The following is a 57671-nucleotide window of genomic DNA, read 5'->3' on the forward strand; positions in this document are numbered from 1 at the left end:
TCGTCGCCGCGACGAAGCCGGAGTGGGTGTCATGAGGCGCGTCACTGTGGTCGGCTTTGACGGCACGCAGCTGACTCTGCCTCCGGCGTCACTGCTCGTCGGCGGCGAACGTCATCTAGCGCAGGTGGACAGTGCCGCTGAACGTGTCGTCCTCGGGCCGTTGAAACCGGCGCTGGAGCGCATCGCCGCGCACGATGGCGATGTCGTCGTGATCGCCAGCGGTGACCCGGGCTTCTTCGGGATCGTGCGGGCCCTGCATGAGATGGGCGAGGATCCCGTCGTGCGGCCGGCGGTATCCAGTGTCGCGCTCGCGTTTTCCCGGGCCGGTCTGCCGTGGGACGACGCGATCGTGGTGTCCGCACACGGGAGGTCGTTGCGCCGGGCCGCGAACGTGTGCCGGGCTCACCCGAAGGTCGCCGTCTTGACCGCGCCCGGCAGCGGCCCAGCCGAGCTTGCCTCGCTGCTCGACGGAGTCCCGCGCCAGTTCGTCGTCGCCTCCCGCCTCGGGCACGACGATGAGCAGGTGTCCACTCTGGACGCCGCCGACGCTCTAGGCCGCGACTGGCCCGACCCCAACGTCGTGCTCTGCCTACGCCATCCCGACAGGGACAGGGAGCCGGGGTGGGTGGCGGGATGGCGGCCACCAGCGGCGGGGTGGGCGAAACGCGAGAGTGCTTATGCCCACCGGGATTCGATGATCACGAAGGCTGAGGTTCGCGCGCTCGTGATCGCGAAACTGGGGCCGCGGCTAGGTGACCTGATCTGGGACGTGGGCGCGGGCTCGGGTTCGGTGGCAGCCGAGTGCGCGACGCACGGTGCTGCGGTGATCGCCATCGACCACGATCCGGAGGCCGCCGGGTTCATCGCGGCCAATGCTCCTTCGGCGCAGATCGTGCTAGGGCAAGCGCCAGACTGCCTGGAAGCATTGCCCGAGCCGGATGCGGTCTTCATCGGTGGCGGTGGGCTCACGGTGCTCACAGCGTGCCTCCAGCGAGAATCTGCCCGCATCGTGCTGGCGCTGGCCGCGATCGACCGCGTGACGGCTGCCGTCGCACAGCTTGAACAAGCCGGGTACGGCGTCGAAGCCGTACAGCTTCAAGCATCCCGGCTCAAACCGTTGCCGGACGGATCATTACGGCTAGCGGCGGTCAACCCGGTGTTCGTCGTGTCAGGGGAGGCGCTGTGATTGGGATTGTCTGGGCGACGGCTGCCGGGCGGGAGTCCGCTGAGCGGCTGGCGCAGGCGTGGCCGGGCGAGTGCACCGTCCACAGTGGACCGGTGAAACAGCAAGTCCAGCAAGCGTGGCAGCACTCAGAAGCGATAGTCGCGTTTCTCGCGACCGGTGCCACGGTGCGGCTTATCGCCCCTCTGCTGACAGCCAAGCAGTCCGATCCCGGAGTCGTTTGCGTCGACGAGGCGTCCCGTTTCGCTGTGGCTTTGCTGGGCGGCCATGCCAAGAATGCCAACGCCTTGGCTGACCGTGTTTCTGATGTCCTTGGCACCCAGCCGGTCGTGACGACGGGCACCGATGCCGCGAACATTCCCGGGCTCGATCAGCTCGGCTTCACACCTGCCAACCCTGAGCGCCTAGCCGCGGTGAGCCGGGCGATCCTCGACGGCGAACCCGTTGACTGGCAAGCGGATATGACCTGGCCGCTGCCACCTATGCCTCCCAACGTCGGCGGCAACCCTGACGCCGCACATCGCGTCGTCGTGACCGACCGCGACAGCAGCGGCAGCTCGGCGGTGGTGTTGCATCCGCCGTCGCTGGTGCTGGGGATCGGGTCTAGCAAAGGCGTGTCGGAGGCCGAGGTCGCCGCGCTCGTCGAGCAAGTGCTTACCGCTCACGGGCTCGCACCGGAGTCGGTCTGCGCCGTGGCCACCGCTGACATCAAGGCCGCCGAGCCGGGAATTGTGGCCTTTGCGGCTAGCCGCCGGCTTCCAGTCATCGCCTACACCGCCGACGAGCTGGCGGCCATGGACGTTCCGAATCCGTCCGAAGTGGTGCGTGCGGCGGTCGGAACGCCGAGCGTCTCCGAAGCGTCAGCGTTATTGGCGGCGCGGACTATGGGCCGCAAGGCCGAACTGGTCGCCGCGAAAACTGCTTCCGCTATGGCGACCGTCGCCGTTGCCCGGCTGACGCCGTGGGGCCGGCTCGCGATCGTCGGCCTCGGGCCGGGAGCCGCCGATTTGCGCACGCCCAGAGCGACCGCCGAACTGCGCGCAGCTGGAATCGTGGTGGGACTGGACCAATACGTGGACCAGATCCGGCATGTGCTGCGCCCGGGTGTACGCATCGTGGAGTCCGGCCTTGGCGCGGAAGAGGAACGTGCCCGCACTGCTGTCGAGCTCGCACGAGAAGGCAACGCTGTGGCGCTCATCGGCTCCGGCGACGCCGGCGTTTACGCCATGGCTTCGCCCGCGCTGGAGTTCGCCACTGACGACGTGGACGTCGTGGCCGTTCCCGGTGTCACCGCCGCGCTGGCGGCATCGTCGCTTCTGGGCGCGCCCCTTGGCCACGACCACGTTTACCTTTCCCTGTCCGATCTGCATACGCCGTGGGAAGTCATCGAGCGTCGCCTGCACGCCGCGGCCGAGACCGATCTGGTCGTGTGTCTCTACAACCCACGCAGCCTCAAACGCCAACACCAGCTGCCAGAAGCGTTGCGGATCCTCGGAAAATGCCGTCCACCCACGACTCCGGCCGGGCTGGTGCACGCGGCATCGCGCCCCGGCGAACGCATCCACGTGACCACGCTCGCCGAACTCAACCCCGACGACGTGGACATGAACACCGTCGTGATTATCGGAGCGAGCACGACCCGAAACATCTCCGGGCGCATGGTGACACCCAGGGGGTACCAGTGGATGCCCTCGTGACCTTTGACGGCTGCCAAGGCTGCGGGGCGTGTCTGCTGACCTGTCCCACACACGCGATCCGGCCTGACGGCGGGCGGCTGTTCGCCGTGCCCGAGCTGTGCACAGGGTGCGGGGAGTGCGTTGAGATCTGCCCGGTCGACGCCGTGACGATGGAGGCCCTGACGTGATCCGCGCCGTGCATCCCATCGAAGCTGAGTCTTACCGCATCATCCGCTCCACAGTGGACACCTCGCTTCTGCCGAGGCACAGCCGTGACGTGGCTGAGCGGATCATTCACACGACCGCGGAACCGGGCTGGCTCAGCGATCTCGTGCTCGACGAAAGGTCGCTGGAACGTGCGGCTGTCGCGTTGACACAGGGGGCACCGGTCGTCGCCGATGTCCATATGGTCGCGGCGGGCATTACGGCGTACCAGGTGGAGTGCGGGGTGAAGACCGGCGAAGCCGCCGCCCTGGCGCGGGCCGAAGGGATCACCCGCTCGGCAGCCGGAATCCGCTTGCTGGCGCGGCAATATCCAGCTGGCGCGATCTGGGTTGTCGGCAACGCGCCCACAGCGCTCTACGAAATCATCCGGCTCGCGCAAGCCGGCGAACTCTCGCCGGTCCTCGTCGCTGGGTTGCCGGTCGGCTACGTGGGCGCGGCTGATTCCAAGGAAGCGTTGCGCGCCAGTGGTTTGCCGCAACTGTCGAATGTGAGCGCGCGTGGTGGCTCGGCTGTCGCCGCGGCCGCTATCAACGCATTGTTATATGGAGATCCCCTTAAGGAGCACGAGTGAAACCCCCTGCCCTCCTGATCGCCGGTCACGGCACGAGCGACGAAGCGGGAGCCGAAGCATTTCGTGCCTTCACCGAACGTGTCGCCAAACGTTTGGCAGCAAGGCACATCAGTGTCGCCGGGGGATTCATCGAGCTGTCCCCGCCGCCGTTGAAAGAGGCGGTCGCTTCCCTTGTCGCCGAAGGCAATTCCCGGCTCGCCGCGGTGCCCCTGATGCTGGTGGCCGCCGGGCACGCCAAGGGCGACATCCCGGCCGCGCTGGCGCGCGAGAAGCTGCGCCACCCCGGTCTGCACGTGGCCTACGGCCGGCCGCTTGGCCCGCACCCGGGTGTGCTCGCGTTGCTGCGGCAGCGACTGTCCGAAGTGGCGCCTGACCTGTCCACGGCGACGGTCCTGCTGGTCGGCCGGGGATCGACCGACCCGGACGCCAACGCCGAGGTCGCCAAGATGGCCCGGCTGCTGGCCGAAACGGCACCGGTGGCAGGTGTCGAGTACGCCTTCATATCCCTTGCCGCGCCTGGGGTCCCGGCTGGGCTGGACCGGTGTCGCGCACTAGGCGCGCGTGAAGTCGTGGTGCTGCCTTACTTTCTGTTCACGGGAGTTTTGCCGGACCGGGTGGCGAGCCAAGCCGGGCAGTGGGCAGCCTCGCACCCTGACGTGAGCGTGCGCACCGCTGGCGTCCTTGGCGACACCGACGAACTAGCCGACCTCGTCATCGAACGCTATGACGAAGCCCTCGCCGGGGACATCCGCATGAACTGTGATTCATGTATCTACCGCATCGCGCTGCCCGGGTTCGAAACCAAAGCAGGGGCACCACAAACCCCACATCACCACCCACACGACCACACCCACGAGCACCACCATCACCCGTAAGTGGGCGTTTGACGGCGGTGCCAGCGACCTGGCATCGTGTTGGCTGTACGGCCAAATTCCATAGTTGATGACGGTGTGCAGGAACCCGGTGTGAATCCGGGACGGTCCCGCCACTGTGACCGGGGAGCAGTCCCGCTCGGAGGCCACTATCGCTAGCGATGGGAAGGCGCGGAGGCTGTGCAAGATCCGGGAGTCAGGACACTGACCCGTCATCGTTTCCAATCGCGGGGCGGTGAACCCCGAAATGGAGGGTGTCATGTCCAAGGTGACCGCACAAAGTGTCCCGCAGGCCGCGATAGCAGCGGTCCGGCTCAAGGACATCGTTCTCGCCGCCGTCATGGTGGCACTCGCTCTATTCATTCTCTACGTGGTGATGCTCGACCAGGGCGCGCTGCTGTCCGCGTTCGTCGGCGACGCCTCGTGGACCAACAATTACCTGCACGAGCTGGCGCACGACGGCCGGCACGTGCTCGCGGCTCCCTGTCACTGAGCCGGCGGTTTCCGTGTCACTGCTTTCACTCATCGCCCGCGGTGGGCTGGCCGGCGCGTGTGCCGGCCTGCTTTCCGGAGTCGTGTCGCTGTTTTTGGCCGAGCCAGTCATTGACCGCGCTATCGCGCTTGAGCACGCCACCTCAACGGAACCGCACGAGGAACTATTCACTCGCGACGTCCAGCACATTGGACTGCTCGTCGCGACCGTGCTGACCGGCCTGGCCATCGGCATCCTCTTCGGTTTGGTGTACTCGATACTGCACCGCACCGATCCGTCAGCAGACCCGTGGGCCAGCTCGCTTCGCCTTGGCGCAGCCGGTTTCCTCGGCGTGAGCTTGTTGCCATTCCTGCGTTTCCCGGCGAACCCGCCCGGCGTGGGAGATCCTGACACGGTGGGACAGCGCACCGTCACCTGGATCGCGGCAATGGTCATAGGCCTGACAGCCGTGGCGATCGCTCGTTATCTGTATTCGCCCACGCCCGCCCGCCAGCTGGCGTCAGCCGGCGTGGTCGTTGCGGCAGCGGCGATTCTTTTCCTGCTCCCGGGTACTACCGACGCCAGCGCCGTCCCAGCGGATCTGCTGTGGACGTTCCGCATGATGGCGTTGCTGAGTTCCGCCGTTCTGTGGGCGGGCCTCGGGGTCGCGTTCGGCCTTGCTGGCCTGCGCACCCAAACCGTAAGCACCGCTTCCGCTGTGACCGCATGAAAACTAGCGTTACCGTGTGCCGTGGCTGTTGCTGCGGCACCGAAAAACACCCCACCACCGACCACGATGGCCAAGTGGCGCAACTAGAAGCGGCCGGGTTGCGGGTGCGCATCGCCGATTGCCTCGACGTATGTGAACACTCCAATGTGGTCGTCGTCCACGGCCACGGCGTGCGGCCGGTGTGGCTGGGCGGTGTCCTCGACGCTGCCTCCACGTCGCAGGTCGCCGGCTGGGTCAGCGCGGGCGGCCCTGGCCGGGCCCGCATGCCGGAAACGTTGCGGCGTCACGTGATCAGCCGCCCGGCCAAGGCCAAGTGATGCGAGGCGGCTGGATAGACGCGGCAGGGATGGCAGCGGGATACGCGATCGATTCCATTGTGGGCGATCCTCGCCGCTTCCATCCCGTCGCGGGTTACGGGCGCGTCGCCGGGCAGCTGGAGAAAGCGTTGTACAAGCCACGTCTTGCGCGCGGCGCGCTGTTCGCGGCGCTCGCGGTTGGACTGCCCGTCGCCGGAGCTGTGCTTGCCCAGCGGACGGTCCGCGATCGCCCGCTGCTGCGCTTCGCAGCCACGGCCGCCACAACATGGGCTGTGCTGGGCGGGACGTCGCTGCGCCGCGAGGCTCAGCTGATGGCTTCCTCGCTTTCGTCAGGCGACATCGCGGCCGCGCGTGAGCGTCTGCCGCACCTGTGCGGCCGTGATCCACGTGCCCTCGGCCCTGACGAGCTGGCACGCGGGACGCTGGAGTCGGTGGCGGAGAACACTTCCGATGCTGTCACCGGCCCACTGTTTTGGGGCGGATTGCTGGGCCTGCCCGGCCTGGCCGCTTACCGTGCTGTGAACACTCTCGACGCGATGGTGGGCCACCGCAACACGCGTTATGCCCGCTTCGGCACGGCCTCGGCCCGTGCTGACGACGTCGCCAACCTTGTCCCGTCGCGTCTGACCGCGTTGCTAGCTTCTTGCCTGGCTCCTCTCGTGGGCGGTCGTTCGTCCCGTGCGCTTACCGTCTGGCGGCGTGACGGAGGCAAGCATCCGTCGCCTAACTCCGGTCAGTGTGAGGCCGCTTTCGCTGGGGCGCTTGGGGTCCGCCTGGGCGGAACTAATGTCTACTTTGGACGGACTGAAACCCGGCCGTTTCTCGGCGATGGGCAGACCCCTTCACCCGCAGACCTTCGCCGTGCGGCCCGCCTCAGCGGACTCGCCGGCCTCGGCGCTCTCGCGGTCTCCATCGTGTTAGCTTCCCGGCGGCGCCGGTGACCGATCTGCTGCGGTTTCATGGGGATGCGGAAGTAGCGCCGGGGCTCATTGACCTAGCGGTGAACGTCCGGAGTGGACCGATGCCGTCGTGGCTGTCGGAGGCGCTTTCCGCGTCGATGACTGACCTCGCCCGGTATCCCGACGACCGTCCCGCGCTCGCGGCCGTGGCCGCCCGCCATGGGCGCCCCACGTCCGAGGTGCTGCTGACCGCCGGTGCGGCACAGGCGTTTTCCCTTCTGGCCCAGGCATTGCGGCCGCGTTTCCCATTGATCGTGCATCCGCAGTTCACCGAACCTGAGGCCGCCTTCCACCATGCCGGGCATGATGTTCGCCGGCTGATCCTGGCACCGCCGTACACGCTGGATCCTTTGCTCGTGCCCGACGAAGCGGATCTGGTCGTCGTCGGAAATCCCACGAACCCGACCTCGGTCTTGCATCCTGTTGCGGTCATTGAACAACTGGCCCGGCCGGGCCGGGTGCTCGTGGTCGACGAAGCTTTCGCTGACACGATCCCAGGCGAGGCCGCGTCAGTGGCTTCACGGCGGGACCTGCCCGGCCTGATCGTGCTGCGCAGCCTTACCAAGACGTGGGGTCTGGCCGGGCTGCGCATCGGCTACGTCCTCGGTGACGCGGAAGTGATCAATGTGCTGCGCGCGGCTGCTCCACTGTGGCCGGTCAGCACGCCCGCCCTCGCCGCAGCCATCGTGTGCTCGTCGGCTGAAGCGATCGCCGAAGCTAACCGGATCGCCATCGAACTCGCCGCACATCGCGACCGGCTCGTTGACCTGCTCCGCCCGTTACCCGAGCTGACCCTCCCCAGCGACCCGGCCAGCTCGTTCGTTTTGGTCCACCGGCCGGGCGCCGCCCACCTGCGCGAGTTCCTGCGCGACAACGGCTGGGCCGTGCGGCGTGGAGACACGTTCCCAGGGCTCGGCCCGGACTGGCTGCGCATCGCCGTTCGCGACCCTGTCACGTCCGAGGCCTTAGCCCGAGTCATCTCCACCTATCGTGGTTAGGACTCTCCCTCGGGGCCCTACTTCATCAGGCGCTGGGCTCTGGCCAGGAGCGAACGGGAATCGGGTGTGTCCCAAAGGGACAAAGCTTGCTGCGCTTTTTGCGCTGCGCCGGCGGGGTCGTTAGTGGACAGGCTTATCTTGGCGAGCAGATTCAACACTATCGCCTGGTCCATGATGAGCCGATGTTGTTGTGCCAAAGCCAGCGCCGTGCTCGCGGTTTGTGTGGCGGAATCGTACTCGCGCAGTGCGTGAAGGCATTTGGCCAGGCACAGTTGCGCCGCGAAAAGGAACTCCGGCGATTTGATGCCCTCGCAGATCGATAACGCACGCTGGGCATTCTCCTTCGCATCATTGAGTCTGCCCAGGCCGCGCTGCGCTCCTGCGGTAACCATCAGAGAGCTGGCTTCGCCATAAACGAAGCCGCTGCCGGTGGCGATGTCAAGGCCATCGCGCGCGGTTCTGAGCGCGGATTCGTGCCGGCCCATGCGCCGGTACACTTCGCCAAGGGCAGCGAGAAACATTGACAGTTCGGCCTGGTTACCGAAAGTCCGGTAAATTTCGACCGCCTTGCTTGCGTGTTCCAGGGCTAGCTCGAATGCGCCTTCAGCGGATTCCGCGACAGCTAGATTCACGTAGCCGTGCGCGGCGTGCTGCTGCGAACCTAGTTCCTCGGCGTTCGTGATCAGCAACTGGAACTGCTCGATGCTACGGGCCGTTTCGGCGCGTGTCAGATAGATATCACCGAGATTGCCGTACGCGCTTAGCGCTAGTAATGGCTGGCCGGTTTGCTTACCGAGGAAGGCCGCATTCGACAGATGGGTGATGGCGGCATCGAAGTCGCCGGTGAGCCGGTAGGTTCCGCCGAGTTGGGATTCGATATGTACCAGCGCGGAAGTCCACTGGCATTCGACGGCGTGTTCCCGGGCCACGGCATAGCTGCGCAAGGAGTCGTGGAGCTTGCCAGTGACGTGCTGGAGCTGGCCGAGGCTCAGATAAAGGGCGGCCAGTGTTTGGTCGCGGCCGGTCCCGGCCGATTCGGAGGCGGATTTCAATGCTGTGGTCAATACACTGGACCATTGCTGGAAGTGGCTGCCGTTACGCAGAAATAGCCGAAGGTAGTCGGTCAAGAGCCAGGCGACTTGCGCCGGCCCGTGTTCTGCGCAGTGGGTGATGGTGGCCAGCAGGTTGTTGAATTCCTGGTTGAGCCAGGATTGGGCTTCGTCGTGTGTGGACAGTCTTTGGGCCACGGCGTATTCGCCGGGTAACGGCAGCTGGATCGCGCTGGGTGTGACGAGAGCGACGGCGAATGAGCAAGTGGCGAGCTGCCAGGCGAAGTAATGGTGCAGCCCGAGATCCCGGTCATGCTGGCTTTCATGCTCTAGCGCCATCTCCAGGGCGTAGTCGCGCAGCAGATCGTGCATGGTGTAGCGGTCGTGCGCCATGCGAGTCAGCAGATGCACCCGTGCGAGTCTGGTCAATGTCGCGCGACATTCGTCTGGGGGAATGTCAAGCATCGCGGCCAGTCCGTCTGGGCTGACGTCCGTTCCTGGCAAGAGGGCGAGCAGACGGAAAGCACGTCGCTCGTCAGCCGTGAGCACGTCGTAGGAACAGGTGAAGATGGCTCGCAGCGATGCCGCGTGGTCAGAGCTGACTTCAAGTTCATTGAGCCTGTTCTTTTCCCGCAGGGACCGAGCGAGTTCCTGGGCATCCAATGTTGGGTCTAGCGCCAGCCTGGCCGCCGCGAGGCGCAGCGCTAAGGGTAGGTGGCCACAGATGAGAGCCAGTTCTGCTGCCTGTTCCTGCGGTATGGCTTGGCGCGGACGGCTTTGGGCCTGTAACAGGGTGGCCGAGTCTTGGTCGCTGAGCAGGCCGACAGTGATGGGTAGCGCGCCATCGACGGCGACGAGCCCACCGAGGCGGTTGCGACTAGTGACGACCGTGACGCTTGTGCCCGTGGCCAAAAGCGGGCGCACCTGCTGCTCGTCACGTGCGTTGTCGAGTATGAGCAGAACTCTGCGGCGCGCGATCTGCGTCCGGTATTCGGCGACCGCCTCATCGAAATCCGCGGGGACTTGCCCTGGCGCCACACCGAGGGCGCGCAGCAGGTGGCTTACGGCCGACGCTGCCGAAAGCGGGGGCTCGACCGAGAATCCACGCAAATTCAGGTACAGCTGCCCGTCAGGGAATCTTCGTGCGACCTGGCTCGCCCAATGCACCGCCAGTGCGGTCTTGCCGACGCCAGCCTGCCCGGAGATAGAGGAGATCACCGCTGCCGGGGCTGGCGCTCCCAGCAGGCTGTCTAGCTGCGACAATTCGTGCGCCCGGCCCACAAAGCCAGCGGCCTGGGGTGGCAACTGCGACGGGATAGGCGCGGCGACGGTGACCCCGGCTGAAACCGGTGCGGGATCCTGCTCGCGAAGAATCGACAGGTATGCCTGCTGGAGCTGCTCGCCTGGCTCCAGCCCCAGCTCGTTGTTAAGCAGCTTGCGTGCACTCTGGAACGCGTCAACAGCGTCAGACTGACGACCGCACCGGAACAGGGCGACCATGTAGAGGCGGCGGAATGTCTCGCGAAAAGGATTGCTGGCGACCGCTCTTGCCAGCTCATCAACGACCGCAGCGTGTCTGCCCAGTGCGAGCTCCAGCTCGAACAGCTTTTCCTGCGCGCTGATCTGCTCAGCATGTAGTGATGCGATGGTTTCCCGCAAAACGGGTGCGTCGGCGATGTCCTGGAAAGCCTTGCCACTCCACAATCCAAGTGCTTCCCGCAGCAAGGTGCCTGCTTGCCGCGGATCGTGTGCGGCACAATCGTTGGCGTCAGCGGTCAAACGCCGGAACACCCGCGCGTCAATCGCCTCGTCTGGGACGAGCAATGCGTAGCCATGTGGGTGACTCTCGATGGTCTCTGGCCCGAGCAGCTTGCGCAGCCGGTAAATGTATACCTGAAGGTTCTTGGCAGCTGACCTTGGTGGCGTTTGTCCCCATAGGGCGTTGACGAGGTGATCGGATGGCAGCACCCGTCCGTCATCGGCCAGCATCGCGCCGAGCAGGACCCGCATGTTGCGGGCTCCCACATCGATGCTCTCGGCCTTGCTGTTACTGATCCGCATCGGTCCCAAGACCTTGAAACGGTTCACCTCAAACCACCCCGTACCTAACCCGGCCGCCGAGGGACAGTATCCCAGCGGTGGCTTCGCTGCCTATCCCGGGCGCGACGGAACCGCCTTTGATCAGGCGATATACCGAGCGCATACCGTGAGCGCCCACGATCGATTCACGCAACACCAAACGGGGGTGCCCGTCCGGTCCGCTAGGACAGGACGGGCACAAATTCCCGCTTCGCCAGGTCTGGCTAGTCTGAGCCGAGCATGCGGCTGGGTTCGCATGAACTGCCTCCAACCGTTAGCCGGCCTCGCACGTGTTAGGTGACATGAAAGACGACGACTTCAGCGAGTTCGCGGCTTCGCGGCTTGGGCGCTTGTCGAGGATCGCGTTCCTCTTAACGGGCGACCATCACGGTGCCGAGGACTTGGTGCAGTCCACTTTGGAGAAAGTGGCCGAGCACTGGAAGCGCGTGTCCCGCATGGGCTCGCCTGACGCGTATGCCCGGCGGATTCTCTACAACGAGCACGTTTCGGTGTGGCGGCGTACCAGGCTGGAGACCAGCACTGATACGCCGCCCGAACCGGCCGCCGGTGATGAGGCGGAGGCGGTCGTGCGCCGGCTGATGCTGCGCCGGGCGCTGGCGAAACTCACTCCGCGGCAGCGTGCGGTGGTTGTGCTGCGTTTCTATGAGGATCTGTCTGTCACCGACGCGGCTCACGCGCTCGGCTGCTCCGAAGGGACCGTGAAGAGCCAGACCAGCTTGGCCTTGACCAGGCTGCGGCAGCTTGCTCCGGAGCTTGGGGACTTTTCGCGAGAGGTAGTGCTGACATGACCGAGCTGAAAGACATGCTCGATGGCCTGGCAGGTGACGCACAGGTTTACGGGGCGATTGAACGCGCTGAACGGGTAGGCCGCAGGCGGCGCCACCGTAAGCGTTTGGTGATGGGAGGTGGCGCGGCGCTGTCGGTCGCGACCGTCCTCATTGGGGTGTCGCTGATTCCCACCGCTGTGCCGGCGCCGGAATTGGGGGCCTCGCCGTCCGTGGCACCCTCGCCGACGCCATCGCCAGATCACCTCATCGCTTGTACCGCGAAGGAACTGCCGTTGCCTGACGGGTACCCGAAGAAGACCTATGCCGGCGGCGGCGACCCCGCCGGCCGCTACATCGTTGGCCGGTCATATGCCAAAGATGGCCGGCCGCGGCTGGCGATCTGGGATGGCATTCAGCCCACGATGGTGGCCATGGAGGGTAGTGACCAGGGGTTCACGGACATCACCACCTCCGGTGTCGCCATAGGTTCGAGCTTCATCGGCACAGACGGGGAGAACCAGGTCTCCTGGATTTACCGCAACGGCGAACTGAAGCGGCTCAAGGGCGACAACGTCAGTGCCGTCGCCATCAACGAAAAGCTCGTCATCGCCGGCCGGGAAAGCTTGGGCCATGCGATCGTCTGGCGCACACCAACGTCCGATCCGGAGCGGCTGACGGTGCCTGAGGGCGCCATGATGTCGGAGGCCCGGGCGATCGCGGAGACCGGCGAGATCATCGGATCGATCGACTATCGCGGTCACCGCGAAGGCAAGCCCGCGACCGACGGAGTCGTTTGGCATACCGATGGCACGATCGAGGTCCTGCCCATCCCGGCCGGATTCGACCCGGAACGGGTGTGGCCCAACGACATCCGCGGCGAATGGATCGGCGGCCGGATGATCGAGCGCAGTGGGCGGCTGGTCAATCTACTGTGGAATCGGCGCACCGGTGAGGTCACGGCCCACATCGACCGCACCGCGACCGAAGTCGTGAACCCCCTTGGCTGGACGGCGGGCTTCGGCAAAGACCTGAAGCTGGCTGACGGAACGGTCGTCGACCTGCCCAGGCCAGGCGGTGGCGCCGGCGGCGGTGACATCAGGGTCATCAGTGATGACGGCAAGACGGTCGGCGGCACGCTGCTCGGCGATGAGACCATCGCGGTCCGCTGGACCTGCGGCTGAGGACAAGATAGAGCCTGGCTGGCCTGTGCGGCCAGCCAGGTTATGGGTGGTGGACCAGGACAGATCCGATGACGAGCAGAGACAACCCAATTCCACGTGAGCGGTTGAGCTTGCGCTGTGGCAACCGGAACCAACCGTAGTGATCCGCCAGGGCGGAAGCGGCCTGCTGCCCGGTAATGGTGAGGGAGATCGTGGTGGCGGCACCGATGGCTGGTACCAGAAGGAAGGTCGACACCACGTAGGCTGCCGCCGCCGCGCCGCCTAGCCAGCCCCACCATGGCATTGCCGCCAGCCCGGAATAGGCCGGCGCCGGTGTGTGACCGGTTATCCGCAGAACTAGGAACACCGCGGCGATGACAGCCGTGGCGACAGCGAAGCTAGTGAGCCCCACGGCTAAAGGCCGGCCAAGGTCGCGCATCAGTGCCGCGTTGACGGCCGCCTGCAGGGGCAGCACGCCACCAGCGGCCAGGCCGAGCAGCATCCAGCCAGACAGCTTGGCCTGCTTCACCATGGTGCTGATACCGGCGATGACCACCAGCGCACCGAGGTAGGAAAAGACCGTGAGCGGCCGGCCGCCGAAATAGTCGACTAGCAGCGAGACAAGCATTTGCCCGGTCACGAACAGCCCGACGGAGGCGAGTGCTCCGAGCCTGGGCAGTAGAACGATCGCGCTGGTGATGTAGAAAGGGCTGGCGATTCCGCCAAGCAGCTTCCAGGGCGCGACGTCACCCAGGTGGGTCAAGGCGCCGAGGTCACCGTTGAAGGCGGCTATCGCCGCGAGCAAGACTAGCGCGACACTGAGCTGGATAGTGGCGGCGCCATAGGGCGTGCCAACGGCTTTGCTTAGCTGAAGGTTCACCGCGGCCTGTATGGCTAGCAGGATGCCGACGGCCGCAGCGCTGAGCAGGAGAACGCTGTTCATTCGTCACTCCAGGGGTAAAGTGGACATGCCGTCCGGTTATAACTGGACGCGCTGTCCACTTATTCCGTGGTGAGGGAGCGGGAATGGAACGCGCCGACGCGACACGCAACCGGGTGCTGGTGTTAGAGGCCGCGCGACGGCTGTTCACGTCGCAGGACCCCCGGTCGGTCACCATGGAGGACATCGCCCGGGAAGCGGGTGTCGGCCGGGCGACGCTCTACCGTCGCTATCCGGATGTTCCCACGATCGCTGCCGCCCTCCTCGGCGAGCACGAAAGTGCGCTGCAGGCCGAACTCATTGGCGGACCGCCACCGCTAGGTCCCGGTGCGCCACCGGCACAGCGGCTCGCGGCCTTTTACACCGCCATGATCGCGCTACTTGAGGAACATCTGCCGCTCGTGCTCGGCGCTGAAACCGGTGAGGCGAGATTCCGGGCGGGGGCATACGGATTCTGGCGTGCTCATGTGAAGGCGATCCTGACCGAGGCCGGCGTAAAAGACGCGCTGGCGGCGACGGATGTTCTGCTGGCGCCGCTAGCGCCAGATGTCTACCGTTATCAACGCCAGGTCCTGGGCTACAGCCAAGCACGGGTTACCAGAGCGGTCATCTGGCTGGCACAAGCGTGCCTGCCAGACGATTAGCGCGTCAGACCTCGATCGGAACCTCGTAGACCTCGGCCGTCGGATGGCCGGCGCGCTCGTGCACCCGCATCACGGCTTCCTTATCTGGTCCCGTCGAGATGCAGAATGCCTTCCCTGACACCGGGTCCAGCCACGCCTTCTCGAAGTGCACGCCTTCTTCAGCTTCGATCCGAAGGTCAGCTTCGTGGGCGGCCTTGAAATCTTCGGCCGTCACGCCAACAAATCCTTCGTGAACATCCATAAACGTCGCCATCTCGGCCCCCTTTGCCGATTGCTGTGCTTCAAGCATCTCGCAGGCGGGCAGGCCGGGAGCCGCGTTAGGTGAATTGGAACCAGTCGACATTTGAGCGCGAACGAGCCATCCTTGCAGAGAGGTGGCTCGTTCGCGGGATGTCAGTGCGAGGTGGGGGAGAGGTAAGACTCGCCGGTCTTTTCCTCCGCCGGGGTGTAGGCCGGCTCCGCGGCGTAAACCGGTTCGGCGGCGCTGGCCGCTGCCGAAGGCCCGACGTTCTCCGGTGCTACTTCGGCGGGTGCTTCCTCTTCTTCCTCTTCCGCGTGTGCCTGCGCTGTCGCGGAGGAGCCGGTCCAGCTGAACTCGATTTCGATCGACGTCTCGGAACCACTGCTCTCGATCTCAAGTTCGCAGTCGACCTCATCGCCAACGCTTACCGAACCGCCCGCTCCGAACCGGACCTTGCCGTCTGATTCAAGCTGGTCGGCCATCTGGCGCAGCCACGCGGCCAGATCGGCCCGTGACACCTTCCGCGCGTCTTCGAAGATTTCCATGCCGAGCATGCTCGCACATGAGTGCTAGCCGAACAGGAGGCGTCCCCGGCATGCGACCGGGGACGCCATTGTCCTTATACCTCAGTATTCGCGTGAGGAATGATCAACAGATCGGCGCCCGGCCCGGTGGGATGGTCGACGCACGCGTCGTTGGCCACATGGCCAAAGCTGTGCCGGGCATCGCGATCACGAGTGCACAGGGCGACAGCGGCGATTGCTCCTAATCTCTTCATCGCTGACCTCCGCGGTAGGAATGGCCCGAGCTTGAAGATTGAGGGCTATCGATTGGCTCGGATGGTCGGCCAGAAAAGCACTTTGGACACTCTATTGTGGCCGATTCAACGAAGTGATACACCTCGATAGTTGCGTCGCGACGGATATCAATGGAAACATTCTTTGTGCGGCGATGTTCCGGCCGGCAAATCGATGTAGTTCACGTGCTGATTTAGCTGAATTCAAGGGCTTTTACCGATATTCGTATTAGTTGCCTCAACTGTCGTCTACCTGACAGCAAAAGTTACTGTCCGTAGTTCTATATCTCGATAGTTGAATGCTCAAGGTTAGTATGCCAGCGCCGCGACCTCGCCGCCCTGCTGTCCACAAAGGCCGGAGGGGGTGCACGGAGAGTTATCGATACTCCAACGTAACAATGCGGAGCCAAGTTTGAGTTTCCCGCGACGTTGTAGTTCCCATTAACCTTCGCAGCGCCAACAGAAATTGAGCATTCCGCCGGTGCGTGGCTGAAGCGTGTAGTGGGGGCGTAATGAGGCGCCCCGGGGAGCACTTGTGAAACAGAGTAAGACGTTCAACTATCTCGACCGGACGATGCGGGCATGAAAGGCACGGCGGAGGAATACTTCACCGCAAGCGCACGCGGGGAAGCAGAAGTGACGCTGTTCTGCCTTCCCTTCGCCGGTGGCGGCGCTTCCGCCTTCCGATCGTGGAAGCAAGCCTTCCCCTCCACAGTGGACCTGCAGCCGATTCAGCTGCCGGGCCGCGAAAACCGCATCACCGAGCCGCTCAAGATCGACCCTGAAGAGGTCGCTGACGCGATGCTCAGCCGCATCAACCGTCCATACGCGATCTACGGGCACAGCATGGGCGCCCGGCTCGGGTTCGACGTGATTCGCGTGCTGCGCCACCGCGGCGCCCCGATGCCCAAGCGGTTCTACGTCGCCGCATCCCGGCCGCCAGACCAATTCGAGCCGATCGCTCGCATCGCCGATCTGCCAGACGACGAGTTTGTGGCGCGACTGGAAAACCTTGGCGGTACGCCGTCCGGCGTCCTCGACATCCCTGAGTTGCGTGAGCTTCTCCTACCCGTACTAAGGGCCGACTTCCACTGGATAGACAACTATCGGTATCAGCCTGGCGAACCGTTGCCAGTGCCGATCGTCGGCTTCGCCGGACTGTCCGACGGATCAGTCCCAGCGGAGAAGATGAGAGGCTGGGATGACCACACCAGTGAAGGGTTCCGCCTGCACACGGTGGCCGGGGACCACTTCTTCCTGCACAGCAACGCAGACGAGGTCACTCGCATGATTCGCCAGGATCTTCGTGAGTCGCCAGCACGCCCACAGCCCGGAAAGCACCTCGTTCCCCTGGCTGACACCGGCTGGCACACCTGGCAAACCGCATTGCTGCGCACGACCGGTTTCCCCGCGAGCGGCCTCAACCGGCTAGCCGACGCCGAACTGGCCGCCACGGCAGACGCGCATCTGCGGGGCGAGGCCGACGAAGCCGCCTACGTTACAGCTTTCACCCAGGCAGGGGAGCGAACTTCCGCGCACATCTGGGCCATCGCCGACGATCCGCTGTTTCGTGAAGCCGTCACCTGGCAGAACCGCACCGCCTTGCACGCCGTCGAAGGCGTCCGCAAACAGGGCGCCGCCGCGGCACGTAACTCCAAGCGGCGCCAGCGCGAAGAAACGATCGCGCAATACTGGCAACGCTATTGCGCCAAGAATGAGACCGTCGGCTTCTTCGGGCCGACCTCGTGGATCACCTTGCAGCCACAGGACTCCGCCACCAACATCACCGTCGAACCAGGGCCGGGTCTGCTGCGTGACCGGTGGGTCTTCTTTGAACACTGGGCACTATCGGCCTACGGCGACAAAGTCACCGCCGATCCGCAAGCCCGGCAATGGCTCGCGCCCACGGTTTCCCCTGAGCTGCATTTGGCCGGACGGCAACTGCTGCGCCCGGCGCAGCCCGCGGTGACGGTGACGCCCGCCGAAGCGGCGCTTTTGGCCGCGTGCGACGGCAAGCGTCCCGCCGTTGAGGTCGCCCAGGCTGCGGTGGCCGATTCCTCGTCGCTGCTTCGCAGTACCCCCGATGCCTTGATGTTGCTCGGCCAGCTCGCCGAGCGCCGCATCGTCCGCTGGGACGTCGACTTGCCGGTGCTGCTGACCGCCGAAAAGGTGCTGCAGCAACGGCTTACGGCGATTGGCGACGCCGCCCTGCGCGAGCAGGCGCTGTCCGGCCTGGCCCAGTTGCAGCGCGCCCGCGACCGGGTTTCGGCAGCGGCAGGCCAGCCAGAAGAACTCGGCGCCGCCCTCGCCGCGCTCGACGATGTGTTCCGCGACCTCACCGGGCTGGAACCCCAGCGCCGCCACGGCGAAATGTATGCGGGGCGCACGCTCGTCGTTGAGGAATGCGCACGTGACCTTGACGTCACGATCGGCGGTGAGGTCATCGAGGCCATCGCCGCACCCATGGGACTGCTTCTGCAAGCCTCGCGCTGGCTGGCCGCCGCTGCCGCTGACGCCTACCTGGCGATCCTGCAAGAGATCTACGAGGAACTGGCGCGCGACAATGCCACGGCGAGCGTGTCGTTCGGGCAACTGTGGTATCTAGCCCAGGGTCTGCTGTTCGGTGAAACCGATCGTCCTATCGACGCGGTGACCGCCGATTTCGCCCGCCGCTGGTCGGAGTTGTTCGGGCTCAAGCACCTGCCCGAAGGCACCCGCTCGGTGACGTTCAAAAGCACGGATCTGGCCGAAGGCATCGCCGGCTTCTTCCCGGCGACGGCGCCGGCCTGGTCAGCGGCCCGCATCCACAGCCCTGATCTGCACATCAGTGCTGAGAGCGTGGAAGCGTTGCGGCGCGGCGATTTCAGCGTCGTGCTCGGTGAGATGCATGCCGCCTGGCAGGCTCTCGACGTTGGCGGCTTCCTGCTCAGCGCCTCCAATGTGGAAGAGATGCGCGCACAGCTGCTCGAAGACCTCGCCCCGGGCCGGGTCATCCCGCTGTATCCGCTGACGTGGCCGCGACTGTCAGCGCGGTTGGCGGACACGCTCTATAACGAGACCGACAAACAGCTGGGGTTCATGCCCGCTCCCGGTGCCGAACCCGGCCGGCTGCTGCGCCTGGCGGCGCTGACCGTCGATGACGCCGACGGCTACTTGAAGGTCCGTGACGGCGAGCAAAGCTGGCCGATCGTTGAGATGTTCGCCGAACTCATTTCCATCCACACCCAAGGCGCCTTCAAACTTGTCGAGGCCACCGGCTACACCCCGCGCATCACCGTCGACCGGATGGTGCTCGCCCGCGAAACGTGGCGCACGACCGTGGGCGCGACCGGGCTCGCTGACGCCAAAGGTGAACAGCAGCAATACTTGGCCGCGCGCCGGTGGCGTGAGTCCCTCGGGCTGCCCGACCGGGTCTTCGTCTCCGTGGCCACCGAGACGAAACCGTCGTTCGTGGACTTGAGCAGCCCGGCGCTCGTGAGTGCCTTCTGCGCGATCCTGCGTGGCGCCCGGACAGCGGCCGGCGCGGACGTGCGCGTCACCGTCACCGAAATGCTGCCCACTCCGGAACAAACGTGGGTGCCCGACGCCAACGGCGAGACCTACTTCTCCGAACTGCGCATGCACATCTGCGATCCCGAACCCGTGCGCTACGGAGGCACCGGTGACTGAGGTTCTGCTGTTTGACCATCTTGTGGCACAGGCGGCTAAGAACCCGGACACGATCGCTATCCGGCAGTGGGATGAGACCATCACCTACCGCGAGCTGATCGACCGGGCTAGCGCGCTGGCCATCGAGCTGCAAAAGCTAGGTGTCGGCCCGGAAACCCGGGTCGGCCTGTGCGGCCGGCGGGAACCAGGCACGTTGGTCGGGATGTTTGGCATCATGCTCGCCGGTGGCGCCTACGTTCCGCTGGACCTGTCGCATCCGGCGGCACGCCGCGACTTCGTCATCACCGACGCCGGGATCACCATCGCCGTCGTCGATGACGCCGGAGCGAGTGCCCTGGACGGCACCGGCGTGCGCCTAGTGCGCGAGCCGGGCCGCACCACCGGTGCGGTGCCGCCACCCAACAAGGCGACCGGCGCCCACGCCGCCTACGTGCTCTACACCTCTGGGTCGACGGGCACACCCAAAGGCGTTGTCGTGTCGCACCTCAACACGGTCAGCTTCATCACCGCCACCGCGCAACAGTTCGCCCTGGACGAAACCACGGTCAGCATTGGGTTTCAGTCACTGGGCTTCGACGTGTCCACCTTCGACATCTTCTGCCCGCTCATCGTTGGCGGCAGCGTGGCGTTCTTCGGCGACAACGACCGCATCGACCCGGCCCGGCTGCAGCACTTCCTCGAAGAGCACCGCGTCACGTGGGGCTGGCTGCCGCCAGCGATCCTGCCGCTGGTGGACCCAGACCGGCTGCCCTGCCTGCGTCACATCTTCGCCGGTGGCGAACCGCCCGGCGCCGAACAGGTCGCCCGCTGGTCAACGGGCGAGCGCCGTTTCCACAACTGGTATGGCCCCACTGAGGCCACGGTCTGCGTCGTCGGCGCCGACCTTGAGGGCGTTTGGGAACAGGCACTGCCCATTGGGTACCCCCTAAAGGGTTGCCTGGCTTATATCTTGGATGGCGACCTGAACCTGTGTGCCGATGGAGTGGCCGGGGAGCTGTGCATCGGCGGCGTGCAAGTCGCGCGCGGTTATGTCAACCGCCCGGCGCTGACTGCCGATCGTTTTGTCCCCGATCCGTTTAGCGGGGTGCCGGGGGCGAGGCTTTACCGCACCGGTGACCTTGTCGTGCAGGATCCTGTGCACGGCATCCGTTACCTGGGCCGCCTCGACCGGCAGGTGAAGATCTCTGGTCAGCGGGTCGAGCTCGGCGAAGTCGAGACGGTGCTGAGTTCGCATCCGCAAGTGGCGCAAGCGATTACCGACGTCGAGCCGGGCCGTGGTGAACTCGTCGCCTACCTCGCCCCAAGCGACGCTCCGGATCTGGCCGCGCTGCGGGAGTATTGCGCGCATCGGTTGCCGTCCTACATGATCCCGACCCGGGTCGTGGTGCTGGATATGTTGCCGGTCAACGCGTCCGGCAAGGTTGACGTCAAAGCCCTGCGTGCCATGAACACTCCCGCCGCCGCCGACGAGGCCGCAGAGCACTCGCCGGTCGGTGCGCTATGGAGCCGGATTCTGGGCACGCCAATGCCTTCGCCTGGCGACGACTTCTTCGCCTGCGGTGGCCAGTCGATCCTGGCGATGCGGCTCGTCGCGGCGATCCGGGCCGAACTCGGCCGGGCGGTCACGGTCGAGGATGTCTTTGAGGGCAGAACGGTCGCTGAACTCACCGCCCGCGTGGAGGCCGCACCGGTCACCGGCGTCAAGGTGAAGGGTGGGCAGCGGCCCGCGCTATCGCCCGCGCAACGGCGCGTGTGGTTTGTGGACCGTCTGGTCCAGGACTCTCCGGCCTACAACATCGCGATGGCCGAACGCCTGCACGGACCTCTCGACTACGACGCGTTCACTGCCGCGTTCCGGGCGGTGCTGGCCCGCCACGATGTGTTGCGGTGGCGGTTCCCCGACACCGATGGCACCCCGTTCGTGGTTGTCGATCCCGTTCCTGACGACGCCGGGCTGACGATCACTGATCTGGGCCAACCAGAGAAACTCGCTGAAATGCTTGAGCGGCAAGCCAATCAGCGCTTCGACTTGGCGCGCGACCGGCTGTGGCGCGTTGAGCTCATCCGGCTCGGCGAAACCGAGCATGTGCTGGCCCTTACCGTGCACCACAACGTGTTCGACGGCTGGTCGCAAGAGGTGCTCTACCAGGATCTCGCTGTCGCTTACGCGCAGGCGGTCACCGGCGCCGAGCCGGTCCTGGAACCGTTGCCCGCCAGTTACGCCGACTACGCCAGCTGGCTGCGTGAGCGTGACGAACAGCAGTCGGGGCAAGACCTCACCTGGTGGACGGACCGTCTGGCAGGTGTGCCCACGGTGCTTGATTTGCCGCGTGACCGTGCCCGGCCACCGGTGCAGACGTTCCGCGGCGCGTCAGCCTCGGCACAGATTCAGCCCGAGGTGGCCGCCGCCCTGCACGCGCTCGCGGGCAAACTCAACACCACCGCCTATGTGGTGCTGCTGGCGGCTTTCGCTCAGCTGACCCGCCGCCTGACCGGGCAGCGCGACGTCATCATTGGCGCGCCGGTGGCCGACCGGGGTCACCCCGACTTCGAGCCGATGGTGGGCTTCTGCGTCAACACAGTCCCGATCCGGCTGACCGTCAACGATGACAACGACTTCGCTGAGCACGTGCGCGCGTGCGGAGACGCGGTGACCTCGGCGCTGGCGCGATCGGACACTCCACTGGAGCGCATCGTCGCCACCCTTGGTGCCGAACGGGACCTGAGCCGCAACCCGCTGATTCAGGTGCTGTTCAACATGTACAACTTCGCCCAGCCCAAGCTGACGCTGCCGGGAATCACCGCCCGGCCGGAGCGGCCCGGGCTGCCAGGTTCGCTGTTCGACTTCACGCTCTATGTGTCTGAAGACGCTGACGGCTATGGCTTGCAGGCGGTCTACAACCCGGATCTGTTCACCGCCGCACGTGTTGAGGCGATGCTGAGCGGCTACACGCACGTGCTGCGCGAACTCGTCGGCGACCCGGCCCGGCCGGCTGGCGCGGCGTCGATGCGTGGATCGCTGGCCGGCGCTGATGCCGAGCTTGCGGCGTGGTCCGGAGACGGTGTGCTGGAACGCATAGCGATCCACGATGGTGTTGCCGTCAGCGGCGGTGACGAGCGACTGTCCTATCAGGACCTTACCGCCCAGCAGCAGCGCGTCGCCGCCGCGATCCGGGCGGCCGGACTGTCAAATGGTGCGGCGGTTGGCATCCTCTCTAGCCGGGACATCGCCTTGCCAGGGCTCATGCTCGGTGTGCTGGCCAGTGGGGCCCGGTGGGCCATCCTGGACGCGTCGCTGCCCGAGGCGCGTTTGGTGGCACAAGCGAAAGTGGCTGGCTGCCAAGCACTTCTGGTTTGCCCAGACACCGATATTCCTGATGGGCTGCACGAGCTGCCCGTGATCGTGCCCGCGCACGGGACTTCTGCCACGGCTGTCGAGCCTGCCCAACGCGGCTACATTTCGTTCACCTCTGGCACCACCGGCGAGCCCAAGGCCGTGCTCACGAACGAAAAACCCTTGGCACACTTCGCCGACTGGTACGCCCGCACGATGAACCTGGGAAAGACAGATCGCTTCGCGCTTCTCGGCGGACTGTCACACGACCCGCTGCTGCGCGAGATCTTCACTCCACTCACGACTGGGGCCGTGCTGCACGTCCCGCCTGGCGACTTGGCACGTGACCCGGTGCGCCTGGCTGGATGGCTTGCCAGTGAACGCATCACCGTGCTGCACGCCACCCCGCAGCTGATCCGGCTCCTGCTGGCGGGCGCCCGCGCGGACCTGCCAGACCTGCGCCTCGTGGCCATCGGCGGCGATCAGCTGACCCACACCGACGCCGCCCGCATCAGCCGGCTGGCCCCAGCGGCGAAGGTCGTGAACTTCTACGGCACCACCGAAACCCCGCAGGCGCAGGCGTACCACGTCGTGACACCGGCCGAGAAAGCCGGCCCGGTTCCGGTCGGCCACGGCATCGACGGCGTGCAACTGCTCGTGCTCGGACCCGAGGGACAGCCCGCCGGAATCGGCGAACTGGGCCGGGTCACCATCCGCAGCCGCTACCTGGCCACCGGATACCTGCGCGACGGTGTGCTGGACCACGACAGCACCACCGCACGGTTTGGTGGCAACCACGACGAGGAGGACCGCATGTATGCCACGGGAGACCTCGGACGCTACGAGCCCGACGGTGCGGTCACGTTGGCCGGCCGCGAAGACGACCAAGTCAAGATCCGCGGCTTCCGGCTTGAGCTCGGTGAGGTCGAAGCGGCTCTGCTGGCTCACCCGCGCGTGCACAGTGCTGCTGTCATCGCCGATGCCGGCCCGGCCGAGCTCGTGTTGCGTGGGTACGCCGTGGCGTCCGGGCCCGGCCTGACCGCCGAGGCGTTGCGCGACTACCTGGGCCGGCTGCTCCCGGACTACGCGATGCCAGCCACGCTGATGCTCCTGCCGGTGCTTCCGCTGACCCCCAACGGCAAAGTCGACCGCGCCGCGTTGCCACGCCCCGTGGCCGGGCCGCCGGAAACCTCCGTTGATGAACCCGATACCCCCACCGAACGGATCGTCGCCGGCGTGTGGCGCGAAGTCCTTGGCCTGCCCCGCATCGGGGTCAAAACGAACTTCTTCGAGGCCGGCGGGCACTCCATGGCGATCGTCATGGTCCAGGCCCGGCTGTCCACTTTGCTCGACCGGGAACTCGACATCGTCGATCTTTTCCGTTTCCCGACTATCCGGGGGTTCGCCGCACACCTAGACGGCACCGCCGCCAAGCCGGGGCTCGACCGGGCCGCACAACGTATCGCGGCCCGTAAACACCTAACCCGGCGCCGATCAGCAGATAACCGGGGACTCGCCGACGAGAAAGGCAGGCAGTGATGCTTGAAGACGCATCAGTGGAACCTATTGCCATTGTTGGATTGGCCTGCCGGGTGCCGGGTGCCGGATCAGCGGGGCAATTCTGGCGCAACCTTGTCGAAGGTGTGGACGCGCTAAAGCGGTCATCGCTGGCCGACATGGCCGCGCTTGGAGTCCCCGAATACGACTTGAACGACCCCAACTACGTTCCGGCCGCGTTCGTCCTCGACGATGTCGAAAACTTTGACGCCGCCTTGTTTGGCATGTCCCGGCGCGAGACCGAGCTGCGCGATCCGCAGCACCGGCTGTTCCTGGAACTCAGCCACACCGCGCTCGAAGACGCCGGCTACGACCCGGCCCGCTACGACGGTGAGATCGGTGTTTACGGCGGCATCGGCGGCGACGAATACCAGTGGCGCAATATCCGCCGTAACCCGGCCGTGATGGGTGCCGCCGGTTCACTGTCGATCCTGACCGGCTGTCACCCCGACTACCTGCCGACGCACGTGTCGTACAACCTGAACCTGCGCGGGCCGAGCATGACCGTCCACACCGCCTGCTCGACCACCCTGGTCGCGTTCCACCTGGCGTGTGAGGCGCTGCGCAACGGCGAATGCGACATGGCGCTGACCGGTGGCGCGTCCATCGAGTTGCCGCACGGCTGGGGCTACAGCTTCGCCGACGGCGGCATCATGTCACCCGACGGGCACACCCGTACGTTCGACGAATCCTCCGCCGGCACCGTGTGGTCAAGCGGCGGCGGTGTGGTCGTCCTCAAGCGGCTGTCTGACGCGATCGCCGACGGCGACAACATCCGCGCGATCGTGCGCGGCAGCGCGGTCACCAACGACGGCGCCGACAAGGTCGGCTTCTCCGCTCCGGGCATGGAAGGCCAGACAACCGTTATCGCCCAGGCACTCGGCATCGCCGAAGTCGACCCGCGCTCGGTGTCCTATGTGGAGGCACATGGCACGGCCACCGGTCTCGGGGACACGATCGAGGTCGCCGCGCTCACGAGCGTCTTCAGCCAGAACACTGACGAGACCGGCTGGTGTGGCCTGGGCTCGGTCAAAACCAACATCGGGCACCTCGGCCCGGTCGCCGGAATCGCCGGCGTCATCAAAACCACGATGGCGCTGGAGAACCGGCTGATCCCACCGAGCCTGCACTTCGAGCGCCCCAACCCGAAGCTGGGCCTCGACTCCAGCCCGTTCTACGTCAACTCGACTTTGTCGAAATGGGAAGCGCCGGGCGGGCCGCTGCGCGCGGGCGTCAGCTCGTTTGGCATCGGCGGCACCAACGCCCACGCCGTGCTGGAACAAGCACCCGAGATCGCCCGCGAGCGCCACGCCACTCGCGCGAGTCAGCTGCTGCAAGTCTCCGCGCACACCGACACGGCGCTTTCGGCACTGGCGGAACGGCTTTCAGCCCACCTAGCGGCCAACCCGAGTCTCGATCTGGCCGACGTCGCCTATACCCTGCGGGTGGGCCGCAAGGAACACGCCCACCGCACCGCTGTTGTCGCCTCAACCGCCACCGAGGCCGCGGCCGCTCTGGCGGACCGCAAACGGCGCGTCAACGGCAACGCGACGGCCCGCCCACGCGTCGCGTTCCTCCTTTCTGGACAAGGCGCGCAGTATGCCGGAATGGGCGCGCAACTTTACCGCGAAGAGCCCGTGTTCCAGGCCGCCATCGACGAATGCGTCGCACACCTCGACGCCGTGTTCGGCCGCGAACTGCTGGGCCTGCTGACCGAAAGCCAGCCGGGCGACGAGGCAGCCAACGCACGCCTGGCGCAAACCGAAATGACGCAGCCGGCCCTGTTCGTCATCGAATACGCCCTAGCCCAGCTGTGGAAGTCCTGGGGCGTCAGCCCTTCGGCGATGATCGGCCACTCCGTCGGCGAATACGTCGCCGCGACGCTGGCCGGTGTGTTCAGCGTCGGCGACGCGCTGCGCCTGGTCGCGGCACGCGGGCGGCTCATGCAGTCCATGCCTGCCGGGTCGATGCTGGCCGTGCGGCTGGAGGAAAGCGAACTCATTAAGCGGCTGCCTGAGGGCATCTCCATCGCCACCATCAATGGGCCGATGGCCTGCGTCGTGGCTGGGCCGACCCCGCTGATCGACAGTTTCGCCGCCACCTTGGACAGTGAAGGCGTTGGCAGCAAAGCACTGCGCACCTCGCACGCGTTCCACTCGCCCATGATGGAACCGATCCTGGCCGAGTTCCGCGAGCTCGCCGCCGGAGTGCAACGGCACGCCCCATCGGCGGCGTTCCTGTCCAACGTCACCGGCACCTGGATGACGGCCGAAGACGCCACCGACCCGTCCTACTGGGCCAAGCATCTGCGCGAAGCCGTCCGGTTTGGAGACTGTGTCGCCACGCTGCTGTCTGACGGTGACTGGCTGCTGGTCGAGTGCGGCCCCGGCCGTCAGCTCGCCGGCCTGGCCCGCATGCACACCCCACGCGAGGCCATCGCACCGCTGGCGAGCCTGCCCGCGCCGGGGGAGAAGAAGACCGACCTGGAAACCCTTTACGCGGCCGCCGGTCAGCTGTGGGCGGCCGGGATCGCGCTGAACGCCAAGACCTTCGGCGACCACGGCTACCGCGTGCCGCTCGTGCCCTACCCCTATGAGCGCAAGCGTTACTGGGTCGACCCCATCATCCCCGAGGGCATGGACGAGCCACGCCCCGAACCGATTGGCCCCCGCTCGGTCGACCAGTGGTTCACCCTGCCGGTCTGGAAGCAAACCCTGGCCGCCGCGCGCGTTCCAGCCGCCGCCAAGTACCTCGTCTTCAGTGCCGGGCAGGCCGGAGAGCAACTCGCGAAGGAGTTGCGGGCCGCCGGCTCACAGGTCATTGAGATCAAACCCAGCAGTGGGTACGCCGAAGAGCCCGGCCGTTTCCACGTGCGCCCCGGTGAGCGAGCCGACTACGACTCGCTCGTGAGCACCCTTGCCGCGCAAGAGGATCCGCCAACGCACGTCGTGCACGCCTGGGCCCTCGATGACGAGCTGGCCGCCGGCGACCCCGACCGTGCCTGGCAGGCGCAAGACAACGGCTTCTTCAGCCTGCTCAACCTCGTGCAGGCGGTCGCCGCCGCACAACTGACCGTCCACATTGACGTGCTGACCATCGGCACCCAAGACGTGACCGGCACTGACGCCACCCGTCCCGAGCACGCGACCGTCGCCGGCATCGCCAAGGTCGTGCCGCTGGAATCGCCCACGGTCACCGTGCGCCACATCGACCTCGGCGCCTCCAGCGATCTGAAGGCCGCGTTCGGCGAACTAGCGTCCGAAACAGGTGCCGTCTCGGTCGCCCTGCGGGCGGGACGGCGCTGGGTCCAGGACTACGAACAGGCTCACGTGCCCGAGACTGAGCAAACCGGACTGCGCCACCTCGGCGTCTACCTCATCACCGGTGGTCTCGGCGGCCTGGGCATCACGCTGGCCGAAGACCTGGCGGAGAAGTTCGCCGCCCGGCTCGTGCTGCTGGCTCGCTCACCGCTGCCTCCGCGCGAGGAGTGGAACAACTACGTGAGCATCCACGGCGCCTCAGACCGCATCGGGCGGGCCATCACGGCCGTGCGGCGCATGGAAGCCGCTGGCGCCCAGGTGCTCGTGCTCGCCGCCGATGTGACCCGCGTTTCGGATCTGCAGGCGGTCCGTGAGCGTACCCTCGCCGAATTTGGCCGTCTCGACGGCATCATCCACGCTGCCGGTGTCGCCGGTGGCGGGATGGCCGAGGTCAAGGAACGCGCCGTCGCCGAAACCGTGCTGGCCCCGAAGATCCGGGGAACCCTTGCCCTGCAACAGGTTTTCGCCGACCTGCCAATGGACTTCGTCGCCCTGTTCTCGTCGGTGACCGCGGTCGCCGGTGGCTTCGGGCAGGTCGACTACTGTGCTGCCAACAACTTCCTCGACAGCTTCGCCCGCGGTGCCCACGGCTTCAACGCCCAGGTCACCTCCATGAACTGGGGCGGCTGGCTAGAGGTCGGCATGGCCGCCGAAGTCGTTGCCCCGCAAGCCTTCCGGGCGCTGCAGCGCGGCGACCGGGTCGCCGCGGTCGAGCACCCCGTGATCACCTCACGGCACACCGGCGAAGCCGGGCAGCCCGGCTGGGCCAGTGGTGTCGTGGCACCGGCCACCCACTGGGTGCTCGATGAGCACCGGATCTCCGGCGTGCCCGTCATGCCCGGCACCGGCCAGCTCGAAACCGTGCGGGCCGCGTTCGCTTCCGTGTCACCAGGCGCAGCGGGCCAATGCGTGGAACTGCGCGATGTCGTGTTCCTGCAACCGATGGCGGTCTCCGACGGCGGCGCGGCCGAGCTGCGGGTCGAATTCAGCGATGGCACCGACGGCCTGGACTTCCAGGTCATCAGCGTGACCGCCGGCGCGACCGTCACCCACGTGCGCGGCACCGTGCGCTGGACCGAACCAGCCGCGGCCACCACCGTCGACATCGAAACCGTGCGCGCGAAATGTGCTCTGGCCACTTACGACATTGATGCCGAAGGCGACCGGTCAAAGTCGGGGATCCTCACCTTCGGGCCGCGCTGGGCTAGCCTGCGCCGCATCGATGTCGGTTCGGAAGAACAGCTCGCGTTTCTGGAAGCACCGGCACCGGTGCTGGCCGATCTGGACCGCTGGGTGCTGCACCCGGCGCTGCTCGACGTCGCGACCGCGTTCGCTCGCGGCACTGGCGAAGGCCAGTATCTGCCCATGGGCTACGGGCGTTTGCTCGTGCGCGGTGCACTGCCGGCGCGGCTCTACAGCCACCTGCGCCAACACCCCAGTGTCAACAGCGAAATCGTGTCCGCCGACCTGGCGCTCTACGACGAGGCCGGGCAGGAACTGGTCACGATCAGCGACTTCATGTTGCGGCGCATCGACGGTGACGCGATGAGCGAGAACATGCAAGGCGTCGGGCACACGGTCGCCGCCGTGCCGGAGGCCGCCGCTTCGACCGCGTCTGGCATCGGCCGCGCCGATGGGGCAGAGGCGTTCCGGCGGGCGCTGGGCCGCGATCTGGGCCGTCAGGTCGTCATCACGGCACAGCCGCTGCACCGGGTCCTGGCCGGTGTCGCCGGCCTAACGCAGGAAACCGTCATCGACGACCTCGCCGAGGCCGGACCGTCCGGAGCGTCCACATCGGAGCGCGAAGGCTACATCGCCCCGCGCACCGAGGCCGAAGCGAAACTGGCCGCGGTCTGGGGTGCGGTGCTCGGTGTCGACGCGGTCAGCGCCGAAGACGACTTCTTCGAACTTGGCGGCAATTCCCTGATCGCCGTGCAGCTGATCTCACAGATCCGCAAGACGGCCGGAGTGAAGCTGCCGCTGCGCAGTTTGTTCGAGGCACCCACGGTCGCGGGCATGGCCCGGCTCGTGGAAGGCCTCAAAACTGAGGAACAAGGCCCACCGGCCATCACCTCAGCCATCCCACGGTTGCCTAGGCCACGCAGCACCGAGACCACTGTTGACGCCACGAGGAGCACCATATGAGCGAGCCCCGGTTCACCGTCGTCCGCAACGACGAGGAGCAGTACTCGATCTGGGCGGCAGGCCGCGACCTGCCCGCGGGCTGGACCGCCGTTGGTTTCGAAGGCACTAAAGACGAGTGCCTAGCGCATATCGAGACCGTGTGGACAGACATGCGTCCCCTCAGTGTGCGTTAGGAGAAACCGATGACAGACAACACTTTGCCGTTGGTGATCTCGGCTGAGGGACCCTCGGGCTCACTGCCCGACCTCATCGCCGAGCACCACGATGAGTTCACCTCAGCGCTGGCCAGCCACGGAGCGCTGCTGTTTCGCGGTTTCGAGGTCGGCGGCGTCGACGGATTCAGCGACGTGGTCAAAAGCTTCTCCGGCCAGGCCCTGACCTACACCGAGCGTTCGTCACCGCGCAGCACCATCAAAGGCGACGTGTACACGTCGACCGACTATCCGCCGGATGAGGAAATCTTCCTGCACAACGAGAATTCCTATCAGGCCAGCTGGCCGCTGACGCTGTTCTTCTACTGTGTGGAGCCTCCGCACAGCCTTGGTGCCACGCCACTGGCCGACATCCGCCAGGTGTACAACAACATCGACCCGGCGGTACGCGAGGAGTTCGCCCGCCGCCGGTGGATGCTCGTGCGCAACTTCTACAGCGACTTCGGCACCTCGTGGCAATACGTCTTCAACACTGACGACCGCGATGAGGTTGAGGCTTACTGTGCCGCCAACGGCATCGCGACCGAGTGGCACGGCAAGGACAACCTGCGTACCAGGACGGTCCGTGACGCGATCCATCTGCGTCCCGGCAGCGATGTGCCCCGCTGGTTCAACCACGCCACCTTCTTCCACGTCACGTCGATGCCGGCCGATGTGCAGGAAGCGCTCGTGGACATGCTCGGTGCCGACGGGCTGCCGTCGAACACCTATTACGGCGACGGCGGGGAAATCGATCCGTCGACAATGGAGCATCTGCGGGCGGCCTACCGTCAGGCGACGACGCGGTTCGACTATCACCGTGACGACGTCGTGGTGGTGGACAACATGACCGCGGCGCACGGGCGTGAGCCGTTCACCGGTCCCCGCAAGATCGCCGTCGCGATGGCTGACGCGTATGCCCCCGGAAAGGATTCAGCGTGACGCAAGCTGACAACGGGTGGATTGCCCCATCGTCGTTCGCGCAAGAGCGCATCTGGATCGCCAACCAGCTGGACCTGAACTCCCCGGTCTACAACGTTTCCAGCCCCACCTTCTTCGCGGCTGGGATCACGGGAGAGCACATCACCGCGTCGCTGAGCGCGATCGTGGCCCGGCACGAAAGCATGCGTACGCACCTGAGGATCCAAGAGGGCGCCCTGGTTCAGGTCGTTTCCGACCCGCAGCCGCTGGATTTGCCCGAACTGGATCTGCGCCACACCAGCATGGAGGAGAGTTCGCGGATCATCAGCGAGCTAGCCGAAACGTTGGCACGGGAAGCCATCGCCCTTGACCGGCCGCCGTTGTGGCGCGCGAAACTCATCCGGCGTACCGAAGAAAAATGGGTGTTGTTGTTCGTCGCCCACCATGCGATCTTCGACAGCCAGTCGCACGTGATCTTCCAGCACGAGCTCAAGACCCTCACCGAGGCGGCGGCTGCTGGAACCGTTGCGCCGCTTGTGGAACTACCCATTCAGTACGCCGATTTCGCCGCGTGGCAACGCGAGACCCTGACCGGCGATGAACACCGCAAGCAGCTCGCGTTCTGGACGTCCCGGCTGGCGGATGCGCCGCCGGTGCTCGGGTTGCCGTATGACCGGCCGCGTGACAAGGACACCGGATTCGCCGGTGCCGAGGTGCACTTCCCGTTGCCGGCCGAGCTGCTCGACCGTGCCACCGAGGTCGGCAAGGCGGCTGGGGCGACGCCGTTCATGGTGTTCCTCAGCGCCTACGCGGTGTTGCTGTCGCGCTTGTGCGGCACGGACGATGTCGTCATTGGCGTTTCGAGTGGCGGCCGCGACCGCGCGGAAGTCGCTTCGCTCATCGGGATGTTCGTCAACCCGGTCGTGGTGCGCACGGCGATCAGTGGCGAGCAGTCGTTCGGCGACGTGCTCGCCCAGGTTCGGGCCGAACTGCTTGATTCCCTTGAGCACGGCGAAACACCGTTCCAGCATGTCGTGGACGCGGTCGCCCCGGCCCGGGATCCGTTGGCACCGCCCATTTTCCAGGCGGCGTTCAACTTCATCCCCGACTCGGGAATCGACTACATTCAGCTCGGCACGACCAAAGACGATCTGGCGATGGACATCGCGCCGGGGACCAGCCGGCTGCTTTACCGCACGGCGCTTTTCGACGCGTCCACCGCTGAGGCTATCGCCGCGCGGTACCTGCGGCTGCTGACCGCGGCGGTCACCGAACCGGGCCAGCGGATCAGCGACCTTCCGCTGCTCAGCGACAGCGAACACGCGCTCGTCACCCAGGCGTTCAACGACACCGCTCACGACACCAGCACGGTCACGGTCGTGGAGATGCTGGAGTCCCAGGCTCTTCAGACTCCCCACGCTGTCGCGGTCATGCACGCCGGGCAGCAGCTAACCTATGCCGAGTTGCACGCGCGGGCCAACCGGCTCGCCCGTGGGCTGATCAGCCGGGGCGTAGGCCCAGAACGCTTGGTAGCACTCGCTTTGCCGCCATCGCTCGATCTGGTGATCGCGGCCGTAGCGGTGCTCAAGGCTGGCGGAAGCTATCTGCCCGTTGACCTGTCGAGCCCGCTTTCGCGGCGGTTGTCGCTGATCGACGATGCCGGCGCGACGTTGACGCTTGACAGTCTTGACTTTGCCGATGGGAATGACACGCCGGTCACTGACGCGGACCGGCTCGCGCCTTTGCAGGTGCGTCACCCGGCCTACGTCATTTACACGTCCGGGTCGACTGGCCGCCCCAAGGGTGTCGTTGTCGAGCACGCCTCCGCCCATGCCTACCTTAACTGGGCAAGGCAGGCATATCCGGGCCTTGCCGGCGTCGCGCACCTGCATTCGCCGTTGACCTTCGACCTAACCGTCACCGGATTCCTCGGCCCGCTAACGACTGGGGGAGCTGTGCGCCTGGCCGCCCTCGACGAAGCCGGCACCCCGCCAAGTTTCCTCAAGGCGACCCCCGGGCAAGTCCCCTTGCTAGACGCCAAGAATTCACCCACCAACGATTTGGTACTCGGCGGCGAAGCCTTAACCGCAGAAGCGTTGCAGGCGTGGCGTTCGGCGCATCCAAACGCGACGGTCATCAACGAATACGGCCCCACCGAGGCGACGGTCGGCTGCATTGTTGAGGTCATCCCACCCGGTCAGGATCTGCCCGCAGGGGCAGTCGCGATTGGCCGGCCGATCTGGAACATGCGCGCCTACCTGCTCGATGAGGCCCTCACGCCGGTGCCACCCGGCGTGGCTGGTGAGCTGTATCTCGCCGGTCCGCAGCTGGCCCGCGGCTACCTCAACCGCCCCGGGCTAACCGCCGAGCGGTTCCTGCCGTGCCCGTTTGGCGAACCAGGCCAGCGCATGTACCGCACCGGCGACCTGGCCCGCCACCGCGCCGACGGAACCATCGAATACCTGGGCCGTGCCGACCGGCAGCTCAAAGTCAGCGGCATCCGCGTGGAACCAGGCGAGATCGAATCCGTTCTGCTGGCACAGCCTGGCGTCAGCGAAGCCGTCGTCATCGCCCGCCCAGGCCCCGACGGCGACAACGACCTGATCGCCTACATCGTCGGCAACGAAGTGGCAGCGGAAACGCTGGCGCAGCTGATTCCGGCTTACATGGTGCCCAAGGCCATCGTCACCGTTGACGCGATCCCGTTGACCCGCAACGGAAAAGTCGACCGCGATAAGCTCCCCGCACCCACCGTGGAAACCACGGTCTCCGCGCCGGCCTATGTGGCTCCGGCCACGGACACGCAAGCGCTAGTGGCCGAAGTGTTCGCCGCGATCCTTCAGGTCGACCGCGTCAGCGCGCTCGATGACTTCTTCGCCCTCGGCGGCAACTCGCTGCGTGGCATGCGCGCCATGGCAAAACTGCGGGCGGCCGTTGACGTCGACCTGCCGGTGCGCACCCTATTCGCCCACCCCGTGGTGCAAGACCTGGCCACGGAAATCGAACGGCTCATTACCGCAGAGCTAGACCAGCTGTCCGATGACGAAGTGGCGGCGCTACTCGACGCCGAGACAGGGCAATCAGCATGACATCCAATCCTGTAACCGCTGACCGCGAAGCGGCCCGCAAGGCCCTTATCGCCCAACGGCTGCGCCGTCGCGCGCCCGAAACGGTCCTGCCAACCATCGCCCCTCGCCCCGAAGGCGCGGTCACTCCGCTGTCTTGGGCCCAGGAGCGCGTGTGGTTCATGGACCAGGTCGCCCCGGGTGAGCTGGCCTATCACATCGCCGTTCCGGTGCGTGTCGCCGGACCCGTGGATACCACCGCTTTACGCGCCGCGCTGGACCAGCTGGCGCTGCGGCACGAGTCTCTGCGCACCCGCTTTCCGGCCGATGCTGACGGTCAGCCCACGGCTGTCGTCGAGACGACGGTCAGCCCGCCGCTGCGGTTCGCCACGGCACCCGATCGGCAAGCGGCACAACAACTTGTCGAGACCACGGTCGCCGAACCGTTCGATCTGGCCAACGGCCCGCTCCTGCGGGCGCTGCTGATCACGATCGCCGGCGACGACCACGTGCTGCTGCTGACGATGCACCACATCATCAGCGACGGCTGGTCGGTCGATGTCATGCTGCGCGACCTGATCACCTGCTACCGCGGCGGCGACCTGCCCGAGCTGCCGATCCAATATGGAGACTTCGCCTACCACGAGGCGCAGGACACCGCCGGGCTGCCACAGCACCTGGAGTACTGGAAACAGCGCCTGTCGGGCGTCGCGCCACTGGAACTGCCGCTGGACCACCCGCGCCCGGCGACGCAAACCTACAAGGGCGACTTTGTCGAGCTGACCCTCGACGCCCGCACGACCGGCCGCCTCGAAGCGCTCTCCCGCGCCGAAGGCAGCACTCTGTTCATGACCCTGCTTGCCGCGTGGCAGGTCTTCCTGTCGCGGCACAGCGGGCAAGACGACTTCGCCGTCGGCGTTTCGGTCGCCGGGCGTTCGGCACCGGAACTCGAAAACGTCATCGGCATGTTCATCAACATGCTCCCGATGCGTGCCGAAGTCTCCGGCGACCCAGCCTTCAAAGACCTTCTCTCTCGTACTAAGGCGAGCGTCCTGGACGCCTTCGAGCACGCCGACGTGCCGTTCGCCAAAGTCGTGCAGGAGCTGCGGGTCGCCCGCGATGTCAGCCGCTCACCGGTGTTCCAGTCCATGTTCGTGCTGCAGAACTATGAGATGGGCCGGTTCGCCTCGGTCGCCGGGCAGGACGAGACGACGTTCACGTGGATGCCGATGGAGCTTAAGGCCACCCGCTTCGACCTTGAGCTGCACCTGGTCGAGGTCGGCGATGGCTTGTGGGGCAAGCTGGTCTACAACACCGACCTGTTCACCCGCTCCACGGTGGAGCAAATGACCGGCCGCCTGACCGCGTTGCTGCGCTCGATCGCGGCTGACCCGCAGGCAGCGGTGTCCGCTCTCGACATCATGGATGTCGCCGAGCGGGCTTTGGTGACGCAGGAGTGGAACGACACCGCCCTGCCGTTCCCGAACGCGGTCACGTTGCACGAGCAGTTCGAAGCACAAGCGTCGCGCACACCTGACGCTGTGGCGGTGACATTTGAGGGCGCTTCGGTGACCTATGCCGAGCTTGACGCGCTGGCTAACCGGATCGCCTACCGCTTGCGGCAGAACGGCGTTGGGCCCGAAACCCTCGTCGGTGTGTTCGCTGAACGGTCCGTCGAACTGGTCGCGGCACTGCTGGGCATCCTTAAGGCTGGCGGTGCTTACGTACCACTGGATCCGGAGTATCCAGCCGACCGGATCGCTTTCATGGTCGAAGACGCCGCCGCCTCGGTCGTGCTGACGTTGCGGCGCTTGCGCGATCTGCTGCCCGCCGTTGACGTTCCGGTGCTCGATCTCGACGATGCCGCGCAGTGGGAGCAAGGTCCCGTGCCCGGATCCCTTAGCGGGCCGGGGAATCTGGCCTACGTCATCTACACGTCTGGTTCCACGGGCCGGCCCAAGGGCGTGCCCAACACCCACCGGGCGGTCGTTAACCGTCTGGATTGGATGCAGCGCACGTACCAGATCGGTGTGAGCGACGCGGTGCTGCAGAAGACACCCGCCAGCTTCGATGTCTCGGTGTGGGAGTTCTTCTGGCCCTTGCAAACCGGCGCCCGCCTCGTGCTGGCCCGCCCCGGCGGGCACAAGGACGCCGGCTACCTGCAAGAGCTGATCGACTCCGAAAAGATCACCACGGCTCACTTCGTGCCGTCGATGCTGGCCGTGTTCCTCAGCGAGTTCGACGGCCATTCGGCCACTAGCTTGCGCCGTGTCATCTGCAGCGGCGAAGAACTGCCGATGGCCGTGGCGCTGGACTTCACCGCCCGGCTGCCCTGGTGTGGGCTGCACAACCTATACGGCCCAACGGAAGCCGCGATCGATGTCACGTCCTGGGAGTGTGCGCCTTCAGCGCTGGCGGGGCTGACGAGTGTCCCGATTGGACAGCCGATCAGCAACCTGCGCACCTATGTGCTCGACGCGCAGCTGCGCCCGGTGCCCGTTGGCGTCAGCGGTGAGCTGTGCATCGGCGGCGTTGGTTTGGCCCGTGGCTATCTCGGCCGCCCGGGGCTGACCGCCGAGCGGTTCGTGCCCGATCCGTTCACGCCAGGCGCCCGCCTCTACCGCACCGGCGACCTAGTGCGCTGGCGCGGTGCCGAAAACGGTGGTGTCATTGAGTTCCTGGGCCGCATTGACCATCAGGTCAAGCTGCGCGGCCTGCGGATCGAGCTCGGCGAGATCGAAAGCGCCCTGCGCGACCAAGACGGCGTCAGCGACGCGGTCGTGCTCGTGCGCGAAGACACCCCCGGCGACAAGCGGCTCGTCGCCTACATCGTCGGCGCGGCGACGGCGACCGAGTTGAAGGCCGCTCTCAAGACACGGCTGCCCGACTATATGGTGCCGGCCACCTTCGTCACCCTCGACGCCCTTCCGTTGGGGCCCAACGGAAAACTCGACCGCAAGGCCCTGCCGGCACCGGTGGCCACCCGCGACAGCGACACGGCCATGGCTGAGCCAACGACACCCACCGAAGTATTCCTCGCCGAACTGTGGACACAGGTCCTCGGCCTTCCCGCGGTCGGGATCGACGACGACTTCTTCGACCTCGGCGGCCACTCGATGCTGGGCACGCAGGTCATCGCGAGAATCCGCAAGGCTGGCCGCCCCGGCCGGCAAGTCGGGGTGATGGACCTCTTCCAGGCCCGCACCATCCGCGAGCTTGGTGCCCTGATCGACGGCGAAGGCGACACCGGGCCACGCAACCTGCTTTACGACCTCAACCCGCAGGTGCAAAACCGGACGCTGACCTACATCTGCGTGCCCTACGGCGGTGGCAGCGCCATCGTCTACCAGCCGCTGGCCGAAGCACTGCCGTCTGGGCACGGCCTTTACGCGCTGGCGATTCCGGGTCACGACGTCGGCCTCGACGAAGCAGCGCTGCCGTTCGACGAACTGACCAGCCGGGTGGCCACCGAGGTTCTGGAACGGGTCACCGGCCCGATCGCCCTCTACGGCCACTGCGGTGTCGGCAGCGCCATCGTCGCCGAGGTCGCCCGCAAGCTCGAAGGCGCCGGCCGCGAACTCGAGGCCGTCTACATCGGAGCGATGTTCCCCTTCGCCCGCCCCAAGGGCCCGTTCTCGCGGCTGCGCACGAAACTGGAGAAGCTGCGCAGCAACCGCCACTACGCGAGCTGGCTCAAGTCCATGGGTGTCGACACCGATGAGCTGGACCCCGAGCAGGCTGACCGGATCATCAGCAACATGCGTGCCGACTCGCGCGCGTCAGAGGAATACTTCACACGGCTGCTCGACGAACGCGTCGACAAGCTGCGCGCGCCGATCATCTCGGTCGTCGGGTCGGAGGACCCGGTCACCGACTACTTCACCGAGCGGTATGCCGAATGGCAGTTCCTCAGCGAGACGCTCGGCCTGGTGGTGCTTGACCGGGCGGGGCACTTCTTCCTTAAGTACCGGGCGAACGAACTCGCCGAGATCGTCACCTCGGCCCACCGGGCCATCGACACCGGCGACACCGAGCCGCTGACCCCGGCCGTTCGTGGCGCTGACGCGGCCTGGACCTTGCGGGATTGGAAAACCCCGCAGCAACTGGGCAGTGGACCGAAGGTCAAGCCCAGCATGGGCCGCTTCCTGTCCATCACCCTCGGCCAGTTCATCGCCACGACTGGCGCCGCGCTGACCGCGTTCGCCTTGCCGATCTGGCTTTACACCCAAACCGGGTCGGTCACCAACCTCGGCCTGCTGTGGGCGATCGCGCTGCTGTGTGGCGTTATCACGCTGCCAGTCGCCGGTGCGCTGACCGACCGGGCCGATCGCCGCCGCATCATGATGATCGCCAGCAGTGTGTCCGGCTCGCTGCAGCTGGTGCTGTTCGCTCTGTTGTGGACCGAATCACTGACGCTATGGCAGATCTACGTCCTCGTCGCCTTAACACAGGTCTCGGCGTCGTTCCAGCGCATCGCCTTCCAGACGGCTATGCCACAGCTGGTGCCCAAGCGCTACCTCGGTCACGCCATGGGCATCGCGCAGCTGACCAACGGTTTCGCCATGCTATTCATGCCCTTGGCGGCCGCGGCTTTGCTTGCCGCCATTAGCCTTCACGGCATCGTGCTCATCACGATCAGCGGTTACATCCTGGCCGTGTGCACGCTGGCGATAGTGCGCTTCCCAGATTTGCTGGGCTTCAGGCCACGCGAGCCGCTGCTCACCGCGATCGCCAACGGCATGCGGTTCTCCTGGAACCACCGCGGCTTCCGGCTCATGATCGGCTACTTCGCGATCGGCAACATCTTCCTCGCCCCGGCACTGGTGCTGTTCACCCCACTGGTGCTCGCCTTCGGCAACGTCACCGATGTCGCACAGGTCGCCGTCGCCGAAGCCCTAGGCATGGCCGCGGGCGGCATCCTCATGTCGATCTGGGGCGGGCCACGCAAGCGCCGCATGATCGGCGTGCTCATCGCCAACTTCGGAACCGCCATCGGCTGCGCCGCGATCGGTTTGCACGCCGGGGTTTCAGCGATCGCGGCGGCCGCGTTCTTCATGGCCATGTCGATGTCGGTCGCGCAAGGCATCTACATCACCATCGTTCAGGTGAAGGTGCCGCAGCGATACCACGGCCGCGTGTTCGCCATCAACCAGACCATGGCCTGGTCGACGCTGCCGATCGGGTTCGCTCTGCTAGCCCCTGCTTCGACCGCGCTGTTCGAACCGTGGTTCGCCCCGGGCGGCCTGCTGGCGTCCTCGGTCGGGCAGATCATCGGCACCGGCCCCGGGCGAGGGATCGGCTTCGCCTACATCGTGTTCGGCGTGGCCCTCATGGTCATCACCGTCGTCGGCTTCATGATCCGGATGCTGCGCCGGTTCGACCTCGACGTGCCCGACTCGCTGCCAGATGACCTGATCGGGGCACAGGAACGCGAAGAACGCCTCGCCAAGGTCTAGCACTGCCAAGGCCGGCCGCTCATGAGAGCGGTCGGCCTTCTGCATAGGATGCCGGCGTGCAGCGCATCGAGGTTACCGCCAGCGGGATCACGGTCACCTCGGTGACCGAACCCCTGATTTCCATGCACGGCAAGGAAATGCGGCCCGGCCCGACCGTCGTGCAGGAACTGGCGTGGCACGAGATCGCCGACGTGTCTTTCTCCGTCATCGAATTGCCGCCCGACGGTCAGCAATGGACCACTTTGGTAATCGACCTGACGTGGGGCGAGTACATCGAAGTCGCCGAGGAAGCACAGGGGTTCACCGAAGCGGTTCAGGAACTGTCCCGCGAATGGTGCAACCTGCGGCGCACCTAGGGCGTGTGTGCCGTCATGACCGCACCAGCTGTTGAGTTTGATGGCTTCTACCAGGCCCATTTTCGCTAGACGGTGGCCATCACCTATGGCTTCACCGGCGACCTGACCGAGGCTCAGGACATCGCGCAGGAAGCCTTTTCGCGGGCTTGGCAGCGGTGGTCAACGGTGTCCGTTTACGACAACCCGGTCTTTTGGGTCCGTCGGGTCGCCACCAACCTGGCTCACTCCCGCTGGAGGCGGCTGCGTGTCGCGACGGGTACGCCGAGAAATACTCATCTCCGCCGGGACTCACGACATGTACGCGGTCCGCTGGTCCTGCACCTAACCGGCAGTCGCGCGGATGCCCTTCGCTGAGTCAACGAGCCGTTCCCAACGGCCCTACACTCCGTGCATGGTCAAGGAGCTGCGGATAGACCGGTGGATGGCGTTCAACGTCAACACGATCGGTATGCGACAAGACCCGTTCCCGCTGGCGTTCAGTTCCACCGTCGCTGGCGGCGTGTATTCGATTGTCGCGACGGCCGCCCGCGCGGTGGAGCTGGTCGATCTGCTAGCCGCGCATGCCAAGGACTACGCGGTTGTCGTGAATGTGGGGACGAACAGCTTCCTGGAAGACGACGCTTCACCGTGGCCGCTGGGCCAGATCGCGCGTGCGCAGAGCGTTGACGCGACCGTCCACGACATCCGGTGGGCAGCGTCTCGGCACATGTCGGATGATCTGCTGGTCATGCCATGGCTGGAGATGCCCAAGTTCCTCGACGACTGGGGTCACTACCAAATCGAGGTGTTCGATGTCGCCGCGCCATTGACCTCGGCTGAGGCCGACGAGCTGGCGCTCACAGTGAACACACACGACATGAAGACACCTGTGCTGCCAGCCATCCCAGGCGCGCAGGTGTATTACGGCGGTCACGATGACTGCTACGTGTAGTCGAGACCACTCCGATCCGCTGCCGGACTCCATGCCTTACCAAGTCGTCCTGGATCTGCCGAGCCAGACCTGGTCCTTGACCCAGGAGCGATAAGGGACCGGACAGAAATCGAGTTCTGTCCGGTCCCGGCGGCGCTGTTAGTCGATGGCCTGGTAGACGGTGGTCCAGAAGTCGTGGATGGCATGTGCCGAGTTCGGCACGGTCAGCCCCACCTGGGTGAGCAAAATTCCGGTGAGCTGCTTGTCCGGGTCGGCGTAAGCGGAGGCTCCGCTGCCGCCGTCCCAGCCGAACTGGCCGACGGACGCGTAGTCACCGCGGTAGGTGCGCACCGCCATCCCGTAACCCCAGCCGCCGTGCTGTCCCTGGCCGAATGAGATGTGAACGTTGTCGCGGGCCATGGCTTCCCGGTCGGCGAGTTGCGCAGGCGTGAGGCTGTTGGTGGTCATCAGCTCCACAGCGGGCCGCGACAGGATCCGCTCGGTGCCGTGCATGCCGTGGTTGAGCAGCATCTGGAAATAGGCGTGGTAATCGTCCACTGTGGACACCAGCCCACCGCCGCCGCCAGGGAACGCTGGAGGCTGGCTCCACCGGCCACCCACGGCCTCGTCCCAGACGTTGAACTCTCCCGTTTGCGGGTTGGGAGCGTATAGCGTCGGCATTCGGTCGATCTTGTCTTCGGGTACGTGGAAACCCGTGTCCTTCATGTCGAGCGGGTCGAAGATGCGTTCCCGCAGGAACTTCTCGAACGACTGACCCGTGACCCTGGCGACCAGCACGCCAAGCAGGTCGTTGCTGATCTGGTACTGCCACCGCTCACCCGGCTGGTGCATCAGCGGCAGTTCGCCAAGACGGCGCATCCACTCGTCCGGCTCGGGCATCGGCTCTGGCAGGTTAGGCGTCAGCCCCTGCTCGAAGATCGCGCCCATGATGGGCGTGCCCAGCGCCGTCATGTCCATGCCGAGCCCGAACGTCGACGTCAGTAGATCCCTTACCGTGATCGGCCTCCGCGCCGGCACGGTGTCCTCCAGCGCGCTGTCGATCCGCGTGAGCACCCGCCTGTTGGCCAGTTCCGGCAGCCACTGGTCCACCGGGTCATCCAGCCGCAGCCGGCACTCGTCGAGCAGAACCATCGCGGCCGCGACGGCGACCGGCTTGGAAGTCGACGCCATCCGGAAGATCGTGTCCCGGCGCATCGGCGGCCCACCGTCGTGCTGCATCGTCCCGAGCGCTTCGACGTGTGTCTGGCCGCCGCGGCTGACCAGGGCCACCAGCCCGGGAATCTTCCCGGATTCGACGTGCCGTGCCAGCACGTCGTGCAGCCTGCGCAGTCCCGTCTCGGAGAAGCCGTTGCCTTGCACCATCATGAATCTCCTTCGTGTGCGTGTGTTCGCTGTCCAAACCATGCGTGCCCGACCTGACGCGGCCCTGACACCGCCCCGACACGGGCCACCTGACCAGCCTGCCGGCACCGCAGGTCGTGATCAACAGCGAACTCAGGCATGACCGATAACCCCATGGTTATGGCAGGACTAGACAGAGCGCACGCGCTGAACGACTGTGGACGGCGTGGTCTCTAAATACCTGTGGAACAAGTGGGGCATGTTCGTCATCGGAGCCGCGCTCCTAGCGATTGGCCTCGCCACTAGCGGCGGCGAAGTCATGTGTGACGGCAAGCCAATGTCGCCGGATGACACGTGCAGCCACCTTCGCAAACGGCGCGCGGTGGTCAACACGTTTGAGGAAGAGAAGTTCCACCAGTCCATCGCGGAGAAGATCTTCATCGCGTCGGGCGGCGCCTTCATCATCGCCGGAGTCGTGTGGACCGTCGTAGACCGCCGCAGGAAAACCCAGCGCCCGCAATGAATATTCTGCTTACCTGGCCGTGCGGGAACGATTCTCGCGTACTCGTGCCTGCCACATCACAGCGGCCAGGATGATGACAAACCCTACCGCCACACTGATAAGGCCGGCCTGCATCATGGGCCAGCTGGCGCTATTTCCTGTAACGGGGAGCGTGCCCGACGGCGAAGGCGTCACCGAACCCGGTGGTGTCACCGAGCTGGACGGCGTGACTGAGCCGGACGGCGTCGCTGAAGATGAGGGCGTTGCCGAAGACGAGGCTGTTGTCGACGACGAAGGCGACACCGAGCTCGTGGGAGTTGTGGAGGACGAGGCCGTCACCGAGGTTGACGGGCTGGGTCTAGTCCGCGACGGTGTTGGGCTCGTGCTGCCGTAGCCGTACCCCGGCTCCTGGGCCGTTGCCCCGGCCGGGCCAAGCATCAAGGCAGCGGCACCGGCGAAGGTCACCACGCCGGCCGCGAGCGCTGTTAGAGCGCGGCTGAGTCCCATACTCCGATAACGGAGATGATCGGCAAAAGTAGTGCTCTGACCTGGGAAACGTCGGCCGGTCAGTTGGCGGGGGAGACGCCGGCCAGTTTGAACGTGTGGATGCGGTCCCACTTCTGCCCGGTGATGAGGTGTACGTCGCCGGTGCGCAGCTCATAGGTGACCGACCAGCGGGTGTGCGGCTGAGCGACCGCCTGCAGCACCCGCATCGCGCCCTGCCAGCCCAGGGCACCGTTCACTTTGGACAGTTCACCGGACGTGATGGCGTAGCGGCGGTCTGCGGCACGGGTCGCGGCATCGGCCGGCACAAGCTGGAAGTTAGTCATCGCCTGCCATGGCCCGGCAGACTTCTCGATGCGCAACTGGCCGTCAATGAACTCAACAACCGCTGACCTTCCAGCCGCGTCAGAGATCAGGTAGTGCAGCGCCGGGCCGCCAGAGAAATCCAGGTTGTACTTGTCGAACCACAGCAACGCCTCGTCAACAGTGGCCGCATGGTCAAGCATGAGGCGAATGATGCGCACGCTGCCCACCGTCGGCCTGCCCGCCACGGCTGGAGCCCGCCCGGCCGTGTCAGCGGCCAGCCCGATGGCCAGGCCCTTCTCGTTCATCCCGTCGAAGGGCAGCAGCGGGGCCTTGAGTAGTTCTTTCGGCCGTGCCATGGGGTTTGTTATGCCCAGGTAAGAAATGTCCACGAGCGAGATCGAGGCGTACCCGTCGGGCGGATCGGCATGCAGCAACAGCGCCGGATTCGGGTCCCAGTCGAAGTTGCGTGCGAACACGGGCCGCTCGCGGTCGCCAGCCGCCAGGAAAAGCGAACACCCGAACGGACTCGCCGGCGTAGCGGCCTGAACGTCGGCAAACGGGTCGTAATCGCCAATCAGCGTCATCTCGTACAGCGGCAGATCGTCGACCTGACGCAGCGTGGCCAGGCTCGGGTCGCTGGAGTGCTGCTGCTCGACGGCGGGCGTGCAGCCCGTCACGGCCAGCACCAGCAACAGGGCCAAAGTCACGCGCAAAACAAACACCTCGCGAGGATCAAAGCGATCGATCCTTGAAGCCTAGCTTGATTTTCCGTTCCACAGGAACGTGTCCTTGATGGCGCTGGAGCAGATGCCCACCAGGAGTGTCACCGGCTCAGGCAGAGAATCGTCACGTGTTCCCGCGGTGGTGTGGGAGAACACGACGGCTAGGAGCATGGCGAGCAGCAGCAGGAGCGACACGGCAGGGCACGCGAGCCCAACTACCGCAAGCAAACCGGCGCCGGAGAACACGGCCACCACCCAAACCACGATCGCGACGATCGTGACGCGCATTGCCCACACAAGACTGCGGTATGAAGGCATTTGGCGCAGTGCGGAGGCCAGCTCTGCCGGGCTGACCCCAGATATTGTTGACATAATCCGTCCAAAAGCGAGAATGCTTGCATAAGTCAGCCAGTTTTATACACGATCGCGAATGCGTCCCGACAAGTACCCCCGGCTGCCTGGCTTCAACCACGGACATGGGGTGAGCGAGTGTCCATGATCCGGTAGTTAACGGATTGTTACGGCCCTATTCTCCGCACATGACAGCGACGGACGCGCTTATCAGCCGGATTCGGCAGGCAGTGATAGGTGACGATGTCCTGATCGAGGGTCCTTATGGGCCAAGGCGTATCATGTACGCCGACTACACCGCGTCAGGTCGCGGGCTCGACTTCGTCGAAGACTATCTGCGTGAGCACGTCTTGCCGCTGTACGCCAACACGCACACCGAGGCCTCCGCGACCGGCAGGCACACGACGGCGTTGCGCGAACACGCCCGCCAGCTCATTCACCGCAGCGTCAACGGCAGCGACGAGGACGCGGTGGTGTTTTGTGGCACGGGCGTGACCGGTGCGATCGACCGGCTGGTGCGCCTTTTCGGCCTGACGGGTCAGCGCGACCGGCCGCCCCCGCAAGAGCGCCCGGTCGTCTTCATCGGACCGTATGAGCACCACTCCAACGAATTGCTGTGGCGCGAATCCATCGCCGATGTTGTGCCGGTTCGCGAAGCGGCCGACGGCGGCGTAGACCTGGAAGACTTGGCGCATCAGCTGTCGCGCTATGCGGCGCGGCCACTCAAGATTGGCAGTTTCTCGGCCGCGTCCAACGTGACCGGCATCCTCACCGAACCTGACGCGGTCTCGCGCCTGCTGCATCTGCACGGTGCTCTGGCGTGCTGGGACTACGCCGCCGCCGGGCCCTACGTCCACATTGACATGAACCCGGACTCCGATCCCTTGGCCTACAAGGATGCTGTCGTCATCTCGCCGCACAAATTCGTCGGCGGGCCGGACACACCAGGCGTGCTCGTCGCGAAACGGCACCTGTTTGACCGCCCTGTGCCCGTCATCCCGGGCGGTGGCACGATCCTGTTCGTCAGCCACGAAAGGCAGTCGTATCACCCCGATCCAACCATCCGCGAGGAAGGCGGCACGCCAGCCATCATCGGCGCCATCCGGGCAGGCCTCGCCTTTTCCATCAAAGACTCCGTGGGTACTAAGGAAATCCGCCGCCGGGAATCGGGCTTCGCCCAGCGTGCCCTTGAGTCGTGGTCACGGGACGAGCGAATCGCCATCCTGGGCAACACCAAAGCCGAACGTCTCGCGATCGTCTCCTTTGGACTCAAAAACGGCCGGGGCATGCTGCACGGCAACTTCGTCGCCGCACTCCTGAACGATGTGTTCGGAATCCAGGCTCGCAGCGGCTGTTTCTGTGCCGGGCCCTACTTGCATCGTGGCTTCCCGATCGGCGACGCGTGGTCACAGCGGATGGACGAGGCGACAGCCCAGGGGCAGATGGGAGCGAAGCTGTCGTTCACCCGGATCGGCTTTCCGTATTTCGCCAGCGACCAACAGGTCGGCTACCTCATCGAAGCGGTGCACCTGCTTGCTGAGCACGCCTGGAAACTGTTGCCCCAGTACGACTTCGACGAAGTCTCCGGACTGTGGTGGCACCGTTCGCTGGTCACCCGCAAGCGGGTCGAGCTGCCCGATCTGCTCATGGGATCAGTCCCGGAGCTAGCCAAGGGCAGCCGCGACGACGGCGATCTGCAGCGCTACCTGAGCGAAGCTATGGACATTTTCGCCCAGGCGACGCCACACCCTCGTGATCTGACCGCCGAAGCGTCGGGTTTCGAAGACATCAGATGGTTTCCGTTGCCGGGGGAGGGTTCCAGCGAGGTGTGCTGCCCTCCCGACGTGGCGCCGCGCCCGTCATCGCGTCTCGCGAGAGCGCTGGAAATCCTTGCCCCCGCGGTGCTTTCCGACCGCCAGTAAACCTGGACGCTAGCCGACGAGCCGGTTTTCCCAAGCCCACGCGGCGGTTTCGACCCTGTTGCGGGCGCCGAGTTTCATCTGCACACTCGCCAGATGGGTTTTGACCGTGCCCACGGCGATGAAAAGCTGCGCTGAGATCTCGGAGTTCGTCAGGCCTTGCGCGACCAGTTTCACGACTTCCAGTTCCCTGGGCGACAGTCCGACGTCCTCGTGGACGGTCGCCGGGGTGCTCAGGTGCGCCAGCAGCCGTACCGTGATGGAAGGGCTGATAAGAGCGTCGCCGGTGGCTGCCGCGCGCACGGCCTCCACGAGCAGAGCCGGGCCAGAGTCCTTGAGCAGAAAGCCGCAGGCGCCGTTGCGCAGTGCCGTGTGCACATACTCGTCGAGGTCAAACGTTGTCACCACAACGACTTTGACCGGTTCAGCGACACCGGGCCCGGCGAGCAAACGCAGCGCCTCAAGTCCATCGAGGCGGGGCATGCGGATATCCATCAGCACCACATCGGGCCGCAGTCGCCGGCACATCTCCACGGCGGTGACGCCGTCTTCGGCCTCGCCGATCACTTCCATGTCGGGCTGCGCACCGATGATCATGCCGAATCCGGTGCGGACCATCGCCTGGTCGTCGGCGATGAGCACCCGGATCATGCCGCCACCTGGCTGCGCAACGGCAGGGCCGCGTCGACGACCCAGCCGCCGGTGGCGTCAGGCCCGGCGGTGATGGTCCCGCCAACAGCACTGACCCGTTCGCTCAAGCCGATCAGCCCGTAGCCGTGCCCACGGGCGGCGGGAACGTGCCGCGTCACGCCGTCGTTGACGACCCGGACGAGCAGCCAATCGGGGGTCCGGCGCAGCAGGACGTCAACCGCCCGGGCGTTCGGCGCGTGCTGGCGGGCGTTGGTCAGCGCCTCCATGACCACCCTGTACGCCGATGTCGAGATCTCAACGGGCAAGCCGTCCAAATCCCCGTCAATATGCGGGCGCACCAAAGTGGTCGTGGCGCTTCGGAAACTGTCTAGCAGACGGCTCATGTCCGTGATCCCCGGCAGAGGAGCGAGCGGCACTTCCGGTCTGGCGTTGGGGTTTCGCAGCACACCCACCATCCGCCGCATCGAGGTCATCGTCTCCAAACCAGCGGCTTCAATCTGTTCCAGCGCGGCCAGCACCCGTTGTGGGTCTTGCTCGGCGACGAATCGTGCGCCCTGAGCCTGGACCACGATCCCCGTCACGTGGTGAGCGATGAAGTCATGCAGGTCGCGCGCGAACTCCGCGCGCTGCTCAACCCGAAGCGCGGCGACCGCGCGTTCCCGGTTGCTGGCTAGGAGCCGCAGGTAAGTCCCTCCGGCCACCGCGCCCGCCGCGCCGAGGGCCTGAAGCAACCCGAACGTGACCCAGTCAGGGCCGAGGCCCCGCAAGGGAAGCAGTGCCACCGCGATGACGGTTACGGTCACCGCGACGGGCGCCCAGCCGGCCGCACCTCGCCGGGCGACGACGAATATCACGCCCAGCAGCCCCAGCGATTCGGCAAGACCCCAGCTGCGATAGAGGTGGACATCGACAACGGCAACTCCGGCGGTGACGGCAAGGGATGCCGCGGCTACCAGGAGCGCGGCCTGCGGCAGCCGCTTGGATCCTTGCCGGTGAATGGGCAGGAAGACCGCCGCCGCGGCGGCCGCTAGCCCTACCTGGACCGAAATCAGCACCAGGCGCTCTGGGCTGGAGAAGGGCAGCATCTCCAGCGGAACATCGAAGATGCTGCCCACGAGTGCCAGCGTGCCTAGGGCGGCGAATTGACCGAGCCGCACCCACCATCGCCCAGGAATGTCAGTCATCATCGTGACCCAGCGTAGCTAGCGCGCCGGCGAATCTAGATCAGCCAAAAGACATACCCTGCCGCACCGAGATCTGGCCACGGGCTGATGCGGCCAGGGTCAGCAGTCCGCGACGCTTCAGTCAGTCAGAACCGCATGTGACTGGAGGACTGATGACTTGCGTCCGCGAGCTGGAGATATTCGTCGCACAAGTGCTGGTGGCGCCCGTAGCGGCCGCCGCACGGCAGCAACGGCTGGCTTCCCAGCGGCGAATCCGCGAAACGCTGGCGGTCCGCAGGGCAGCCGCGGCCAGCGGCGGCAGGTAAGCAACGTCACCATGTCGCTGGGCCAGGCCGTGATCGACAGCGTCGCTATTGGCGCCAACATCCGGCACATCGCCGCGCAGACGCGTACGCCATTGATGGCCGTCGTGAAGGCCAACGGATTCGGGCACGGCGCGGTGACCGTCGCCGAAGCGGCGCTCGCCTGCGGCGCCACCTGGCTGGGCGTGACGTCCACGGCAGAAGCCATGGAACTGCGGTCGGCAGGGATCACCGCGCCCATGTTGAGCTGGCTGCACCGGGCAGACGAGGAATTTGCGGACTTGATTGCGGCCAACGTCGACATCGGGGTATCGAGTCTGGCGCATCTGCACGGGATCGCCGAGGCGGCCGCGCGCACGGGCCTGCCCGCGGCCGTCCAGCTGAAAGTGGACGTCGGTCTGTCACGCAACGGGATCCTCGGCGACGACTGGACCGAACTCGTTACCTACGCCCGCAAACATGAGGCCGAGGGCAGCGTCGTCGTGCGTGGACTGTGGTCTCACCTCACCAATGCCGACGTCGCGGGGTGCCCCAGCGTCGGGCAACAGGTCACCAGATTCCATGACGCGCTACAGGTCGCGCACGGCGCTGGGCTGACGCCTGACGTGGTGCACCTGGCCAATTCCGGTGCGGCTCTGGCCGCCCCGCAGACACGGTTTGACCTGTGCCGCATTGGCCTGGCCATGTACGGTGTCGATCCGTTTTGGCGCGAAGGCGTGAGCCAACGGGCGCTACAGCCGGCGATGACGTTGCGTACCAGCGTCGTCAACGTCAAGCGGGTGCCTGCGGGAACCGGTGTTTCGTACGGGCCTGACTACGTGACGGACCGTCCCGCCACGCTCGCCCTGATTCCGCTGGGTTACGCCGACGGCCTGCCCCGCGCCGCCGAAGGCCGCGCGTCGGTGTGGCTCGCCGGGCAGCGGTGCCCCATCGTCGGGCGCATCTCCATGGACCAATGCGTTGTCAACGCTGGCGATCTGCCGGTCAGCCTCGGCGACCCCGTCATCGTCTTCGGCGCCGGAACTCACCCGGGCGAACGCCCGCCGGCGGTTGAGGACTGGGCGCACTGGGCCCGTACCAATCCGCACGAGATTTTGACCGGCATCGGAGCGCGGGTAGCCCGCGTGACACCTCAGGAGGCACGGACAAGATGAAAACCCGGCTGGCTGTGCTGTTCGGCGGGCGAAGCGGCGAGCATGACGTTTCGCGCCTTTCAGCGCAAAGCATCCTGGCGCACCTCAACCCCGCCCACTATGAGGTGACCGAAGTGCTCATTGAGCGCGACGGCCAGTGGTGCGTCGGCGGCGACCACGCCACCCTCGCCGAAGCGTTGCGGGTGCTGCGCGCCCAGGACGTGGTCTTCCCAGCGCTGCACGGTCCCTACGGCGAAGACGGGATCATCCAGTCGATGCTCGAATGGCTCGGCGTGGCCTACACCGGCAACGGAGTGTTCGCCAGCGCGGCCGGCATGGATAAGGCGATCACTAAGAAACTCCTTGCGGCACAAGGTTTGCGGGTCGCCGACGGAGTCGTGCTGCAGGCGGGGCATGACCTGGCGGAAGCCGACCGTGAGCGGTTGGCGCTGCCCGTTTTCGTCAAACCCGCCCGCGCCGGGTCCAGCCTGGGTGTGTCCAAAGTAGAGCAGTGGCCGCAGCTGCCGGCCGCGCTGCGGCTGGCTCGCGAAAGCGACACGAAGGTCCTCATCGAGCGGGCCGTGCCCGGGCGCGAGATCGACGTTGGTGTGCTGCAACACCCGGACGGCACGGTCACCGCCGGTCCGCCGCTGGAGATCCGGGTGCCGAGCGCGACATTCTTTGACTACGAAGCCAAATACGGCGGGGGAGCGGTCTTTCACCTCCCGGCCCCACTCGACCCCGCCATGACACGTCGTCTGCAAGACCGTGCCGTCGAGGTGTTCCACGCGCTGGGCTGCCGGGGCCTGCTGCGCGTCGACTTCTTCGTCCCGGAGCCGGACGGCGAACCGGTCGTCAATGAAATCAACACTTTTCCTGGCTTCACGAAGGCGTCGCAGTACCCGCAGATTTGGCAACGGGCCGGCATCGAGTTCCCGGATCTGCTCGACATTCTCATCGCTGGCGCGCTCACCAAACGGACCGGCGCACTCACCTCCGAGGCCGTCGCATGATCCTGCTTTCCGATCGCCGTGTTTCCGTCATTCCTTTGCGCGACAACGGTGAAGTCATGGTCGACCTGCGCGACGTTGACGAGTTGCGGGTCGACGCCCGGCTCGCTGACGCGGCTGGCGCCTACGCGCATCTGCGAGAAGACACCGTCGCTCGCCTGGTCAGCGCGCAAGGGCGCCTGCCCTATGGGTTGCGGCTGCTCATCATCGAGGGATACCGGCCGCTAAGCCTGCAGACCACCTATTTCGAGGACTACAAAGCTGAGCTGCGGGCTAACTATCCACATTGGACCCCCGCGCGACTGCACACGGAGGCCAGCAAATACGTCTCGCCGCCCGAGGTCGCCCCGCACAGCACCGGTGGCACCACCGACCTGACGTTGTGCACCGAAGACGGCATTGAGCTCGATATGGGCACCGCCGTCAACGCCAGCCCGATCGCCAGCGCCAACGCCTGTTTCACGGCCTCGCCTGATATCTCGCCGCAGGCACGCGTCAACCGCGGCATCCTGTCACAGGCGCTCACCTCGGTGGGGCTGGTGAACTACCCCACCGAGTGGTGGCACTGGTCGTTTGGCGACCGCTACTGGGCGCTTAGCACGGGTGCTGCCGCGACGCGGTATGGCCCGGTGGACCTGAGCTAGGTGAGCGAAGCCAGCACCGTGAGACGGTCCGTCGCGGGGCGTCGCGGGCGGATGCCGATGAGAACGCCCGCGATCACTACCGCGGCACCGGCGAGTTCGGCGACGGCGGGCAAACCCTGTCCCAGCAACGCCGCGGTCACGATGGCACCGATGGGCAGGCAGCCGGCGAACAGCCCAGCGCGGTCGGCGCCCAGGGTGGACAGTGCTGAGTACCAAAGAAGAAAAGCTCCGGCACTGACGATGACGGCGAGGTAGGTGAGCCCGAGCGCCTCGGGCATCGTCGGCATCCGCAAAGCGTCCGTGCCGGCGGTGGCGAACCCCAGCACGAGCAGCATCGGCACCGAAGCCGCGCCGGCGTAGGCCGAAACCCTAATCGCACCAAGCTTTGGCAGCAACGGCAACGCCAGCATCGAGAAGCACACCTCGCACGCCAGAGCGCCAACGCTAAACAGGATGCCGCGCGGGGTGCCGGTGCCCAGACCGGTGGCCAGGGTGGCCCCGCCGACGACGACCAGCGCTCCGATGAGGACTCTGGGCGAGGGCCGTTTTCCCGCCGCCAGCGGCCCGATGACGGCCAGCACGACGGGCACGGTGCCCACGATCGTGCCGATGAACGCGGCACTGGCATAGCGGGTGCCCTCGACGACGAAGACGTTGAACGCGACGATGCCGGTGGCGGCCAGGCCCAGCAGGTACGCCCATTCCCGCCCGGTGAGCCGCACCAGGCCGTGCCCACGGGCGTGGGCGACCGCGAACAGGATGAGCGCGGCCAGGATGTAGCGCACCGCCTGCCCGCCGTAGACCGGGTAGCTGGACACGCTGGCTGACACTGCCGCCAGGGTGCCGACGAGGAACATGGCCCCGGAGGCGGAAAGGCTGGCGCGAAGATCTCCCATGCCTCTCAAGGTAGGATGCCATTGGTCCCCGCGACAGGACCAATCGGCACCCGATCCAGAGGACCAATCGCGTGGACCTGCATCTGCACATCGACCACTCGGCCGGTGCGGTCACCGTCCAGCTCACCTCGGCGCTGCGCGACAGCATCCGTTCCGGGGCGTTGCGTGCCGGGACCAGCCTGCCACCGAGCCGTCAGCTGGCCCAGGACCTTGGCCTGTCCCGGGGCGTGATCGTCGAGGCTTACAGTCAGCTGGCCGCCGAAGGGTTTGTCATCGCCCGCCCGGGAGCACGCACCATGGTGTCGGCCTGCGCGACAGCAGCGGAAGTGTCGCCAGTGGACGGTCCGGTTCAGCCCGGTGCGGTTGCCGTGCGCTATCAGCTTCGCCCTGGTACCCCCGATTTGAGTTTGTTCCCCCGATCCTCATGGATGTCGGCCCTGCGCCACGTGATGACCTCGATCCCGCACGACGCCCTGGGCTATCCCGATCCGGCAGGGGTGCCGCAGTTGCGCGACGAACTCGCCGCCTACCTCAACCGGGTGCGGGCAGCCCGCGCCGACGCGCAGCACATGGTCGTCGTCAACGGCGTCGCGCTGGCGCTAAGCCTTGTCACCAGAGCACTCGCCAGCCAGGGCCGCGACCTCATCGCCATCGAGGACCCCAGCGGGCTCGGGCAACGAGAGCTCCTAGCCGCCTCCGGCGCACGGCTCGTGCCCATCCCGGTCGATGACGAAGGCATAAGTGTTGCGGCCCTTAGCCTTTCCGGCGCCCACGCCGTCCTGCTGACGCCTGCGCACCAATTCCCAACCGGTGTCGTGCTTTCCCCGGCCCGGCGCACCGCCCTCGCGGCCTGGGCCGCCGAAACGGGCGGGCACATCATCGAAGACGACTACGACGCCGAGTTCCGCTTCGACCGCGAACCCGTGGGCACGTTGCAAGGCCTGCTGCCTAGCCACGTCACCCTCACCGGATCGGTCAGCAAATCCCTTGCCCCCGGCCTGCGGCTGGGCTGGATGGTCTCGCCGCCACCGCTGGCCGCCGAAGTCGCCCGGCTGCGCCAGCTGCTCGACCTCGGCTCGCCCGTGCTGGAACAGCATGCCCTGGCACGCTTCCTCGGCGACGGCGGGTATGACCGGCACCTGCGCCGGGCCCGCAAGGTTTACCGCCGCCGCCGCGACGCCCTGGCGAACGCACTAGCCATACACCTGCCGCAGGCGAAAGTGCGCGGGATCTCTGCCGGGCTGCACCTGCTCGCCGAGCTGCCCGCCGGCACAGACGACGAAGCCATCGCCGCCAAAGCGCTAAAGCTAGGCGTGACCACATCTCCGCTCTGTCCAATGCAGACCCATCAGGGGGTACCAGGCCTCGTCCTCGGATTCGCCGTCGAACCCGAACACCGCCTCGGCGAAGCCGTCCGTCTCATCGCGACCGTGGTCTGACCCTAACTGGTTTTGAGACCGTAACGTGACGAAAGATCGTTGGGACGGGCCAGCATCGGCGGTTGGGTTGCCTTAGCGTTCACGAATGAAGCTGACCAGGCCAACATGGATCTTCTTAGGAATGTCGTTGATGCTGGTCGTGATTTCGCTGGTCAGGCTGTTCTGGCGGCTGTATGCCTATCCTGATTTGTCGATTGTCGCCAATGGGTCGCTGGGCCTGGCGCCATTGGGCTGGACGGAAATCATGGTGGTCCTCCCCTTCTGGGCTCTGTTGCTGGCCGTCTTGCTCGCGGTCATGGGGCGGGCAGATTTTGACGGGCCGGGCCGCAGGAAACAACTCGTCTCGCAGACGCTCTTGCTTACCGCGGCCGGTGTCGCCATCATGTTCTGCTCGGTGGAGTCAATCGACAGGCTGTCATTAGGCGGGTTGTTCGCCGCGATAGGTATCGCCATCGCGGCGCCCCTCATCGTGGATGTATTCGTGAGCAAGCAGACGGATCTGGCAGAGGCCTGGCGACGACTGCGTTATGTGCCTGTCGTCCTAGTCGGCGTGATTGTGCCGCTTATCGCCGTTCGGTGGATGTTGCTGCGGTGGCCCGAGCCACCGGTCACGTCGCCAATTACCGTCCTAGTGCTCCTCGTCGTCGCGCTCATTCAGGCAACCGCGATTCGTCAGTCGCTCGGCAGGCCGATGGGCGTCGATGACGCGACTGGTTCGCCGCGGCTGCAACGAATAGTGGCAGCCTCAGCGGCGGCCGTTATCCTCCTACCCGGCGCGGCGGCTGCTGTCATCGCGGTGACAGCAAACCTGCCACAGGTGTGGTTCCGCGATGGCTGGTCGGCGCTCGCTGCCGGATGGCCAGCAGGGCGTCATCCCGTTTTTGCGCACGGGAACGGCTTCATTACCGACTGTCTCGACGACCGTTGCGAAAGTGCTGACACGATCCGGATCGGATTTGCTTTCGTGGAAGACCGGCTGTCGTATCCGACGGCTGCGATCGCCGCAGATGGCGCGGTCACGATTGTTAACGGAGAGCAGCTCATCCATTGCGACGCCGGCCGGTCGGCGTGCAGAAAAGTCTCTCCTGTCACGCTCAAGGGCGCGGCGCTTAGCGCTGTCACTGTGTCAGCGAACGGTGCCGTTGTCCTCGGCGCCGCATGGGTGGTGTCGGCGAATGAAACGACAACCTGGTTGAAGCTGGCAATCGTCCAATGTGCGGATCCCTACTGCGCTGAGGTGACTGTCGCCGACCTCGGCCAGATGGAAACAGGCGTGCTCGAGACTTACAACAGCCAGATCAGGATCGGCATCGGTGAGGCCGGGATCCCAGGTCTCATCGTGTTTGGCAAGGACACCTTCTGGGTTGGACACTGCCCTGCAGCCGGGTGCAGGTTGTCTAAAGCCACTGAGGCGCATCAGCACCAGGAGATGCTAGATCTCCATGGGTGGCCTTACCAACGGCGTGCAGCTCATGTCGACAGCGGGGCTGAGATGGCGGTCGGAAAGGAAGGCTACTACGCGCTGGGATTTATGTCGGCCAGAGCTGAGGCGATTCAGCACATGTCGACGTCGTCCGGCGATGCCCTACTCATTTGCGCCGATAGCCGTTGTGGTGAGGTCAAGCGCCGCGTTTTCCTGCCAGTTCCCTTCGTGCCGTATCCTTTCGACCTGCACTCGCCGCCGTGGGTTTACAAGGATCCCATTGCTGTGCATCCAGATGGCCGAGTGGTTCTTGTAAACAACTATCTTCTGCGCCTCTATGTGGTTGAGCGCTAGAACCCAGACTCAACCGTGTGCGGGCGACACTGAGCGCCTTGACAGAGAACTGCGAACGGTTGCTTAGATTTGTAAAATTCAGGGCTTGAAGTTGCAGATTTATGCATCTAAGGTCATGCGCAAATCCCTCAGGGGCTGTGTCGGCGTAGCCGCCTTCATCGCTCAACCGTGAAGGAGTCTCATGACTGAAATCAACCGCCGAACCTTATTCGGCGGCGCTTTTGCTACCGGTGCGGCGGCGATAGGGGTGGGCAGCGCGTCGCTCGCCTCGGCTGCTTCGCTCGCGGACCCGCCGCGTCCGCCGGGCCAGACGTCGATGATCGATGTCGCGTTCCCCGCGCGTTCCACCGTCCGCATAGGACTGATCGGATTGGGCAATCGCGGCGGGTCCATGGCTGGTGAATGGGCGCGGGTGCCAGGTTGCGTCGTCACCGCCGTGTGCGACATCCGCAGCGCCCGCGCGCAGACCGTGGCCGATCAGCTGGTCGCCTCAGGCAAACCCCGGCCCGCCATCCACGGTGGTTCCGCGTCGTCATATCAGGCACTTCTCGCACGCACCGATGTGGACCTCGTCTACATCGCCACACCATGGGAATTCCACTACGCCCAGGGCCGCGACGCGATGCTCGCGGGCAAGCACGTGATGGTGGAGCTGCCCATCGCCACGACCTTGACCGAGCTGTGGAGCCTGGTCGACACCTCCGAGCAGACGCGCAAACACTTGATGCTGGCCGAAAACTGCTGTTATGGCGAGCACGAGCTGGCGATGCTGAAGATGTCGCACGCGAAGGTCTTTGGCGAGGTGACCAATGGCCACGGCGGCTACCTGCACGATCTGCGGGCCCTGTTGTTCAACGACGGTTACTACACCGACGACTGGCGCCGGCTGTGGCACACCCGCAGCACCGCGAGTTTCTATCACATGCACGGTCTCGCCCCGGTTGCCGCCGCGATGGACATCAACCGCGGCGACCGCTTCGCCACCGTCAGCGCCACGTCCACGGTCGCGCGTGGCCTGGCCGATTACCGGCAGCGATTCGTGCCAGCCGGGCACCGGTCGTGGAACGAGACCTACATCAACGGTGACTTGGTCACGTGTCATATCAAGACGGCCAAGGGTTATGCCATCCGCACCGAGCACGATGTGAGCACACCGCGGCCGTATAGCCGGATCAACAGCATCGCCGGGACGCGCGGGTTGCTCGAAGGCTATGCCAACACGGCATCGACGTCGCGCATCTACTTTGAACCGGCGTTCGGTGACCACGGCTGGCGTGACTTTGGCCCGTACCGGGACCAGTACAAACACTGGCTGTGGACCAAACTTGGCGGTTCCGGCGGGGGCCATGGCGGCATGGACTTCATCATGTGCTGGCGCACGATCCAGGTCATGCGCGCGGGTCTGGTGCCCGACATCGATGTCTACGACTCGGCCGCGTGGTGCGCGCTGATCCCGCTCAGCGCCGACTCGCTGGCCCTTGGCGGAGCAGCGGTGCAAGTCCCCGATTTCACGCGCGGCGACTGGAACCGGATACGCCCCGGTCTGGATTCACCACCGTCTGACATGCCTGGGGGTGGCGGAACGCAGCCGCTGCCGAACTTGGCGGCAGCCTTCGACAACGTCGGCACCACCTATGAGTCCAATACGACGCCGGGCAATTTCGACGGCGACGGCAACAGTTTCTCCGCCGACAAGCTCACCGCCGCAGGGCTGGCTCCCGGCGCCACCGTCAGTGCGCTCGGCGCCAGCATCACGTGGCCCAGCGCGGTCGGCGCCAACAACAACGCGGTCGGCCGCGGGCAAGTCATCATGTTGAGCGGCCGGGGAAGCAAGCTCGTGCTTCTGGGGTCAGGCATCGGTTCTCTGCCGAGCGGCGCGGTCGTGGTGAAGTACACCGACGGCACCACCGCTCAGGGCACGATTACGTTTCCTAACTGGACCCAACCCGCGTCCAATGGCGCCACCGCGGTCGCGACCGTCGTCGGCCGCAATCGCCAAAGCGGTTACGGCGACACGAACTACAACTACACGATCTTCGCGCACTCGGTGGCACTCAACAACGCCAAGACTGTCGAAACGGTGACGCTGCCGGTCAATAGCAGCTTGCATTTCTTCGGCATGGGCCTGGCGCCGTAACGGTTAGTCCGATGCGTGCCGTGTGCGGGCGTAGTGGCGTGCCGCCCGCACACGGTTGCCACACGAGTCGCTGCACCACTCCTTGCGTGGGTGGTCCTTGGCGAAAAACTTGATGCAACTAGGAGCGCCGCACGCCCAGATCTCAGCGGCGGCAAGCATTTCCACGGCGCTGTGAGCGACCTCAGCGAGAGCCGCGTCAACGGCGTCG

Annotated in this window: 44 protein-coding genes, 2 pseudogenes and 1 riboswitch (2 of these 47 cut by a window edge); of the genes and pseudogenes, 35 read left to right on the forward strand and 11 right to left on the reverse strand. The window is 65.8% G+C overall.

Going from position 1 to position 57671, the window contains the following annotated elements:
- From A3E1_RS0128175 to cobC, 11 genes and pseudogenes are all read left to right on the forward strand, one after another.
- Positions 1–35 carry the 3' end of a cobalt-precorrin-5B (C(1))-methyltransferase gene (locus tag A3E1_RS0128175; protein WP_020524145.1) on the forward strand. Its footprint begins 1099 nt before the window's first position, so only the last 35 of its 1134 coding nucleotides appear in the window; the start codon falls outside the window, past its left edge; its stop codon occupies positions 33–35.
- A complete protein-coding gene (cbiE, locus tag A3E1_RS0128180; protein ID WP_040392102.1) occupies positions 32–1186 on the forward strand; it encodes a precorrin-6y C5,15-methyltransferase (decarboxylating) subunit CbiE in 1155 nt (384 codons plus the stop codon). The genes A3E1_RS0128175 and cbiE overlap by 4 nt, the downstream gene beginning before the upstream one ends.
- Positions 1183–2880, forward strand: coding sequence for a precorrin-3B C(17)-methyltransferase (gene cobJ, locus A3E1_RS0128185; RefSeq protein WP_020524147.1), 1698 nt, complete (start codon positions 1183–1185; stop codon positions 2878–2880). The genes cbiE and cobJ overlap by 4 nt, the downstream gene beginning before the upstream one ends.
- Positions 2865–3047 (forward strand): 4Fe-4S binding protein, encoded by a 183-nt coding sequence (locus A3E1_RS47410; RefSeq protein WP_040392104.1) that lies wholly within the window; start codon positions 2865–2867, stop codon positions 3045–3047. Before cobJ ends, A3E1_RS47410 begins: the two co-directional genes overlap by 16 nt.
- On the forward strand, positions 3044–3655 hold the full coding sequence (locus A3E1_RS0128195) for a precorrin-8X methylmutase (RefSeq protein ID WP_020524149.1): 612 nt from the start codon (positions 3044–3046) through the stop codon (positions 3653–3655). Before A3E1_RS47410 ends, A3E1_RS0128195 begins: the two co-directional genes overlap by 4 nt.
- Positions 3652–4527: pseudogene (locus tag A3E1_RS0128200) on the forward strand (sirohydrochlorin chelatase); the annotation flags it as partial. The gene A3E1_RS0128195 and the pseudogene A3E1_RS0128200, both read left to right, overlap by 4 nt.
- A 57-nt stretch (positions 4528–4584) precedes the next feature.
- Positions 4585–4755, forward strand: a riboswitch (cobalamin riboswitch).
- A 31-nt stretch (positions 4756–4786) separates the two neighbouring features.
- Positions 4787–5020 carry a CbtB domain-containing protein gene (locus tag A3E1_RS0128205; RefSeq protein WP_026208917.1) on the forward strand — a complete coding sequence of 78 codons (234 nt, stop codon included), beginning with the start codon at positions 4787–4789 and terminating at the stop codon, positions 5018–5020.
- A gap of 13 nt (positions 5021–5033) precedes the next feature.
- Entirely contained in the window at positions 5034–5729 is a 696-nt protein-coding gene (locus A3E1_RS42485; RefSeq protein WP_020524152.1) for a CbtA family protein, read from the forward strand.
- A gap of 74 nt (positions 5730–5803) precedes the next feature.
- Entirely contained in the window at positions 5804–6046 is a 243-nt protein-coding gene (locus A3E1_RS0128215; protein WP_020524153.1) for a hypothetical protein, read from the forward strand.
- Positions 6046–6987, forward strand: a complete 942-nt coding sequence (locus tag A3E1_RS0128220; RefSeq protein ID WP_026208919.1) for a cobalamin biosynthesis protein — start codon at positions 6046–6048, stop codon at positions 6985–6987. The genes A3E1_RS0128215 and A3E1_RS0128220 overlap by 1 nt, the downstream gene beginning before the upstream one ends.
- Entirely contained in the window at positions 6984–8003 is a 1020-nt protein-coding gene (cobC, locus tag A3E1_RS42490) for an Rv2231c family pyridoxal phosphate-dependent protein CobC (RefSeq protein WP_020524155.1), read from the forward strand. Before A3E1_RS0128220 ends, cobC begins: the two co-directional genes overlap by 4 nt.
- Positions 8004–8020: 17 nt before the next feature.
- On the opposite strand, the gene A3E1_RS0128230 is transcribed toward cobC, so the two are convergent.
- Positions 8021–11113 carry an AfsR/SARP family transcriptional regulator gene (locus tag A3E1_RS0128230; protein ID WP_157631785.1) on the reverse strand — a complete coding sequence of 1031 codons (3093 nt, stop codon included), beginning with the start codon at positions 11111–11113 and terminating at the stop codon, positions 8021–8023.
- 320 nt (positions 11114–11433) lie between these two features.
- Here A3E1_RS0128230 and A3E1_RS42495 point away from each other — a divergent pair, with 320 nt between their 5' ends.
- Together A3E1_RS42495 and A3E1_RS0128240 are read left to right on the forward strand one after the other, a co-directional pair.
- Complete coding sequence (locus tag A3E1_RS42495; protein ID WP_020524157.1) at positions 11434–11940, forward strand: SigE family RNA polymerase sigma factor; 507 nt, start codon at positions 11434–11436, stop codon at positions 11938–11940.
- Positions 11937–13100, forward strand: coding sequence for a hypothetical protein (locus A3E1_RS0128240; RefSeq protein ID WP_020524158.1), 1164 nt, complete (start codon positions 11937–11939; stop codon positions 13098–13100). Before A3E1_RS42495 ends, A3E1_RS0128240 begins: the two co-directional genes overlap by 4 nt.
- 40 nt (positions 13101–13140) lie before the next feature.
- Here A3E1_RS0128240 and A3E1_RS0128245 read toward each other — a convergent pair whose 3' ends face one another.
- Positions 13141–14022, reverse strand: a complete 882-nt coding sequence (locus A3E1_RS0128245; protein WP_020524159.1) for a DMT family transporter — start codon at positions 14020–14022, stop codon at positions 13141–13143.
- Between the two features lie 83 nt (positions 14023–14105).
- On the opposite strand from A3E1_RS0128245, the gene A3E1_RS0128250 reads away from it, so the two are divergent.
- Positions 14106–14663 carry a TetR/AcrR family transcriptional regulator gene (locus A3E1_RS0128250; RefSeq protein ID WP_020524160.1) on the forward strand — a complete coding sequence of 186 codons (558 nt, stop codon included), beginning with the start codon at positions 14106–14108 and terminating at the stop codon, positions 14661–14663.
- Positions 14664–14667: 4 nt separating this feature from the next.
- On the opposite strand, the gene A3E1_RS0128255 is transcribed toward A3E1_RS0128250, so the two are convergent.
- Both A3E1_RS0128255 and A3E1_RS0128260 read right to left on the reverse strand, forming a co-directional pair.
- Positions 14668–14952, reverse strand: coding sequence for an SCO4226 family nickel-binding protein (locus A3E1_RS0128255; protein ID WP_245571425.1), 285 nt, complete (start codon positions 14950–14952; stop codon positions 14668–14670).
- A gap of 104 nt (positions 14953–15056) precedes the next feature.
- Complete coding sequence (locus A3E1_RS0128260; RefSeq protein ID WP_157631786.1) at positions 15057–15449, reverse strand: amphi-Trp domain-containing protein; 393 nt, start codon at positions 15447–15449, stop codon at positions 15057–15059.
- Positions 15450–15541: 92 nt separating this feature from the next.
- Here A3E1_RS0128260 and A3E1_RS48860 point away from each other — a divergent pair, with 92 nt between their 5' ends.
- The 11 genes and pseudogenes from A3E1_RS48860 to A3E1_RS42510 all read left to right on the forward strand — a co-directional run bounded on the left by A3E1_RS48860 (position 15542) and on the right by A3E1_RS42510 (position 40645).
- Positions 15542–15673: a hypothetical protein gene (locus A3E1_RS48860; RefSeq protein ID WP_281167405.1), complete on the forward strand. Its 132-nt coding sequence runs from the start codon at positions 15542–15544 to the stop codon at positions 15671–15673.
- 609 nt (positions 15674–16282) lie between these two features.
- Entirely contained in the window at positions 16283–19369 is a 3087-nt protein-coding gene (locus tag A3E1_RS0128270) for a thioesterase domain-containing protein (RefSeq protein ID WP_020524164.1), read from the forward strand.
- Positions 19362–24242, forward strand: a complete 4881-nt coding sequence (locus A3E1_RS45175; protein WP_020524165.1) for a non-ribosomal peptide synthetase — start codon at positions 19362–19364, stop codon at positions 24240–24242. Before A3E1_RS0128270 ends, A3E1_RS45175 begins: the two co-directional genes overlap by 8 nt.
- A complete protein-coding gene (locus A3E1_RS0128280; RefSeq protein WP_020524166.1) occupies positions 24242–29725 on the forward strand; it encodes a type I polyketide synthase in 5484 nt (1827 codons plus the stop codon). Before A3E1_RS45175 ends, A3E1_RS0128280 begins: the two co-directional genes overlap by 1 nt.
- Positions 29722–29898, forward strand: coding sequence for an MbtH family protein (locus A3E1_RS0128285; protein ID WP_020524167.1), 177 nt, complete (start codon positions 29722–29724; stop codon positions 29896–29898). The genes A3E1_RS0128280 and A3E1_RS0128285 overlap by 4 nt, the downstream gene beginning before the upstream one ends.
- Before the next feature lie 9 nt (positions 29899–29907).
- Entirely contained in the window at positions 29908–30858 is a 951-nt protein-coding gene (locus A3E1_RS0128290) for a TauD/TfdA family dioxygenase (RefSeq protein WP_020524168.1), read from the forward strand.
- Positions 30855–33926, forward strand: coding sequence for a non-ribosomal peptide synthetase (locus A3E1_RS0128295; protein WP_020524169.1), 3072 nt, complete (start codon positions 30855–30857; stop codon positions 33924–33926). Before A3E1_RS0128290 ends, A3E1_RS0128295 begins: the two co-directional genes overlap by 4 nt.
- On the forward strand, positions 33923–39358 hold the full coding sequence (locus A3E1_RS0128300; RefSeq protein WP_020524170.1) for a non-ribosomal peptide synthetase/MFS transporter: 5436 nt from the start codon (positions 33923–33925) through the stop codon (positions 39356–39358). The genes A3E1_RS0128295 and A3E1_RS0128300 overlap by 4 nt, the downstream gene beginning before the upstream one ends.
- A 56-nt stretch (positions 39359–39414) precedes the next feature.
- Positions 39415–39714 (forward strand): hypothetical protein, encoded by a 300-nt coding sequence (locus tag A3E1_RS0128305; RefSeq protein WP_020524171.1) that lies wholly within the window; start codon positions 39415–39417, stop codon positions 39712–39714.
- Between the two features lie 84 nt (positions 39715–39798).
- Positions 39799–39960: pseudogene (locus A3E1_RS48595) on the forward strand (sigma factor); the annotation flags it as partial.
- A gap of 145 nt (positions 39961–40105) precedes the next feature.
- A complete protein-coding gene (locus A3E1_RS42510; RefSeq protein WP_020524173.1) occupies positions 40106–40645 on the forward strand; it encodes a hypothetical protein in 540 nt (179 codons plus the stop codon).
- A gap of 138 nt (positions 40646–40783) precedes the next feature.
- Here A3E1_RS42510 and A3E1_RS0128320 read toward each other — a convergent pair whose 3' ends face one another.
- Positions 40784–42007 carry a serine hydrolase domain-containing protein gene (locus A3E1_RS0128320; RefSeq protein ID WP_026208923.1) on the reverse strand — a complete coding sequence of 408 codons (1224 nt, stop codon included), beginning with the start codon at positions 42005–42007 and terminating at the stop codon, positions 40784–40786.
- Between the two features lie 205 nt (positions 42008–42212).
- Between A3E1_RS0128320 and A3E1_RS0128325 the strand changes: the two genes are divergently transcribed.
- Together A3E1_RS0128325 and A3E1_RS0128335 are read left to right on the forward strand one after the other, a co-directional pair.
- Positions 42213–42509, forward strand: coding sequence for a hypothetical protein (locus A3E1_RS0128325; protein WP_157631787.1), 297 nt, complete (start codon positions 42213–42215; stop codon positions 42507–42509).
- Between the two features lie 73 nt (positions 42510–42582).
- A complete protein-coding gene (locus tag A3E1_RS0128335) occupies positions 42583–42882 on the forward strand; it encodes a hypothetical protein (protein ID WP_157631788.1) in 300 nt (99 codons plus the stop codon).
- A gap of 172 nt (positions 42883–43054) precedes the next feature.
- Here the strand turns inward: A3E1_RS0128335 and A3E1_RS0128340 are convergent, their stop codons facing one another.
- Positions 43055–44020, reverse strand: coding sequence for a carcinine hydrolase/isopenicillin-N N-acyltransferase family protein (locus A3E1_RS0128340; protein WP_020524178.1), 966 nt, complete (start codon positions 44018–44020; stop codon positions 43055–43057).
- A 33-nt stretch (positions 44021–44053) separates the two neighbouring features.
- On the reverse strand, positions 44054–44392 hold the full coding sequence (locus A3E1_RS0128345; RefSeq protein WP_157631789.1) for a hypothetical protein: 339 nt from the start codon (positions 44390–44392) through the stop codon (positions 44054–44056).
- Positions 44393–44559: 167 nt separating this feature from the next.
- On the opposite strand from A3E1_RS0128345, the gene A3E1_RS0128350 reads away from it, so the two are divergent.
- Positions 44560–46293: an aminotransferase class V-fold PLP-dependent enzyme gene (locus A3E1_RS0128350; RefSeq protein ID WP_020524180.1), complete on the forward strand. Its 1734-nt coding sequence runs from the start codon at positions 44560–44562 to the stop codon at positions 46291–46293.
- 9 nt (positions 46294–46302) lie between these two features.
- Here the strand turns inward: A3E1_RS0128350 and A3E1_RS0128355 are convergent, their stop codons facing one another.
- Both A3E1_RS0128355 and A3E1_RS0128360 read right to left on the reverse strand, forming a co-directional pair.
- Entirely contained in the window at positions 46303–46941 is a 639-nt protein-coding gene (locus A3E1_RS0128355) for a response regulator (RefSeq protein ID WP_020524181.1), read from the reverse strand.
- Positions 46938–48125, reverse strand: a complete 1188-nt coding sequence (locus tag A3E1_RS0128360) for a sensor histidine kinase (RefSeq protein ID WP_040392145.1) — start codon at positions 48123–48125, stop codon at positions 46938–46940. The genes A3E1_RS0128355 and A3E1_RS0128360 overlap by 4 nt, the downstream gene beginning before the upstream one ends.
- Positions 48126–48277: 152 nt before the next feature.
- Here A3E1_RS0128360 and A3E1_RS47415 point away from each other — a divergent pair, with 152 nt between their 5' ends.
- From A3E1_RS47415 to A3E1_RS0128380, 4 genes are read left to right on the forward strand one after another with little or no spacing between them, the layout of a single operon-like run.
- Positions 48278–48430: a hypothetical protein gene (locus tag A3E1_RS47415; RefSeq protein WP_020524183.1), complete on the forward strand. Its 153-nt coding sequence runs from the start codon at positions 48278–48280 to the stop codon at positions 48428–48430.
- An 11-nt stretch (positions 48431–48441) separates the two neighbouring features.
- Positions 48442–49581 (forward strand): alanine racemase, encoded by a 1140-nt coding sequence (gene alr, locus A3E1_RS0128370; protein WP_020524184.1) that lies wholly within the window; start codon positions 48442–48444, stop codon positions 49579–49581.
- Positions 49578–50573 (forward strand): D-alanine--D-alanine ligase family protein, encoded by a 996-nt coding sequence (locus tag A3E1_RS0128375; protein ID WP_020524185.1) that lies wholly within the window; start codon positions 49578–49580, stop codon positions 50571–50573. The genes alr and A3E1_RS0128375 overlap by 4 nt, the downstream gene beginning before the upstream one ends.
- Positions 50570–51214, forward strand: coding sequence for a M15 family metallopeptidase (locus tag A3E1_RS0128380; RefSeq protein ID WP_020524186.1), 645 nt, complete (start codon positions 50570–50572; stop codon positions 51212–51214). The genes A3E1_RS0128375 and A3E1_RS0128380 overlap by 4 nt, the downstream gene beginning before the upstream one ends.
- Here A3E1_RS0128380 and A3E1_RS0128385 read toward each other — a convergent pair.
- Complete coding sequence (locus A3E1_RS0128385; protein ID WP_020524187.1) at positions 51211–52110, reverse strand: DMT family transporter; 900 nt, start codon at positions 52108–52110, stop codon at positions 51211–51213. The genes A3E1_RS0128380 and A3E1_RS0128385 overlap by 4 nt on opposite strands.
- 71 nt (positions 52111–52181) lie before the next feature.
- On the opposite strand from A3E1_RS0128385, the gene pdxR reads away from it, so the two are divergent.
- The 3 genes from pdxR (at position 52182) to A3E1_RS42515 (ending at position 57463) form a co-directional block, all read left to right on the forward strand.
- On the forward strand, positions 52182–53549 hold the full coding sequence (pdxR, locus tag A3E1_RS0128390) for a MocR-like pyridoxine biosynthesis transcription factor PdxR (RefSeq protein WP_020524188.1): 1368 nt from the start codon (positions 52182–52184) through the stop codon (positions 53547–53549).
- An 85-nt stretch (positions 53550–53634) separates the two neighbouring features.
- On the forward strand, positions 53635–55326 hold the full coding sequence (locus tag A3E1_RS0128395; RefSeq protein ID WP_157631790.1) for a hypothetical protein: 1692 nt from the start codon (positions 53635–53637) through the stop codon (positions 55324–55326).
- A gap of 181 nt (positions 55327–55507) precedes the next feature.
- Positions 55508–57463 carry a Gfo/Idh/MocA family protein gene (locus A3E1_RS42515; protein WP_020524190.1) on the forward strand — a complete coding sequence of 652 codons (1956 nt, stop codon included), beginning with the start codon at positions 55508–55510 and terminating at the stop codon, positions 57461–57463.
- 3 nt (positions 57464–57466) lie between these two features.
- Here the strand turns inward: A3E1_RS42515 and A3E1_RS42520 are convergent, their stop codons facing one another.
- On the reverse strand, positions 57467–57671 hold the final stretch of the coding sequence (locus A3E1_RS42520; RefSeq protein WP_020524191.1) for a CGNR zinc finger domain-containing protein. It continues 341 nt past the right edge of the window; the window shows 205 of its 546 coding nt (coding positions 342–546); the start codon falls outside the window, past its right edge; the stop codon is at positions 57467–57469.

Source organism: Catelliglobosispora koreensis DSM 44566, from assembly GCF_000379685.1.
In the GTDB taxonomy this organism is placed as follows: Bacteria; Actinomycetota; Actinomycetes; order Mycobacteriales; family Micromonosporaceae; genus Catelliglobosispora; species Catelliglobosispora koreensis.

Bases quoted from the DNA above. Each gene is read 5' to 3' on its own strand.
- A3E1_RS0128395 (WP_157631790.1), top strand. From the start codon at position 53,635: ATGAAGCTGACCAGGCCAACATGGATCTTCTTAGGAATGTCGTTGATG.
- A3E1_RS42510 (WP_020524173.1), top strand. From the start codon at position 40,106: ATGGTCAAGGAGCTGCGGATAGACCGGTGGATGGCGTTCAACGTCAAC.
- A3E1_RS0128350 (WP_020524180.1), top strand. From the start codon at position 44,560: ATGACAGCGACGGACGCGCTTATCAGCCGGATTCGGCAGGCAGTGATA.
- alr (WP_020524184.1), top strand. From the start codon at position 48,442: ATGTCGCTGGGCCAGGCCGTGATCGACAGCGTCGCTATTGGCGCCAAC.
- A3E1_RS0128245 (WP_020524159.1), bottom strand. From the start codon at position 14,022: ATGAACAGCGTTCTCCTGCTCAGCGCTGCGGCCGTCGGCATCCTGCTA.
- A3E1_RS0128280 (WP_020524166.1), top strand. From the start codon at position 24,242: ATGCTTGAAGACGCATCAGTGGAACCTATTGCCATTGTTGGATTGGCC.
- A3E1_RS0128375 (WP_020524185.1), top strand. From the start codon at position 49,578: ATGAAAACCCGGCTGGCTGTGCTGTTCGGCGGGCGAAGCGGCGAGCAT.
- A3E1_RS0128285 (WP_020524167.1), top strand. From the start codon at position 29,722: ATGAGCGAGCCCCGGTTCACCGTCGTCCGCAACGACGAGGAGCAGTAC.
- A3E1_RS0128380 (WP_020524186.1), top strand. From the start codon at position 50,570: ATGATCCTGCTTTCCGATCGCCGTGTTTCCGTCATTCCTTTGCGCGAC.
- A3E1_RS0128335 (WP_157631788.1), top strand. From the start codon at position 42,583: ATGACAAACCCTACCGCCACACTGATAAGGCCGGCCTGCATCATGGGC.
- A3E1_RS0128270 (WP_020524164.1), top strand. From the start codon at position 16,283: ATGAAAGGCACGGCGGAGGAATACTTCACCGCAAGCGCACGCGGGGAA.
- A3E1_RS0128205 (WP_026208917.1), top strand. From the start codon at position 4,787: ATGTCCAAGGTGACCGCACAAAGTGTCCCGCAGGCCGCGATAGCAGCG.
- A3E1_RS0128290 (WP_020524168.1), top strand. From the start codon at position 29,908: ATGACAGACAACACTTTGCCGTTGGTGATCTCGGCTGAGGGACCCTCG.
- A3E1_RS0128320 (WP_026208923.1), bottom strand. From the start codon at position 42,007: ATGGTGCAAGGCAACGGCTTCTCCGAGACGGGACTGCGCAGGCTGCAC.
- A3E1_RS0128355 (WP_020524181.1), bottom strand. From the start codon at position 46,941: ATGATCCGGGTGCTCATCGCCGACGACCAGGCGATGGTCCGCACCGGA.
- A3E1_RS0128250 (WP_020524160.1), top strand. From the start codon at position 14,106: ATGGAACGCGCCGACGCGACACGCAACCGGGTGCTGGTGTTAGAGGCC.
- A3E1_RS42495 (WP_020524157.1), top strand. From the start codon at position 11,434: ATGAAAGACGACGACTTCAGCGAGTTCGCGGCTTCGCGGCTTGGGCGC.
- A3E1_RS0128360 (WP_040392145.1), bottom strand. From the start codon at position 48,125: ATGACTGACATTCCTGGGCGATGGTGGGTGCGGCTCGGTCAATTCGCC.
- A3E1_RS0128300 (WP_020524170.1), top strand. From the start codon at position 33,923: ATGACATCCAATCCTGTAACCGCTGACCGCGAAGCGGCCCGCAAGGCC.
- A3E1_RS0128230 (WP_157631785.1), bottom strand. From the start codon at position 11,113: ATGCGGATCAGTAACAGCAAGGCCGAGAGCATCGATGTGGGAGCCCGC.
- A3E1_RS0128220 (WP_026208919.1), top strand. From the start codon at position 6,046: ATGCGAGGCGGCTGGATAGACGCGGCAGGGATGGCAGCGGGATACGCG.
- A3E1_RS0128385 (WP_020524187.1), bottom strand. From the start codon at position 52,110: ATGGGAGATCTTCGCGCCAGCCTTTCCGCCTCCGGGGCCATGTTCCTC.
- A3E1_RS0128240 (WP_020524158.1), top strand. From the start codon at position 11,937: ATGACCGAGCTGAAAGACATGCTCGATGGCCTGGCAGGTGACGCACAG.
- A3E1_RS42515 (WP_020524190.1), top strand. From the start codon at position 55,508: ATGACTGAAATCAACCGCCGAACCTTATTCGGCGGCGCTTTTGCTACC.
- A3E1_RS47415 (WP_020524183.1), top strand. From the start codon at position 48,278: ATGACTTGCGTCCGCGAGCTGGAGATATTCGTCGCACAAGTGCTGGTG.
- A3E1_RS0128260 (WP_157631786.1), bottom strand. From the start codon at position 15,449: ATGGAAATCTTCGAAGACGCGCGGAAGGTGTCACGGGCCGATCTGGCC.
- A3E1_RS0128255 (WP_245571425.1), bottom strand. From the start codon at position 14,952: ATGCTTGAAGCACAGCAATCGGCAAAGGGGGCCGAGATGGCGACGTTT.
- cbiE (WP_040392102.1), top strand. From the start codon at position 32: ATGAGGCGCGTCACTGTGGTCGGCTTTGACGGCACGCAGCTGACTCTG.
- A3E1_RS0128345 (WP_157631789.1), bottom strand. From the start codon at position 44,392: ATGTCAACAATATCTGGGGTCAGCCCGGCAGAGCTGGCCTCCGCACTG.